Annotated in this window: 53 protein-coding genes, 1 tRNA gene and 1 other RNA gene (1 of these 55 only partly in view); 21 read left to right on the forward strand and 34 right to left on the reverse strand. The window is 64.6% G+C overall.

All coding sequences use genetic code 11. The features are described 5' to 3' along the window. From gfo6 to C442_RS13535, 5 genes are all read left to right on the forward strand, one after another. Window positions 1-583: the 3' portion of a D-xylose 1-dehydrogenase Gfo6 gene (gene gfo6 / locus C442_RS13515; protein ID WP_008311314.1), read on the forward strand. Its footprint begins 500 nt before the window's first position; 583 of the gene's 1083 nt are visible here — the last part of the coding sequence; the start codon falls outside the window, past its left edge; the stop codon is at window positions 581-583. A gap of 44 nt (window positions 584-627) precedes the next feature. Next, window positions 628-1488, forward strand: a complete 861-nt coding sequence (locus C442_RS13520; RefSeq protein WP_008311316.1) for an MBL fold metallo-hydrolase — start codon at window positions 628-630, stop codon at window positions 1486-1488. Window positions 1489-1671: 183 nt separating this feature from the next. Next, window positions 1672-2847: a mandelate racemase family protein gene (locus C442_RS13525; protein ID WP_008311317.1), complete on the forward strand. Its 1176-nt coding sequence runs from the start codon at window positions 1672-1674 to the stop codon at window positions 2845-2847. A 152-nt stretch (window positions 2848-2999) separates the two neighbouring features. Then, entirely contained in the window at window positions 3000-4307 is a 1308-nt protein-coding gene (locus C442_RS13530) for a DUF7405 family protein (RefSeq protein WP_008311319.1), read from the forward strand. Between the two features lie 87 nt (window positions 4308-4394). Next, entirely contained in the window at window positions 4395-5552 is a 1158-nt protein-coding gene (locus C442_RS13535; RefSeq protein ID WP_239642304.1) for an iron transporter, read from the forward strand. Window positions 5553-5847: 295 nt separating this feature from the next. On the opposite strand, the gene C442_RS13540 is transcribed toward C442_RS13535, so the two are convergent. Together C442_RS13540 and C442_RS13545 are read right to left on the reverse strand one after the other, a co-directional pair. Further along, window positions 5848-7536: a 5'-nucleotidase C-terminal domain-containing protein gene (locus tag C442_RS13540; protein ID WP_008311323.1), complete on the reverse strand. Its 1689-nt coding sequence runs from the start codon at window positions 7534-7536 to the stop codon at window positions 5848-5850. A gap of 313 nt (window positions 7537-7849) precedes the next feature. Continuing rightward, window positions 7850-8776, reverse strand: a complete 927-nt coding sequence (locus C442_RS13545; RefSeq protein ID WP_008311325.1) for a nucleoside hydrolase — start codon at window positions 8774-8776, stop codon at window positions 7850-7852. A gap of 343 nt (window positions 8777-9119) precedes the next feature. Between C442_RS13545 and C442_RS13550 the strand changes: the two genes are divergently transcribed. Together C442_RS13550 and C442_RS13555 are read left to right on the forward strand one after the other, a co-directional pair. Further along, window positions 9120-12575, forward strand: a complete 3456-nt coding sequence (locus C442_RS13550; RefSeq protein WP_049942982.1) for a CehA/McbA family metallohydrolase — start codon at window positions 9120-9122, stop codon at window positions 12573-12575. A 3-nt stretch (window positions 12576-12578) separates the two neighbouring features. Then, window positions 12579-13307 carry a hypothetical protein gene (locus tag C442_RS13555; protein WP_008311328.1) on the forward strand — a complete coding sequence of 243 codons (729 nt, stop codon included), beginning with the start codon at window positions 12579-12581 and terminating at the stop codon, window positions 13305-13307. Window positions 13308-13391: 84 nt separating this feature from the next. Here C442_RS13555 and C442_RS13560 read toward each other — a convergent pair whose 3' ends face one another. Next, window positions 13392-13586 carry a XapX domain-containing protein gene (locus C442_RS13560; RefSeq protein WP_004518274.1) on the reverse strand — a complete coding sequence of 65 codons (195 nt, stop codon included), beginning with the start codon at window positions 13584-13586 and terminating at the stop codon, window positions 13392-13394. 474 nt (window positions 13587-14060) lie between these two features. Here C442_RS13560 and C442_RS13565 point away from each other — a divergent pair, with 474 nt between their 5' ends. Continuing rightward, the gene (locus tag C442_RS13565) at window positions 14061-15101 is read left to right on the forward strand and encodes a zinc-binding dehydrogenase (protein ID WP_008311329.1); all 1041 of its coding nucleotides are present in this window, start codon (window positions 14061-14063) and stop codon (window positions 15099-15101) included. Window positions 15102-15123: 22 nt separating this feature from the next. Here the strand turns inward: C442_RS13565 and C442_RS13570 are convergent, their stop codons facing one another. Both C442_RS13570 and C442_RS13575 read right to left on the reverse strand, forming a co-directional pair. After that, the gene (locus tag C442_RS13570; protein ID WP_008311330.1) at window positions 15124-16335 is read right to left on the reverse strand and encodes a cation:proton antiporter; all 1212 of its coding nucleotides are present in this window, start codon (window positions 16333-16335) and stop codon (window positions 15124-15126) included. Between the two features lie 38 nt (window positions 16336-16373). Beyond that, complete coding sequence (locus C442_RS13575) at window positions 16374-16862, reverse strand: cation:proton antiporter regulatory subunit (RefSeq protein WP_008311331.1); 489 nt, start codon at window positions 16860-16862, stop codon at window positions 16374-16376. Between the two features lie 173 nt (window positions 16863-17035). Here C442_RS13575 and C442_RS13580 point away from each other — a divergent pair, with 173 nt between their 5' ends. Then, the gene (locus C442_RS13580; RefSeq protein WP_008311332.1) at window positions 17036-17809 is read left to right on the forward strand and encodes a CbiX/SirB N-terminal domain-containing protein; all 774 of its coding nucleotides are present in this window, start codon (window positions 17036-17038) and stop codon (window positions 17807-17809) included. Between the two features lie 77 nt (window positions 17810-17886). Further along, window positions 17887-18354, forward strand: a complete 468-nt coding sequence (locus C442_RS13585; RefSeq protein WP_008311333.1) for a DUF2062 domain-containing protein — start codon at window positions 17887-17889, stop codon at window positions 18352-18354. A 15-nt stretch (window positions 18355-18369) separates the two neighbouring features. On the opposite strand, the gene C442_RS13590 is transcribed toward C442_RS13585, so the two are convergent. From C442_RS13590 to C442_RS13600, 3 genes are read right to left on the reverse strand one after another with little or no spacing between them, the layout of a single operon-like run. After that, complete coding sequence (locus C442_RS13590; protein WP_008311334.1) at window positions 18370-19131, reverse strand: cobalt-precorrin-7 (C(5))-methyltransferase; 762 nt, start codon at window positions 19129-19131, stop codon at window positions 18370-18372. Then, the gene (locus C442_RS13595; RefSeq protein WP_008311335.1) at window positions 19124-19855 is read right to left on the reverse strand and encodes a precorrin-8X methylmutase; all 732 of its coding nucleotides are present in this window, start codon (window positions 19853-19855) and stop codon (window positions 19124-19126) included. The genes C442_RS13590 and C442_RS13595 overlap by 8 nt, the downstream gene beginning before the upstream one ends. After that, the gene (locus C442_RS13600; RefSeq protein WP_008311337.1) at window positions 19845-23783 is read right to left on the reverse strand and encodes a cobaltochelatase subunit CobN; all 3939 of its coding nucleotides are present in this window, start codon (window positions 23781-23783) and stop codon (window positions 19845-19847) included. The genes C442_RS13595 and C442_RS13600 overlap by 11 nt, the downstream gene beginning before the upstream one ends. Window positions 23784-23818: 35 nt before the next feature. On the opposite strand from C442_RS13600, the gene C442_RS13605 reads away from it, so the two are divergent. From C442_RS13605 to C442_RS13615, 3 genes are all read left to right on the forward strand, one after another. Continuing rightward, window positions 23819-25987, forward strand: a complete 2169-nt coding sequence (locus C442_RS13605; RefSeq protein WP_008311340.1) for a VWA domain-containing protein — start codon at window positions 23819-23821, stop codon at window positions 25985-25987. 68 nt (window positions 25988-26055) lie between these two features. After that, window positions 26056-26262 carry a CbtB domain-containing protein gene (locus C442_RS13610; protein WP_008311341.1) on the forward strand — a complete coding sequence of 69 codons (207 nt, stop codon included), beginning with the start codon at window positions 26056-26058 and terminating at the stop codon, window positions 26260-26262. Continuing rightward, a complete protein-coding gene (locus C442_RS13615; RefSeq protein ID WP_008311343.1) occupies window positions 26262-26975 on the forward strand; it encodes a CbtA family protein in 714 nt (237 codons plus the stop codon). Before C442_RS13610 ends, C442_RS13615 begins: the two co-directional genes overlap by 1 nt. A 12-nt stretch (window positions 26976-26987) precedes the next feature. Here C442_RS13615 and C442_RS13620 read toward each other — a convergent pair whose 3' ends face one another. From C442_RS13620 to C442_RS13705, 18 genes are all read right to left on the reverse strand, one after another. Continuing rightward, window positions 26988-27674, reverse strand: a complete 687-nt coding sequence (locus tag C442_RS13620; RefSeq protein ID WP_008311345.1) for an Rnase Y domain-containing protein — start codon at window positions 27672-27674, stop codon at window positions 26988-26990. A 149-nt stretch (window positions 27675-27823) separates the two neighbouring features. Further along, window positions 27824-29095: an outer membrane protein assembly factor BamB family protein gene (locus C442_RS13625; protein ID WP_008311347.1), complete on the reverse strand. Its 1272-nt coding sequence runs from the start codon at window positions 29093-29095 to the stop codon at window positions 27824-27826. Further along, the gene (locus tag C442_RS13630) at window positions 29088-29459 is read right to left on the reverse strand and encodes a DUF3209 family protein (protein ID WP_008311349.1); all 372 of its coding nucleotides are present in this window, start codon (window positions 29457-29459) and stop codon (window positions 29088-29090) included. Before C442_RS13630 ends, C442_RS13625 begins: the two co-directional genes overlap by 8 nt. 29 nt (window positions 29460-29488) lie before the next feature. Continuing rightward, on the reverse strand, window positions 29489-30712 hold the full coding sequence (locus C442_RS13635) for a CbiX/SirB N-terminal domain-containing protein (protein WP_008311350.1): 1224 nt from the start codon (window positions 30710-30712) through the stop codon (window positions 29489-29491). Further along, window positions 30709-31368 carry a hypothetical protein gene (locus tag C442_RS13640; protein WP_008311352.1) on the reverse strand — a complete coding sequence of 220 codons (660 nt, stop codon included), beginning with the start codon at window positions 31366-31368 and terminating at the stop codon, window positions 30709-30711. Before C442_RS13640 ends, C442_RS13635 begins: the two co-directional genes overlap by 4 nt. Continuing rightward, window positions 31365-31661, reverse strand: a complete 297-nt coding sequence (locus tag C442_RS13645) for a ferredoxin (protein ID WP_008311354.1) — start codon at window positions 31659-31661, stop codon at window positions 31365-31367. The genes C442_RS13640 and C442_RS13645 overlap by 4 nt, the downstream gene beginning before the upstream one ends. Beyond that, a complete protein-coding gene (gene cobJ, locus C442_RS13650) occupies window positions 31661-32674 on the reverse strand; it encodes a precorrin-3B C(17)-methyltransferase (RefSeq protein ID WP_008311356.1) in 1014 nt (337 codons plus the stop codon). The genes C442_RS13645 and cobJ overlap by 1 nt, the downstream gene beginning before the upstream one ends. A 2-nt stretch (window positions 32675-32676) precedes the next feature. Then, entirely contained in the window at window positions 32677-33603 is a 927-nt protein-coding gene (locus tag C442_RS13655) for a precorrin-3B C(17)-methyltransferase (protein WP_008311358.1), read from the reverse strand. A 221-nt stretch (window positions 33604-33824) separates the two neighbouring features. After that, complete coding sequence (locus C442_RS13660; RefSeq protein ID WP_008311359.1) at window positions 33825-34589, reverse strand: SDR family oxidoreductase; 765 nt, start codon at window positions 34587-34589, stop codon at window positions 33825-33827. Between the two features lie 158 nt (window positions 34590-34747). Further along, on the reverse strand, window positions 34748-35719 hold the full coding sequence (gene cbiG / locus C442_RS13665; RefSeq protein WP_008311362.1) for a cobalt-precorrin 5A hydrolase: 972 nt from the start codon (window positions 35717-35719) through the stop codon (window positions 34748-34750). Window positions 35720-36073: 354 nt separating this feature from the next. Beyond that, complete coding sequence (locus tag C442_RS13675) at window positions 36074-36967, reverse strand: cobalt-precorrin-4/precorrin-4 C(11)-methyltransferase (RefSeq protein ID WP_008311364.1); 894 nt, start codon at window positions 36965-36967, stop codon at window positions 36074-36076. After that, the gene (locus C442_RS13680; RefSeq protein ID WP_008311366.1) at window positions 36960-37757 is read right to left on the reverse strand and encodes a cobalt-factor II C(20)-methyltransferase; all 798 of its coding nucleotides are present in this window, start codon (window positions 37755-37757) and stop codon (window positions 36960-36962) included. The genes C442_RS13675 and C442_RS13680 overlap by 8 nt, the downstream gene beginning before the upstream one ends. Next, window positions 37754-38377 (reverse strand): precorrin-6Y C5,15-methyltransferase (decarboxylating) subunit CbiT, encoded by a 624-nt coding sequence (gene cbiT / locus C442_RS13685; protein WP_008311368.1) that lies wholly within the window; start codon window positions 38375-38377, stop codon window positions 37754-37756. The genes C442_RS13680 and cbiT overlap by 4 nt, the downstream gene beginning before the upstream one ends. Window positions 38378-38553: 176 nt before the next feature. After that, window positions 38554-40614: an excinuclease ABC subunit UvrB gene (uvrB, locus tag C442_RS13690; protein ID WP_008311371.1), complete on the reverse strand. Its 2061-nt coding sequence runs from the start codon at window positions 40612-40614 to the stop codon at window positions 38554-38556. Window positions 40615-40663: 49 nt separating this feature from the next. Continuing rightward, window positions 40664-41275 (reverse strand): hypothetical protein, encoded by a 612-nt coding sequence (locus tag C442_RS13695; RefSeq protein ID WP_008311373.1) that lies wholly within the window; start codon window positions 41273-41275, stop codon window positions 40664-40666. A 60-nt stretch (window positions 41276-41335) separates the two neighbouring features. After that, window positions 41336-41810, reverse strand: an RNA gene (gene rnpB, locus C442_RS13800) — RNase P RNA component. Window positions 41811-42198: 388 nt separating this feature from the next. Next, the gene (locus C442_RS13700) at window positions 42199-43962 is read right to left on the reverse strand and encodes a nitrite/sulfite reductase (protein WP_008311374.1); all 1764 of its coding nucleotides are present in this window, start codon (window positions 43960-43962) and stop codon (window positions 42199-42201) included. A gap of 92 nt (window positions 43963-44054) precedes the next feature. Then, window positions 44055-44396 carry a hypothetical protein gene (locus C442_RS13705; protein WP_008311376.1) on the reverse strand — a complete coding sequence of 114 codons (342 nt, stop codon included), beginning with the start codon at window positions 44394-44396 and terminating at the stop codon, window positions 44055-44057. Window positions 44397-44667: 271 nt separating this feature from the next. Between C442_RS13705 and C442_RS22200 the strand changes: the two genes are divergently transcribed. The 4 genes from C442_RS22200 (at window position 44668) to C442_RS22640 (ending at window position 46159) form a co-directional block, all read left to right on the forward strand. After that, the gene (locus C442_RS22200; protein WP_008311379.1) at window positions 44668-44814 is read left to right on the forward strand and encodes a hypothetical protein; all 147 of its coding nucleotides are present in this window, start codon (window positions 44668-44670) and stop codon (window positions 44812-44814) included. Window positions 44815-44942: 128 nt separating this feature from the next. Beyond that, entirely contained in the window at window positions 44943-45620 is a 678-nt protein-coding gene (locus C442_RS13710) for a DUF7119 family protein (RefSeq protein WP_008311381.1), read from the forward strand. Between the two features lie 34 nt (window positions 45621-45654). Then, a tRNA-Lys gene (locus C442_RS13715) sits at window positions 45655-45728 on the forward strand. Between the two features lie 77 nt (window positions 45729-45805). Beyond that, entirely contained in the window at window positions 45806-46159 is a 354-nt protein-coding gene (locus tag C442_RS22640; RefSeq protein WP_239642305.1) for a hypothetical protein, read from the forward strand. Window positions 46160-46197: 38 nt separating this feature from the next. Here the strand turns inward: C442_RS22640 and C442_RS13725 are convergent, their stop codons facing one another. The 4 genes from C442_RS13725 to C442_RS13740 form a co-directional block, all read right to left on the reverse strand. After that, entirely contained in the window at window positions 46198-47064 is an 867-nt protein-coding gene (locus C442_RS13725; protein ID WP_008311383.1) for a hypothetical protein, read from the reverse strand. A gap of 107 nt (window positions 47065-47171) precedes the next feature. After that, window positions 47172-47504: a hypothetical protein gene (locus C442_RS13730; RefSeq protein WP_008311384.1), complete on the reverse strand. Its 333-nt coding sequence runs from the start codon at window positions 47502-47504 to the stop codon at window positions 47172-47174. Window positions 47505-47562: 58 nt separating this feature from the next. Continuing rightward, window positions 47563-47742 carry a hypothetical protein gene (locus tag C442_RS13735; protein ID WP_008311385.1) on the reverse strand — a complete coding sequence of 60 codons (180 nt, stop codon included), beginning with the start codon at window positions 47740-47742 and terminating at the stop codon, window positions 47563-47565. A 111-nt stretch (window positions 47743-47853) separates the two neighbouring features. Beyond that, window positions 47854-48162: a hypothetical protein gene (locus C442_RS13740; RefSeq protein WP_008311386.1), complete on the reverse strand. Its 309-nt coding sequence runs from the start codon at window positions 48160-48162 to the stop codon at window positions 47854-47856. 79 nt (window positions 48163-48241) lie between these two features. Between C442_RS13740 and C442_RS13745 the strand changes: the two genes are divergently transcribed. Both C442_RS13745 and C442_RS13750 read left to right on the forward strand, forming a co-directional pair. After that, window positions 48242-48655, forward strand: coding sequence for a hypothetical protein (locus C442_RS13745; RefSeq protein WP_008311387.1), 414 nt, complete (start codon window positions 48242-48244; stop codon window positions 48653-48655). Window positions 48656-48830: 175 nt separating this feature from the next. Continuing rightward, entirely contained in the window at window positions 48831-49976 is a 1146-nt protein-coding gene (locus tag C442_RS13750; protein ID WP_008311388.1) for a signal peptidase I, read from the forward strand. Window positions 49977-49984: 8 nt separating this feature from the next. Here C442_RS13750 and C442_RS13755 read toward each other — a convergent pair whose 3' ends face one another. The 3 genes from C442_RS13755 to C442_RS13765 all read right to left on the reverse strand — a co-directional run bounded on the left by C442_RS13755 (window position 49985) and on the right by C442_RS13765 (window position 52523). After that, window positions 49985-51148: a LamG domain-containing protein gene (locus tag C442_RS13755; protein WP_008311389.1), complete on the reverse strand. Its 1164-nt coding sequence runs from the start codon at window positions 51146-51148 to the stop codon at window positions 49985-49987. Continuing rightward, window positions 51145-51705 (reverse strand): DUF7344 domain-containing protein, encoded by a 561-nt coding sequence (locus C442_RS13760; RefSeq protein ID WP_008311391.1) that lies wholly within the window; start codon window positions 51703-51705, stop codon window positions 51145-51147. The genes C442_RS13755 and C442_RS13760 overlap by 4 nt, the downstream gene beginning before the upstream one ends. Before the next feature lie 161 nt (window positions 51706-51866). Next, a complete protein-coding gene (locus tag C442_RS13765) occupies window positions 51867-52523 on the reverse strand; it encodes a hypothetical protein (RefSeq protein ID WP_008311393.1) in 657 nt (218 codons plus the stop codon). 163 nt (window positions 52524-52686) lie between these two features. Here C442_RS13765 and C442_RS13770 point away from each other — a divergent pair, with 163 nt between their 5' ends. Beyond that, the gene (locus C442_RS13770) at window positions 52687-53214 is read left to right on the forward strand and encodes a hypothetical protein (protein ID WP_204366249.1); all 528 of its coding nucleotides are present in this window, start codon (window positions 52687-52689) and stop codon (window positions 53212-53214) included. Window positions 53215-53306: 92 nt separating this feature from the next. Further along, on the forward strand, window positions 53307-54521 hold the full coding sequence (locus C442_RS13775; protein ID WP_008311397.1) for a hypothetical protein: 1215 nt from the start codon (window positions 53307-53309) through the stop codon (window positions 54519-54521). Between the two features lie 10 nt (window positions 54522-54531). On the opposite strand, the gene C442_RS13780 is transcribed toward C442_RS13775, so the two are convergent. Next, window positions 54532-55644, reverse strand: coding sequence for a DUF5305 domain-containing protein (locus C442_RS13780; protein ID WP_008311398.1), 1113 nt, complete (start codon window positions 55642-55644; stop codon window positions 54532-54534). Window positions 55645-56052: the final 408 nt, after the last annotated feature.

A 56052-nucleotide genomic window follows, 5' to 3' on the forward strand; every position in this document is an offset into this window, starting at 1 on the left:
CATCGGCGAACCGCTGTTCGTCCACGGGAATATGACCGAACCCATCCTCGAACTCGTCCCCGACCCCGACCAGTGGCGGCTGGACGGGGAGCTTTCCGGCGGCTGTGCCGTGATGGATATCGGCCTCTATCCGCTGAACACGAGCCGATTCCTGCTGGATGCCGACCCCGTGGCCGTCCGGGGGACTGTCGCATCGGTACAGGAAGAGTTCGCCGACGTGCCAGACGAACACGGCGCGTTCCAGTTAGATTTCCCCGGCCACATGTACGCGGTGTGTACAGCCAGCCAGAACGCCCATCTCGACAGTCACATATCCGTACTCGGAACCGAGGGCAAGGTCCGCATCGAACCGGCCTTCTATCCCTGGGACGACCGCGCGCTCCAGCTTTCCCACGAGGGAACGACGGTCGACATCGACTTCGAACAGATCGATCAGATGGAAGAGGAGTTCGAGTACTTCGCCCACTGTCTGCTGACCGACACTGAGCCCTACGCCGACGGTGAACACGGCCTCGTCGACATCAACACGATCAAGGCTATCTACGAGGCCTCCGAGACGGAGTCGACAGTCACACTCGACTGAATGCGGTGCGAGATTTTTTGACCCGGCCAGGCGTAGTTCGGCGCATGGTTCAGTCAACGTGGGACGACTGGTTCGTCCGTGACGAAATAGAGGCGACAGACCCCGGCGATGGCGTCGTAATCTGGTACCTCGGTTGTAACGGCTTCGTACTCCGGTCGCAGTCGACGACGCTGTACATCGACCCCTACTTCGGGACTGGCGACCCGCCGAACCTCATTCGCATGATTCCGGTGCCGATAGACCCCGCCGACGCGACCCAGTGTGATGCCACACTCGTCACACACGAACACATCGACCACATGCACCCGCCGTCGTACGGCCCGCTGGTCGAGGACCTCGGAGCGGACCTGTACGCCCCGTCGGCATCGTATGACTCCCCGGACTACGACGGTGAGATGCGGGTCCCCGACGAGCAGCGCAACGAGATCGCCGTCGGCGACGAGTTCGCTGTCGGTGATTTCACCGTTCACGTTACTGGCACCAACGACCCCGACGCCATCGAACCGGTGGGGTACGTCATCGAGCACGACGCCGGGACGTTCTTCCACGCCGGCGATAGCCGGCCTGCCGAGGCGTTTACCGACGTCGGCGAACGGTTCGACATCGACGTGGGCGCGCTGGCGTTTGGCACCGTCGGCTCTATCTACGAGCCCGAGCCGGACTGCGGTGTCAGAACGAAGTGGTACATGGACGAAAACGAGATTATCGAGGCCGCAAATCAGCTCCAGCTATCCCGGTTGCTCCCCTCACATCACGATATGTGGCAGGGCGAGGCCGGCGACCCGAAGGTGCTCCACGAGCACGCGGTGTCGTTCGACTACCCCCGAGTCATCGAACCGCTGTACATCGGCTGTTCGGTTCGGCTGGGGGAGGCCGGTATTCGTCGTATTGACGCGCTGGACTGAGTGATACTGCCGGCTGTAACTATTTCAAGATATTCGCCACCCCGAGATGGCGAGATTCTTCACAGACTTACAGCTGGCAGTATGAGACCGTGGTTCCGGTAGCTGCTGTGTCGGCCGCTCAAACAGAGACGGCGTATCTGTCGCGGGGTAGCTTTAATATCCCCACCACAGTATGTCCGGCAAATGTCGCCAACGATAACGAGGATCGAAAGCCGAGAGTTCGAGTACCCCCTTAATGACGTCGGGACCGATAAACACGGCTTCAATCTGGTCTATGCGCCGGGCGAGACAACCACGCGGAAACTGTTCGGCGTACAGATTCACACTGACGAGGGAATCACGGGCGAGTACGTCGGCGGGAACTCGCCGGCAGCCGCCCAGTACAACATCATCGCGAAGTACCTCATCGGCAAGGACCCGCTGAAACGCGAGAAACACTGGTCCGAATGCAAGCGCGCGCTCCGGAAGTACGACCGGATGGGCATCGGCCCGATCGATATCGCGCTGTGGGACTTCGCCGGCAAGTACTACGACGCCCCGATTCACGAACTGCTGGGGACCTACCGCGAGCGTATCCCCACCTACGCGTCGACGTACCACGGCGACGACGCGGGCGGGCTGGACTCACCCGAGGCCTTCGCCGACTTCGCCGAGGAGTGCCGCGACGAGGGCTTCGGCGGCTTCAAGATTCACGGCTGGGGCGGCGGCGACGACGCCCGAAGTCTCGACCGCGAAGTCGAGGCAGTCCACGCCGTCGGCGAAGCGGTTGGCGACGAGATGGACCTGATGCACGACCCCGCCTGCGAACTGGAGACGTTCGCCGACGCACTGGAACTGGGCCGGGCGCTCGATGAACAGGGCTTCTTCTGGTACGAGGACCCGTTCCGCGACGGCGGTATCTCACAGCACGCCCACAAGAAGCTGGCACAGAAACTCGACACGCCGATTCTCCAGACCGAACACATCCGTGGACTGGAGATCAAGTCCGACTTCGCCGCCAGCGAGGCGACCGACTTCCTCCGGGCCGACCCCGAGTACGACGCGGGCATTACCGGCGCAATCAAGGTGGCCCGGATGGCCGAAGCGTACGGCCTCGACGTGGAGTTCCACGCGCCCGGCCCGGCCCAGCGCCACTGCATTGCCGCCTGCCGCAACTCCAACTACTACGAGATGGCGCTGGTCCACCCGGACTGCCAGAACACCCAGCCGCCGGTGTACGAGGGCGGCTACTCCGACCTGATGGACGCCGTCGACGACGACGGGACAGTCGATGTCCCCGACGGCCCCGGCCTGGGCGTGGAGTACGACTGGGACTACATCGAGGACAACACCACCGGGAGCGTCCACATCTACGAATAGCGGCACTGTTTCTCCCGGTAAGCGCACTCCGTCCGTTTTGACCGCCGCAGTAGCGAGCCGTCTCGTCGTTCGCGGAGTCAGGCCGCCGAGCGTCATCCTGTTGGGCCTCAGGCCAATACTTATGCCGGAATCGTCCGAACGGATAGTAGTTGATGACAGACGGAGACAGGACCCTGACCCGCCGGGAAACGCTCCGCGCAGCCGTCGCCCTCGGAGGGTCGACAGGGCTCGCAGCCTGCCTCGACCTGGAGGGGCAGCCAACGGAGGCGGGAGGGACAGACCGCGGTACCGACCGGCCGGCTGGCACCGAATCGGAGGCTGAACTACCGAGTCGACAGCACGCGTGGAACGAGTTCTCTCGAACCGACGAGCACGGGAATCCGGTGCCGGCTCGGCACCATGTGTTGTTGCTGGCCGACTATGTTGGCGACGGACCGGTCGATGACGGCGACCGGACGCAAGCGGAGAACGCGTTTCGCGAGCTAGAGGAGACGTATCGGTGGGAGTCTGACGGGCTTCTGTTTACTGTCGGCTACTCCCCGGCGTACTTCGACCGGTATGACGAACCGCTCTCCGAGTCGGTCGACCTGCCACAGCCAGCGGCGCTGGCCCCTTTCGAGGACCCGTCGTTCGATACCCCGGACCTCCTCGTTCATCTGGCAAGCGACCGCGCTTCGGCGGTGCTGGAGGCCAAGCAAGCGCTGTTCGGTGAGCTGGAGACCGCAAACGGGAGCGAAGTCACCGAAACCATAGACGGGACGGTCGAGTTGGTCGACCGACGGACGGGGTTTATCGGTGCGGGGCTCCCGGCGGAACACGACGACGTGGATGGCGTTCCGGACGGCGCGGTCCCCGAAGATGCACCGCTGTTCATGGGTTTCAAATCGGGGTTCCGACAGAATCAGGCGACGGAAGACAGCGTAACGATCGCGGAGGGGCCGTTCGCGGGCGGGACCACGCAACACCTCTCACTGCTACGCACGGAACTGGACCAGTGGTACAACCAAGACTCCCGGGAACAGCGCGTCGCCAAGATGTTCTCGGCGACGCACGCGGCGGAGACCCTGGTCGAGGGCGTGGGCGACAACCTCGGTGATTCGTCGCTCGTAGCGGAGACTGGCGTCGCTGACCGAGTCGAGGACGACGCATTTGAGAAGGGAGTGGTCGGGCACGCACAGAAACTCGCGCGTGCACGAGATGAGGGCGGTGACCCACGGCTCCTCCGACGCGATTTCGCGACGGTAGACGATGGCCAAACCGGAGTACACTTCCTCAGTCTTCAGGAGGGCATAATGGACTTTATCCGGACCCGGAACGCCATGAACGGCGACGACGTTGCGAATGTCGGCGGCGTCGGTACGAAGAACAACAACGGGATACTGCAATACGTTACGACGGTTCGACGCGGGAACTACTTGCTCCCGCCCCGCTCGAAACGCTCGTTCCCCCGTCCGTCGTGACCCGGCCGGCCCCACAGTCCGCCCGAACGACGGCGACGGTCTATCCCTGACAAGGTTTTTTATCCTTTCCGAGAGCAGAGGGATACCATGTCGCCCAGGAGAAACCCGACGCGCCGGGACTTCATCGCTACGAGCGGGGTAGCACTTGGGGTGAGTGTCGCCGGCTGTGCAACGGGGGATGACGCCGCGGACGAGACCCCGTCCGAGGCTGCACCTGGCGGTACCGAATCGACGCCCGAAGGAACCGAACAGGGACGGGGAAATGAGCTCCCGACAGCGTCTGCCCAGGAACGGCCATTAGTGCACATCCCGGCACATCAAGACGGGATGCGGATGGTCGGTATGGAGGAGGTAGGACCGTATATGGTGGCGATGTCCTATACACTGCTTCACGACTTCTGGATACTAACTGGCAAGGAGAAGATTTACGTACAGATCGAGGACGGGCAGGGACTGCATCTCATGGCAACCGTGTGGGACCCTGAGTACAACCAGCGCATCCCGCTGGGTAGCCCGCCGGTCGAGGTTCGAGCCGCCGAAAGCGGCGACAGTGTGACCAAAAAGTCGCTGTGGCCGATGCTGTCCCAGCAGATGGGCCCACACTTCGGGGACAACGTCGCGTTTCCGGAGGAGGGAGAGTACACGGTGCAACTCTCGTTTGACCCGGTCTCAGCGCGGCAGTTAGGGGAGTATCGCGGGCGGTTCACCGACGCGGTGGACGCCGAGTTCGACCTGCTGTTCAGAACCGACATCACGAACAACATTCGCGAGCGGTTCGTCGACGAGGCGGGACAAGCGGGGGCGCTCGAACCGATGGAGACGGATATGCAGCCCGACGGAAGGCTGGCGGATGCAGCGTCGCTACCGGGTGAACACGGCGGGATCGTCGAAAGTGGTGCTGCGGAATTTGTGGTGCAGGTGCTGCGTAGGGCTCCGGCCGGAATCGACAGCTCTGGCCCGTATCTCGCCGTGTCCGCTCGAACGCCGTACAACCAGTATCCCCTCCCGTTCATGGGTCTCCGAGCAACTGTGGCCAACGCCGGCGAGGAGGTCCGCGAGCCACTGAAAGCAGCCGTTCACCCCGAGCTGGGGTATCATTACGGTGCCCCGTTCCCTGCTATCGCGATGGGTGACGAGGTGACGCTTTCGGTCGGGGCCCCGCCACAGGTCGCGCGACATCGCGGCTACCAGACTGCGTTTCTGGAGTTCGACGACACGACGCTCACGCTCGGAGACGGGACGTAGGGGGGCTACTCGGGGACACAGCGAGGAGACGACAGTTCTCACGCCAGACGTGGCCTGGCCGTGTACTGTCAGCTACGATCGAGATGCAACTCCGGGTCAGAGTGCCACATCGGGAGAGAGTCTGCTACCGCCGAGACGACGGAACCCAGCTACAACCATCGCACGGAAGGCGGGCGCTGGGATGCCGGACGACCGACGACGAGAGAGCGCACGACGGCGATGCGGCCCAGTGTAGGACACGCCGCACACAGCGGCGAGACAGTACCGGGTAGCCCGGACGAATCCATGTTTGTAGCTACTCTGTCTTGATTCGGCCTTCGACCGACGGCGAAATCGTCCCGTCCTCCTCGATTGCGTCCTCGACGATGACCGACAGCAGTTCGCCCTCGTTCGCGTCGATAATCCTCGGGGCGTCCTGGAACATCGTGTAGCTGTCGCCGCCTGTGGCGGTGAAGCCGTTCGTTGCGACGGTGTAGGTCGCTTCGGTGTCGAGTGGCTCACCACCGACTGTTACCTCCGTGACGCGGTCGCCCTTCGATTTGTCCGGGTCGTATGTGTAGCGCATACCGCTCACCTGCAGGAATCCGCCCCCGCCGGTCGAACTGAGCTCCAGTGCCTCGACCAGCGTTTCACCGGTGACCTCGATGGTCACCTGGTTGTTCCCGAACGGGAGGACGCTGTAGACCATCCGTCTCGTGATATCCCCTTCGGGGTAGAGTTCGTCGGTCCGGATACCCCCACCGTTCTGGATTGCGACGTCCGCGTTACCGTGGCTGCGGAGCGCATCGGCGATGTAGTTCCCGAAGTTCGACTCCTCGGAACGCACAGTGTCTTCGCGGGCATCGAGCGGGACGGTTGTCTCGCCGACGACGACGTCGAGCTCGTCGCTGAGCTTGCTCTCGTAGCTTTCCGCGACTTCGAGCACACCTGGGTGCGGTTCGACGCGGCCCTCATCAACCGCGGCAGCGGTGTCGTACACCGTCAGGCTGTGGTCGGTTCGCTCCCCGTCTTCGACAGTGAGCGTCAGTTCGCCGAGGTAGTCGTACTCGTCGTCAACAAACGAAAGCACCGTGTCGTTCACGACTTGGGGCTCCTCGGAGAACGTCGCGGCGTGGTCGCCGACGATGGCGTCGATGCCGTCGACAGACTCCGCGAGCTCGACGGCGGCCGGGCTTGCCACATGGGACAGCACGACGACAAGATCAGCGCCGTCGTCCCGCATTTCGGTCACGACTGCCTCGACCGGGGCTTCGAGGCCCGGGACCTCCGTCGTCTCGCCCATGGTGGTGATTGTCGGCGCTTCGACGTTGATTATGCCCGTGAGCCCGACAGTCACATCGCCGGCCGAAACGAGTTCGTACTGGCTCGCTCCCTGTTCAGCGCCGAACACGTCGCCCGTTTGTGCGTTGCGGGCGTTCGCGCTCACCCACTGGAACTCGCTGTCGGAAATGCGGTCCCGCAACACGTCCGGCCCTCTGTCGAAGTCGTGGTTCCCGAACGTGTCGAACTCCAGCCCGCCCTCGTTGAACGCGTCGACGATGTGTTTGCCGTCGAACTGTGCGGAGAGAATAGAGGTGGCCAGGTCGTCGCCGGATCCGACCTTTATTGAGTGGTCGTTGTTGTCCGCGATCTGATTCATCAGGTCGAAGTAGGTAGCGATGTTCGCCGCCTCTTCGAGGTCGCCATAACTGCCGTGGACGTGGGTGTCGTGGACGAGCGTCACCTCGCCCGTTGCAGGTTCAGATGTGCTCTCGGCCGTGCCAGATGAGGTCGTGGTCTCCTCAGCATCTGTAGATGCTTCGTCGGTCTGCTCGGTGCCGTCGTCGGAACTGGAAGCACAGCCGGCGAGTCCCGCAACGCCGAGTGTAGCAGTAGCCGAGAGGAACTTCCGCCGGTCGACTGGTGTGTTCGTCGTATCGTTCTCCGATCGGTCCGCTGAAGCGGCTTCTAGGTCTTCTTTGTTGCTTCGTGACACAGCATACATTAGATTGAACGTTTATATAAAATATTTGCTGGGTGCTAATGTGACGGAACTACAACAATTAATCCACACAGACGCTGGTGTGGTAATATGGCGCAAAGTGAATCACAGACTTGTGCCATATTGGCATTCGGTCGGCAATAGCACAGTAGCGCAAGTTCGGACACACTCGTGCTGCAGCGGTGGAGCAGTCCGCGCCTCAGTGGTCTGGTTTCCGTGGCTTCAGGCTGTCGGCTCATCGGATTTTCGCCCCGAAGACAGTTTCACGGGTGTAATCAGGGCGTTGTAATAGCAGAACCGACACAGCAAGCGGCCGCTACTGCGTCGCGTAGGCCTGGAGGCCCGTCTCAAGGATGTCCCGGTATCGGTCGACGTCGATGTCGACAGCGACACGGCTGTTTGGCTCGTTGTCGGTCGTGCCGTGCTCGTCACAGATGACGGCCCCGTGGCAGGGGCCGCCGGTCGTGTCTACCTCAATGTGGTACTCCTCGAAGGTGAGTACCGATTCGTCGATGAGATCGGCGACGACGGCGGCGTCGTGGATAGCCGGCGCATCGGCCAGCGGGTAGGTCCCGGAGTCGGGTCGGTAGTCGAGCCACTCGGCGATGGTTCCGCGGACGCCGTCGGCCGTGCGGAACTCCTCGATGAACTCGGGGGAGACGGTGGCGCGGTTGGTCACGTCCAGGCCGACCATCCGCGTGTTGGCGTCCTGCAGGACGCGGCTGGCCGCCGCGGGGTCGTTGTGGAAGTTGGCCTCGGCCATCGGCGTCACGTTCCCGGTCGTCATTGCCGCCCCACCCATGAGATAGATGTCCTCGACGAGGTCTGGTAACCGGGGCTCCTTGGCCAGTGCGATCGCCAGATTCGGAAGCGGACCGACGGCCGCGATCGTCAGTTCGTCCCCGTACTCGTGGGCGGCTTCGACGATTGCGTCGGCCCCGTGGATGTCCCGCGTGTCGCCCTCGGCGTCGGGGATGTCGCCGTGGAGCCCGTTCTCGCCGTGAATCCACTCGGCGGTCGTGAGATCGTCGACGAGCGGACGCCCACAGCCCCGGGACACCGGAACGTCGTAGCCACCGAGGTCCAGTATCGCGTGGGCGTTTCGCGTCGTGTTCTCGATAGTCGTGTTCCCACAGACAGTTGAGAGACCGACAACGTCGATCCCGTCGTGACCGAGCGCCATCGCCAGCATGACCGCGTCGTCGCAGCCAGGGTCCGTATCGAAGAAGACTTTGCGTGACATACCTTCGAAGTTCCGCCCATCGGGTCTTAAAAGCTGGTACGTGCCGGTTGTGACACGGACACCGCCGGAGACAGACCTGTGGGCGATCTGTCGGGCCGTCGTCGCTACCACAATCCGTGTGTCGGAATGTGTGGCCGACAGACAAGGTGTGTCCGCCAAAGCCGTCTTATACTGGCCAAGCGGTGCGATACTGGGGGGACAGCTGAGGGTTCATCCATCCCCGAAGTCCGGGCCACAGCTCAGGGGGAAAGTCAATCATTCGTTACGGAGAACAGTCAGTATCCGGAAACAGTGCGTCTATCATAAATTTTAACTATATAGTCACAATACCGTACAGGAAGTGATGGATAGAAATCACATACGGCCAGTACTACTCAGCGTACTACTCGTTTTGTCGGTTGTCAGCACCGGCTTCCTCGGAAGCGCCGCTGCTGCGCCGAGCGAACAAAACGAGCTGGCAACGGCGAACAGTCAGACAGCAACACAGACGGCCTCGGCTGGTGGAGCGACCTGTCAGCTCGACGGGAGCTGTCCGGTTCCTGATGATTCGGTCGATCTCAACAACAGCGGTGCCGGCGTCGACGTGTTGATCGACGGGAGTCATCAGGGCTCGACGTTCACGAAGTTCGCAAACCGACTCAGCGAACGCGGGTACGACGTCGACACGAAACGGTCGACGACCGGCGGGCTGACCTCGTGGAACAGTTCGGCCGCGAGCGGGCTGTCGGACTACGACGTGGTCATCATTCCCGTCCCCCAGACGGCCTATAGCGAGGCCGAGCAGGATGCAATCGACGAGTACGTCAGAAACGGCGGCAGCCTGTTCGTCGTCGGGGACTGGACCTCGCCACTACAGGGCCACGCCGGCAAGCTCAACGACATCACCGACCCGTACGGGCTCCACTTCAACGGCGAGAGCGACAAGTGGCTCCGGAACGTTCAGGATCCGACCAACAAGACAGTCGAGGACTACGAGTGGCGGGTCATTCTGCACAACACGGGCCGGCATCCGATAATGAACAACGTCGACACCGTGGAGTACGACGGAGTCAGTCTCAACGTCACCGACACCGAAAACGGGACGCAGGCCCCGTTGCTGTACGGTGACAGCGATACTTACGAGTACACCTACTCCACGACAGAGAAAGAGTACCCCCGTGGCGAGCGCATCGTCGGTGCGGCCGCGACGTGGGACATCGGTGACAACGGCCGCGTCGTCGCCTTCGGCAGCCAGAAGTCGCTCACGACGTATCTCACCGACGAGTGGCAGGCCGAACACCAGCAGACCGACACGCGGCCGTTCCTCTTCCGAACGGTGAAGTGGCTGGCCTCGTCGGGCCACGTCGAGCGACCGGACAGGCCGGTCGCCGTCACCGGCGAGCGAATCAAGGGCGGCGAGACGCCGGCGAACGAGACTATCGTCCTGAAAAACAGCGAAGTCGCCGCCGCCATCGGCACTGAAACTAACGGTCCTTTCGGCACGCTGCCGGGCGGTATCTACGACGCCAACGCGTACGGGCTGACGACCGACCAGATCGGCGTCGCCGAGTTCGCGTTCAACAACTTCGGGACGTGGCCCGTCTACGAGTCCTTCGAGCGCCAGAACGCCACCGGGCCGGACGGCGCGGCGGTCGTCACCGCGACCGGCCACGTCAGTACGAATCCGAACGTCTCCGTCACGACGACGTACACGCTGCCGGCCAATTCCAGCCACATCTGGATCAACACCACGATGGAGAACGGCGGCGATCAGCGCCTCCCGGTCAACGATTCCGAGCGCCTCCAGAGCGGGGCAGCACTGAGTTCCGAGGGGCAGTCGACCTGGCTCCCCGGTTCGGGGAGACTCGAGGAGACGCGCTCGCCGCCAGTGAGTGCCGACACACTCGACCAGCCCTGGGCCGCGCTCACCGGTGACCGCGTGAGCTACGGCGTCTGGGGCGGGAACGGCTCCTTTACCTCGTACACGGGTGCCACGACCTGGATTGACCCGTGGCTCGAACACCGTCTCGACCCCGGCGAAACGCGGTCAGCGGAGTTCGCTCTCTTCGTCGGCGAGGACGGTTCAAGTAGCGCGACCAGCGAGTACTACAACCAGCAGCAGGGAACCGAGACGGGTACTGTGACTGGCAGCATCGAAAGCACGGACAACGAGTCTGTCTCACAGGCCACAGTCACCGCCTCGAAGGGCGACCGCGCGTTCACCTACACCGTCGGGTCGGAGACCGGAACGTACGAACTCGAACTCCCCGCCGGTGAGTACACGCTGACGGCCGATGCCAGCGGATTCGCGGCATCAGAGCCGAAGTCCGTTACCGTCAGCGGCGGCGAAACGGCCACTGCCGACTTCGACTCGCTGGAGGGGCCGGCCCCCGTCAACGTCACCGCAACGATAGACGACGAGGGCGAGGTCAGTCCCGCCGACGCCCGGATTACGGTGCTCGACGACGGCACCGCGGTCGAGACCGTCTACACCCAGACGACGCCGGCCGGCACGGCCTCGTTCCAGCTCCCGCCCGGTAACTACACGCTGGTGTTCAACCACGGGACCGGCTACATCGCCGAACCAGTCGAGAAGAACATCTCAGTGACGCCCGGCGAGAAAGTCAGCGTCAACGCGACGTTCACCGAGGAACTGGACCCCAGCGAGCGCAACTGGGTCGGCATCGACCCCCACGCCCACAGCAGCGTCAGCTTCGACGGCAAGACGCCCATCGATAACTTCGTCGCCATCCAGAAATCGGCGGGCGTCGACGCGGTGTTCATCTCCGACCACAACGCCATCGGCGGCTGGGGCTCGATGGAGTCACAGGCCGCGGAGCGCGACATCATGTTCATCCGGAGCGAGGAGATCACCACCGGCGACCTGGGGCACTTCAACCCCTACCCGATGCACGGCGAGGAGATGGTCGACTCCGACGGGACCCTCGTGGAGTTCATCGAGGAGTCCCGCAGCCGACACAACGCGACGGTGTTCCAGATCAACCATCCGGGTGACCGCTTCGTCAGCCTCGACAGTGCGCCCGGCCAACACGAGGAGTACCTCCCGATGGTCGACGCCATCGAGGCGTACAACGGCCCGTACGGCGAGTCCGACACCGCCAGCGTCCAGGGGCTGTTCACCCTCTGGAACGAGGGCTACGAAATCACGGCGACCGGTGTCAGCGACGATCACTGTTCGCAGTGCTTCCCGGCGAAATACGGCACCGCCCGCACGCGGGCATACGTCGAGGGACCCGTCACGCCAGAGAAGTGGGCTCAGTCCGTGAAAGACGGGCACACGTACGCGACGTACGGTCCGTCCGTCGAGTTCACCGTCGACGACAGGATGCCCGGCGAGACCGTGAACACGACCGCCGGGTCGTCCGTGGAGGCGTCCGCAACGGTCCGAAACCTCGACGAACTGGCCTACGCCGAGGTCATCCGGAACGGCACGACCGTCTCGAACGTCACGCTCGACGGGACGAACGACACTATGAGCACTGACGTGGACATCGACGGGAACGCCTGGGTCGCCTTCCGCGTCGTCGACGAGGACGGCGACCGAGCGCTGACCAGCCCGGTCTGGATTTCGACCGACCAGCAGGCCGAATCCGGGACTGACGGCAACGGCGAATCCGGCGGCACTACGGGGACTGCGACGCCGGCGGACACCGAGGGCGAGTCAGCGACCACGGCGGCGGATGACACTGCAACCGCGGAGTCGGAGACGACCGCCGCGTCCGGACCCGGGTTCACCGCCGTCGTCACGCTGCTCGCACTCGTCGGCGCAGCGCTGCTCGCAACGCGACGGAGGACCTGAGCCATGACAGACGCCAGCCAGCGACGGAGTCGGCGTGGGTTCCTCGGAACCCTCGCGCTGGCTGCGGCGACCAGCGCAGGCTGTAGCAGCCTCGGCGGCACGCAGAACAGCCAGTCGGACGACATCGGAGCCAGCGGCTCGACGGCAACGCCCGAGACGGGTGAAACGCCCGCGAGGGGAGACGATGGGGCACATCACGACGAGGCGCACGGCCACACGCACACAGACGGCGGTCACGACCACGGCGAGGGACACAGCCACGACAGCGAACACGCAGGTGGCGACGACGAAGCCGGCGGTGCTGCCGACACCGAGCTAGCCGCGTTCGAGTCCAACCTGCGGAAGTGGTTCGTCGACATCGACTCGCTCGCCGTCGAAGACAGCCGCGTCAGGCTGACGTACGTCACGAAGAGCACGCGCGGCCACGAACTCGCGGCCGGCATCGAGACGGTCGTCGTCTCGTTCATTCAGGCGTACACGGACGACTGGGGGGTCGAGGGCCTCGACGCGGAGGTGATCGAACCGTCCGGCGACGTGATGGGCTACTGGCGAACCGAATCGCGGTGGGTCGAACCGGTCGTCGAGGGCCACGAGACGCGGACCGCACTCCTCGAACGGACGCTCGACACGTACCACGGCCGCCTCACTCGCGATCACGACCACGCTGGAACCGACCACAGCGGGAACGAAAGCAGTCACCAGCACAACGGGACAGAACACGCGGACCACTGACGGCAGCAGTGTCATCACTGCCGTCACTGTCGTTCTGGTAGCGAGAAGATGGGACGCTCAGGTCAGAAAAGCGCTCTATCGTCGTCAGACCTTCAGCAACGACAGCAGGCTGACGCCGACGTCGAAGTACTCGATGAGGCGATAGCCGACGAGGATTCCGAGGATACCCATGACACCAGCGAGGTTCGGTGGGGCCGGAATCGGAACGTCAAGCAGTCCGAACACGACGCCGGTTGCGACGCCAGTCATCGTCGCGACGATAACGAGTGAGAGATTCATCGGTCAGTCACCACTGTCACGCAGCGAGGACCCACGCAGTCGCGTGTCGGAACGGCCCGAGAGCGACCAGTGGGTGTGTTTGATGTGTGTGTCATTGGTGGCGTAGAGAACGGGTTCGAGCGGTAAGTATGCTCCTCATCGAGCCAGCAGTGGTGAATAGTAGCACACACCAATCCCGGACAGTGTTGCAAGGCCGAGAAGGACGCTCGGATATCTGAATTAGCGTCTTTTGTATTTTTATCTCCAGATATCCACAGTATCTCAGGCTGATATGGCTGCATATACGATAGATAATAATAGAAGTCGGCTAGATAGGAAGAAGAGGTGTATTATGTAACCATATAGTGCATAGGCAGAATAGAATAAGCAATAGACACAGATTGAGCGGCGCTGGTAGGCCGAACACTGGCGACGACAACCAGAATAGCCTCCGGGAGGCTGGCGTTTATAAGCGAGCCACGGGAAGTGATGACGATGCAAGCCGTTCAGTTCGACAGTCACGGCGATCGTGATGTGCTCGAGTATGGCGAGTTTCCCGACCCCGAACCGGGCCGCGACGAGGTCGTCATCGACGTGAAGGCGGCCGCGCTGAACCACCTCGACATCTGGACCCGGCGCGGGCTCCCCGGCATCGACCTGGAGATGCCACACATCCCGGGCAGTGACGCCGCAGGCGTCGTCGACGAGGTCGGCGACGGCGTCACGCGGTTCGAACCGGGCGACCGCGTCGCCGTCCTCGCCGGCAAGAGCGGTGGTGGCGACGAGTTCACGCGGAAGGGCGACCCGACGCTCGCGCCTGATTTCCACATCATCGGCGAGCACGTCCGGGGTGTCCACAGCGAGTACGCCGCCGTGCCAGCGGAGAATCTCACGCCAGTCCCGGAGGGCGTCGACTGGGAGACGGCCGCCGCATCGCCGCTGGTGTTCCAGACCGCCTGGCGGATGCTCCGTGACCGCGGTGACCTGAAGGCCGGCGAGTCCGTTCTCGTTCTCGGTGCCTCCGGCGGCGTGGGCCACGCGGCCGTCCAGATAGCCGACCACGCCGGCGCCGAGGTGTTCGCCACCGCCAGCAGCCAGGAAAAGCTCGACTACGCCGAAGAACTGGGCGCGGACCACACCATCAACTACGAGGAGGCGGACTTCGCGAGCGAGATTCGGGACCTGACCGACGGCCGCGGCGTCGACATGGTCGTCGACCACATCGGCGCACAGACATGGCAGGACTCGCTCAAAAGCCTCGTCAAAGGCGGCCGGGTCGTCACCTGCGGCGCGACTACCGGCGGCAACCCGGAGACGGACATCAACCGCATCTTCTGGAACCAGTTGCAGGTCATCGGCTCGACGATGGCCACCCCGGGGCAGGCCGACGAAGTGCTTGACCTGGTCTGGGAAGGGGAGCTGGAGCCGCGAGTCCGCGAGACCCTGCCGATGAGCGAGATCGCCCGGGCACACGAGATAATCGAGGACCGCGAAGGCTTCGGGAAAGTCGTGGTCGTTCCCGACAGCGAACTGTAGGACCGCCCCCACATTTTTGTCGTTACTCCGCCCCGAAGCGGGCCGTTGCAAAGTCCTCGAAGGGAGCAGAGTACTGCATCAGCATCGTCCCGAGAATACTCATCACGAGCACGTAGGCGACGGTAAAGGAGTAGACGGCGTTGGCTAGCTCGGACGACAGCGACGTGCCTGCGCCGGTCAGTGCGACGGCGGCGATGATCAGAGAGAACTCGCCGCGAGTGACCATGCCGAGGCCGACGCGCATCGACCGACGGGGATCGAGGTCGTACGCGCGGCCGCCCAGATAGCCCGACAGGATTTTCGTCGGCGTCGTGACGACGACAGCGGCGACGACCAGCCCCGCGACGCCGGCGAACAGCCGGGGGTCGGTCTCCACGCCGATCCAGAAGAAAAACACCGCTGCAAACGTGTCGCGGACGGGCTCCAGCAGGTTCTCTAGTTTGTGCGTGTGAGTGGTCGAGGCGAAGGCCATCCCGACGAAGAACGCGGCGACGGCTTCGCTGACGCCGATAGCGAGGGCGATGCCGGAAATGAGGACCGTGATGCCGACGGCTCGTATCACTGTGAACTCGTTCGAGTTCGTCTCTAAGGCCCGCTCGAACCACGGCGTCCCGTAGCGGGCCAGGAGCAGGAGCGCGACGATGAACGAAAGCGCGATGCCGACGGAGGTCGCGGCGGCCCCTACGTCGGACCCGCCAGCGACGAGCGCGGCGGCTATCGTGAGATACACCGCGATGACCAGGTCCTCGAACACGAGCGTCCCGAGCAACGGGTCCGCCTCGTCGTTGGCGATCCAGCCGAGGTCGATGAGCGACTTCGTGATGATGGCCGACGAGGAGATGTAGACGATGCCGGCGATCAGGAAGGCCGCGAGCGGGTCCCGGAACAGCGCGAACCCGAGCAGGAGACCGACACCGAAGTTGATGCCGAGGTCGATGGTCCCCGCTCTGGTGATGCGCTCCCACCGATCCAGCAGCCGGTCGAGATTGAACTCAAGCCCGAGGAAAAACAGCAGGAAGACGATACCCAGCTCCGCGCCGAGTTCGATAAACTCGGAGGACTCGACGACTGGGAGGCCGTAGCCGGCGACGGAGAGCTGGCCCGCGACCGACGGCGACAGCACCATCCCGATGATAATGTACAACGGGATCACCGACTTGTTCAGCCGCACGGCGACGAGCGTGGCGGCCGCGACGGCGGCGAACAACACACCGATACCGAGCAGGTCAGCCATGGCGATGGACCCCCAACGAGCCGGTTGTCGGCATCTGTCTACAGCTCTCCAGCCAGGAGCTTCTCGAATCGCTCACAGTTGTCGCGTTCGCCGATGACGACGATCGTGTCGCCGGCCTCGATCTCGGCGGTGGACGTGGAGCCGGCAATGACGTCGTCGTCGCGCTGTATCGCGACAACAGTGACACCGGTCCGCTGGCCGATGTCGACGCTCTCCGGAGTCTCCCCGACTAGCGGCGAGTCTTCTTCGACTGCGTACCACTCAAGCAGTGTCCCCTCCGACAGCATCGTCTCGACGTGGTCGGATTCGACCGGCTGAAAGTACGCGCCTTCGAGTATCGTGCCGACCATCCGCGCCATCCGGTCGGAGAGTTCGAACAGTTTCTCCGAGTCAGCGTTCTCGTTCTCTCTCAGGAACAGTTCACGGGTGCCCGTGTTGTGGGTCACGACGACCAGTTGCTGGCCACCGCCGATGTCCACCTCGTGTTTCTTCCCCACACCAGGCAGGTCGCTCTCGGTCACGTCCATGGCCCGAGATTGCGGTCGAGCGTGTATAAGACACGGTGCCCGGTGTCCTGAACGGACGGTCGCCGGTAGCCGAGCGAAGGGGGACCCAAAGGTATTAGTGGGTTCCTGCCAACGTTCAGGCAAGCCAACTTTCGCTAAAACAAGTTAGGTTGTTTTAGCGTTGGGAGCTACCAATGCCACACGACACACTCCTGCTCATCGGTCGGGACACGTCACGCGCTACGCCCTACGAGACACACGCTCGCCGTCTGCGCGAGCGCGGGGTAGCCACCGACGTGACGGTCCTGACCTACGACCACGAACCCCGTCGGGAGTTACGCGACGAACTGGTAGCCATCGATGCGGACCGCGTGTTCGCGCTTCCGATGACCGTCGCTCACGACCACACGACAGTCACGGACGTTCCGGCGGCACTCGACGAGGTTGACGCCGAGACGCATTACTGTGAACCGGTTGGGCGAAGCCCGCTGCTGACCGAAGCGCTCCGGGACCGCGCCGCTACTGCGGTACCGGAAGCTGCCGACTCCTCCGTCGCACTCGTCGCCTTCGGCTCCAGCGGCAAGCCGTATCAGCGGCAGGTGACGGAGTACCACGCCGAGCGCCTGCGCGAGCGCTCGGCCTTCGGCGAGGTCGAACCGTGCTATCTGCTGCAAAACCCCGCCGTCGAATGTGTCAGGTACAACCTCACCCACGACCACGCCGTCGCCGTGCCGCTCTTTCTCGCGCCGAGCGACGCGACCGAGGCGCAGATCCCCGCTAAACTCGACCTCAACCGGGGCGGGCTCGCCTACACTGACACGCTGGACGACCACCCGCTCGTCACCGAAGCCGTCGCAACCGCCGTCGAGACGGCACGGACGATGGCCGACACGCGCACACCACGGACGTTCGAGGCGACGCTGGCCGCGACAAACCGGCCGATGGCGACCGACGGCGAGGGCGATTAGGGCTGTCGCGGCGGCAGTGCCGAGCTCCCGTCGACGAGAGGAAGCGATTTGTACCCACGGTACATTCTGGCACGTAGATGGTTCGCCGACGAGTAGCGCAGACGCGAGACCAGGTCAAAGAGAAGCTAGTGGCCGCGCTGATAGAAGACCACTCTCCGCAGGAGGTCGCGATGAGCTTCAGCGTCGGCGTGTTTCTCACCGCGCTACCGACGCTTGGCACTGGGTTCATCGCCTTTCTCGTCCTCGCGTACCTGTTCAGACAGCTCAGCAAGGTCGCGCTGTTTGCCTCGGTGCTGATACTCAATCCGCCAGTCAAGTGGGGCGTGTACGCGTCGAGCTTCTGGCTCGGCAACCGGATTCTGGGGCCGATACCCGGGCTGTCATTCGACGGTGTGTCGATGTCGATGGGCGGCGACGTGCTGGTCCGACTGTGGACGGGGAACATCATCCTGGCCGTCGTGTTCGCTGCTATCGGGTACGTGCTGGCGTTCCGTCTGATAAACGAATACAGGCGGCGGCAGCAAGAGCCCGCCGCAGTTAGCTGACCGCAGTAAAACAGCTCAGTCTCGCCGCACGACGAACACCGACAGGTCCGAGAACCGCGTGTCGTCCCTGCCGTCACCGCCAGCATCTTTGGCAAGGTCGCCGAGCGTCGTCGCGGTCCTGTCCTCGTCGTCGTGGGTTAGTCGCTCGTAGACCAGCGCCGGCAGCTCGGGGTCGCCGCCAGCGTCCAGCAGTTCGGCCGCGATGTCTTCGGGCATCAGGTCGAACGGGCGCGGCAACACGAGCAGGTGTCGGTCGCCCACGTCGCTCCGAAGCCGGTCGAGGTCGGCGGAGAGGTCGCCGCTCTTGTGCAGCGTGACAAACGTCGTGTCCTCCATCGGCGTCCGGGCGCGACTGGCAGCGATCTGGAGCGAGGAGATGCCCGGCACGATACGAACCGGCCGGTCGACGGCCCGCTGGACCTTCCCGACGAACTGGTAGCCCGAGTGGTTCGGATCACCCATCGCCACCGCAGTCCCGCGCTCGCCGTCGGCCACGCGTTCGGCGAAGGTCTCCAGCGTGTCGAGTTCGTCCCGGTAGCCGCAGGTCAGCAGGTCCGCGTCGGTCCGGTCGGCGACGAAGTCGACCACCGTCTCGAAGCCGACGACCACGTCGGCCTCGCGAATCGCCTGCTCGCCACGCGGCGTCAGGAAATCGAGGTTCCCCGGGCCGATGCCGACGGCGTGGACCGGCCGGTCGGCGTCGGGGTCCTCGGGCGCGCTCGCCGCGATGGCCGCCGGGTCCGGTCCGCTATCGAGGTCGTAGTTGTCGTCAGTCATCGAGTGAGACCGTCCCTTCGCGCACGTCCGATGCCACATGCACCAGTTCGTTCGTCAGCCCGGCGGCCAGCCCGCTCCCGCCGCGGCGGCCGACGTTCGTAATGGTCGGAACGCCGTGCTCGGCGGCGACCTTCCGGAGCCGTTCCCGGCTCTCGGCGGCCTTGACGAAGCCGACCGGCGTGGCGACGACGACCGCCGGGCGCGTGCCGTCCTCGATGCAGTCCGCCAGCGCGAGCGCGGCGGTCGGCGCGTTCCCGACGACGGCAATCGCCCCGTCGTAGACGCCCTGCTTGTCGAGTTCGAGCACCGACGCGGCCGTCCGGGTCATTCCGGTTTCGGCGGCCAGCTCCGCGCCGTTGCCGATGGCCTTCTTGACCGGGCAGTCGTGCCCGCGGCCGGTGATACCGGCCTTGACCATCGTGATGTCGGTGACGATGGGCTGTTCGTCGAGGACGGCCCGCGCTCCCGCGCTGACCGGTTCGTCGTCGTCCGCACCAGTGAACCGCATCAGATACTGGAACTCGGGGTCGCCGGTCGCGTGGACGGACTTCTGGCGAATCCGGTCGGCCAGCGTCTCGTCCGGCACGAGTTCGCGCACGCGGTCCATCGACGTCTCCGCGATGTCCATCGCGTTCGAGGTGGTCGCGCCGAGGTCGGCGTACTCCTCGAAGTCGTCGTCGCTGTTCGTCTCGTCGTCTGTCGCGTCGTCTGTGTTAGTCGTCATCTGAGGTCACCTCCTCGTCCTGCTCGCGGGTCGCACTGCTCCCCGCTCGCTCGTCCGGAGAGCCTCGCTCCGGACCGCCCGTCGCTCGGCTCTCCAGGTCGCCATCCACCTCCAGATTCAGATCCCGCAGACGGTCGCGGGTCTCGTCGTCGGCGTCCCAGAGCCCGCGGTCGATGGCTTCCAGCAGCGTGTCGGTAATCGAGTCCAGCGCCCAGGGGTTCACGTCCCGGAGCCAGTCCTGGCGGTCCGCATCGAAGGCGTAGCGCTCGGCGACGTCCTCCCACAGCGTGTCGCTGACGACATCAGTCGTCGCGTCCCAGCCGAGAACCACATCGACCGTCGTCGAGAGGTCCCCGGCTCCTTTGTAGCCGTGTTCCTCCATGGAGTCGAGCCACGAGGGGTTGAGGACGCGGGCGCGCATCGCCTTCCGGACCTTCTCCTCGTTGGTGTAGACGTCGACGTTGTCCGGGTCCGAGGAATCGCCCACGTAGGAATTGGGCTCCTCGCCGGCGATTTCCGTGACTGCGGAGATGAAGCCGCCGTGGAAGGCGTACCAGTCTGAGGAGTCGAACTCGTCCTGCTCGGCGGTGTCCTCGATTTTGACCGTCGCGTCGACCGAGGACAGGCGGCGCTCGAAGGCGTCGTGGGCGTCACTGACCCGGCCCCGCGAGCCCATCGCGTAGCCGCCCCACTGGACGTACACGTCGGCGAGGTCCGAGCGGTCGTCCCAGTTGCCCTCGTCGACGGCCTTGTTCGTCCCGGCCCCGTAACCGCCCGGACGGGTCGTGAACACACGGTGTTTCGCCGCGCTCTCGGCGTCGCCCTCGTCCATGCCATCGGCGACGAGGTCGTCGGTCTCCTCCTCGACGTGTTTCTTCACGTAGTTCATCTCGTGGGGTTCGTCCAAGTCGACGACGGCGTCGACGGCGTCGTGGACGACCCCCGCGGCCGCCGGGAAGGCGTCCCGGAACAGGCCGGAGACCCGCGTCGTCACGTCGATGCGCGGACGGCCGAGTTCGTCCAGGGGAATCGGTTCCACGTCTTCCACGCGGCCGGCGTCGGACCAGACCGGTTCGACGCCCATCAGCGCGAGCACCTGCGCGATGGTCTCGCCGCGGGTTCGTACCGTCGGCGTGCCCCAGACGACGACACCGATTTCCTCGGGGTACTCGCCCTCGTCGGTTTCGTGGCGGTCCAGCACGCCGTCGGCGACCTCGCTGCCCACGTCCCAGGCCGTCTTGGCCGGGACTTTCCGCGGGTCCAGCGTGTAGAAGTTCCGGGCCGTCGGGAGCAGGTCGACACCGCCGCGGGTCGGCGCGCCGGAGCCGCCCGGTGGCACGTACTCGCCCGCCAGCGCGTCCGCAGTTCGCGGAATCTCGTCGGCCGCGCCGGCCACCCGCGGGGCCGCTTCCTCGCAGATGTAGGCCAGCGCCTCGCGGAGGTCCTCGTGTGCGCCAGACCGCACGCGGGCATCCCCGAGCGGTTCGATGTCGACCACGAGAAGGTTCATATTCACCTCCGAGGTGTTGTCTTCGAGTTCGCTCTCTGGCACGTCGAAGTCGTGCTCGGCCAGCGTCCGGACGAGGTCCTTGCTGGTCTCGTGGACGTGGTCAGCGGCCTCGGCGTAGGTCATCCCCAGCGCCTCGTCGTACTCTCCAGGGGCGTTCCGTAGTTTGTCGTAGTCGACGCCGAGCACGCCCGCGACGCTCTCTCGCAACGACGGCGCGCCGGGATTTTCAAGCCGAGTCAGGGCGACTAGATAGTCGACGAGTCGGTCGTCCCCGGGCGGCTCACCCATCGTGTGCAGACCCTTCCGGATCTGGGTCGTCTTCACGTCCGTGAGGTACTCGTGGACGCGCTCGACGAGGGCGTCAATATCTAACTCATCACCGTCCACATCACCTTCGGCCAGTGTCGACCCAGCTTCGCCCGGACCGCGCACGTCGGCTTTCTCGTCGATTTCACCGGCAATCCCGAGTTCGACGGCGAGGTCGAGTTCGTCCACAGTCTGGCGGATCTGTTCTGCCAGGTGCTCGCCGTCGTCGGTCCGGGCGTCCTCCATGCCGGCCTCGCGGTAGCGGTCGGCCAGCTCCTCCAGGTCGGCCAGGTCGTCGTAGGTCCCGGCGTTGGCCATTACCGGCGTCAGGTAGTCGACGATAGCGGCGTAGGACCGGCGCTTCGCCTGTGTTCCCTCGCCGGGGTTGTTGACGATGTAGGGGTAGACGTTCGGGATGTCGTCGATGAGCTGGTCCGGCGCGCTCTCGCCGTCCAGCCCGACCGTTTTGCCGGGGAGCCACTCCAGACTGCCGTGAGTACCGAGGTGGACGACGGCGTCCGTCTCGTAACTGTTGCGGAGCCAGCGGTAGAAGGCGACGTAGTCGTGGGGCGGCTGGAGGTCGGAGTCGTGATACACCTTCGAGGGGTCCATGCCGAACCCGCGCGGGGGCTGGACCGTCACGAGCACGTTGCCGAACTCCACGCCGGGAATCGCGAACGGGCGCTCGGGCGGGTCGCCCCACTCCTCGATGACGTTCTCGCGGAAGTCTTCGTCGAGCGTCTCGAACCACTCGCCGTACTGGGTCGGCGAGACGGTGTCGACGCTCATCTCGCGCACGTCCTCGGGCGCGACCCAGCGGTCGTCGAGGGTAAGCTGTGCGGTGAGGCGTTCGACCAGCGACTGGCCGCTGTCGGGCATCGTATCCCCTAAATCGTACCCACGAGCGTCCAGTTCCTCCAAGAGATTCACCGTGCTCTCGGGCGAGTCCAGCCCGAACGCCGTCCCGATGCCGTCGTCGCTGGGCGGGTAGTTGTGCAGGACGACGGCGACCTGCTTCTCGTCGTTCGGGGTGTGGCGCAGTTCGGCCCAGTTGACGGCCAGCCGTGCGACGTGGTCGATACGGTCGTCGATTGGGAAGTGCTGTTTCGGCGCGCTCCCGATGCCAGCGTCGTCGTCGGTCCGCTCCTTGCCCGAGATAGGGTGGGTGATGACGTTGCCGTCGAACTCCGGTAGCGCCACGGAAAGGGCGAGTTCGAAGCCCATCACACCGGTGTCGCTACTGTCGTACCGGGACCGGGAGCGCATCGTCGTCACGGTCTGGATGACCGGGACGCCGAGTTTGTCGAGGAACACGTCCTCGGCGCTCTGGCCCTCATCGTCGGCGCTGCGGCCGCGTTCGTCCATCGACAGCGAGAACATGAACGACGAGCAGACGGCGTCCACGAGCGGGTTGCCGTCAGCATCGAGGAGCCACTCCTCGGTGACCTGCTCGGCGTTCCACTGGCGCTCGGCGTCGGTCGCCGGCTCGCAGAAGATGGGGAGCGCGTTCGCGCCCTGGGCCTCGATGGCCTGGACCTGCGCGTCGACGTAGCGCGTGTTCTCGTGGGTCCAGTGGGACTCGTAGAACCACACGGCGACGGTCGGTTTCGCCGGGTCGAACGTCGCCCGCAGGTCGTCGATGCTCGCGCCCGGGTGGTCGGGGTGGTAGACACCCTCCGTGGGCAGGGTCACCGGATCGTCGTACGAGGGGTCGGCGTCGCCGAACTGCGCCACGAGGTAGCGCAGGCAGTTGGCGACGTTGCTCGCCCCGCCCTTCTCAAGGTAGTCGTAGACGGTGTCGCGGTGCTCGTCGGGAACCGACGTGTCCTCGAAGGCGAAGGCGTCGCCCGTCGCTTTCACCACGAGCGGGATGCCGGCCTCGCGCAGGCGCTCGACGGCGAGGTCGTAGCCGGGCATACTGTCCTCGGCTCCGTGGAGCCACAGGATTACGGCGTCGGCGTCTGTCAGTTCGTCGACGAACGCCTCGACCGCTGGCTCGTCGTCGAGGTCGCTCTCCGAGCGGACGACGAGGTCGGCGTCCACCTCGCCCGCGGCCCGCTGGACGGCCCCGAGTTCGTTCTCTGTCGCGGTGTAGAGTCCTAGCTGTGGCATAACGTTATTAAATCTCCGTTTGCACTAATACAAGTATGGTTGTATTCGGCGACGGCAAAAAAGCTTCGCAGGGGGCCTCGTTCGCGGCCGTGGTGGGCCAGCGAGACCTCAAGGACGGACTGCTTGCCGTCGCGGCGGACGACGACCTGGACGGCCTCCTTGTTCGTGGTGAGAAGGGCACGGCGAAGTCGACGGCGGTGCGCGCGCTCGCCGACCTGCTGCCCGAGCAGCGCGCGGTCGCTGACTGCCCCTACGGCTGTCCGCCAGACAGACCGGAGGCTCAGTGTGAGGACTGCCGGACGCGCTCGGACCCACCGGTCGAAACCCGGTCGGTACCGCTCGTCACGCTCCCCCTCGGAGCCACGCGGGACCGCGTCGTCGGGACGCTGTCGGTAGCCGACGCGCTCGACGGCGACCACGAGTTCGACCCCGGCCTGCTCGCCCGCGCGAACCGCGGCATCCTCTACGTCGACGAGGTGAACCTGCTGGACGACCATCTCGTCGACGTGCTGCTCGACGCCGCCGCGAGCGGTCAGAACCGGGTCGAGCGCGACGGCGTGACGGTCACCCATCCCGCCGAGTTCACGCTCGTCGGAACGATGAATCCCGAGGAGGGCGATCTGCGTCCTCAACTACGGGACCGATTCGCCCTCCAGACCGAGGTGTCGGCCTGCGAGGACCTTGACGACCGCGTCGCTATCATCGATCAGGCGCTCGGGGATGGGGACGGAGAGACACGGACCGACCCCGAGTCCGACGAGCGCGACCCGGGCGAGCGCCTCCGAACGGCCCGCGAACTGCTTCCAGAGGTCGACCTCGCCCGCGAATTCCGCGAGCAGATCGCCGAGCTCTGTCGGGACGCCGGCCTCGACGGCCACCGAGGGGACATCGCCACGGCGCGGACGGCCCGGACCTTCGCCGCGCTCGACGGGCGGACGACAGTCCTCGAATCGGACATCGAGCGCGCCGCCGAGTTCGCGCTACCCCACCGGCTCACCTCCCGGCCCTTCGAGGACGCGCCGGACGTGGACGACGTGCTCGACGACCACTTCGAGGACGAAGACGGCGAGTCTGAGGAGGAGTCCGCCGAAGATGGTGAGAGCGGTAGTGAGAAAAGCGGCGCAGACGGCGACGACGGGGACGAGGCAGGTGGCGAGTCGGCGGACGACGGAGCCGATTCTGACGGCGGTGAGGACGGCGAAAGAGAACAGCAGGAGCAGCGCCCAGACGACAGCGGAGAATCCGGCGAGGACGGCGACGACGAGTCGGGTGAGCACGGCGAGCAGCCGACGCCTGCCTCCGCCGACAGCGACGGCGAACGGCAGGAGACAGAGGCCGACGACGGCGGAGGAGCGACTGAAGACGATGGCGACGAGGGTGAACCCAGGCAGTCCGACGACCCCGAAAGTGCTACCCCGCTGCTGCCGGGCCAGTCCCGCGCGGAAGTCGGTGACAGCGGCGCGCCCGACGTGGACGCCCCGACGGTCGACACGGACGGCGGGAGCACAAGCGGGCGGGCGAGTGCCACAGACACCAGGCGCGGTGCGACGGTCCGCACCGAGCGCGCCGGCCGCGACGACGAGGTCGACGCCGCGGCCTCGGTCCGGGCGGCGGCCAGCCGCGGGAGCGGCCGCGTCGAATCGCGGGACCTCCGCAAGTCCGTTCGCGCAGGCGACGCGGAAACGCTGGTCGTGTTCGCCGTCGACGCGAGCGCGTCGATGCGTCCGGCGATGAAAGCCGCGAAAGGTACCGTGCTGGAGCTCCTGAAGGACGCCTACCAGGCCCGCGACCAGGTCGCGTTCGTCACCTTCGCCGGCGAGGGCGCGGACGTGGTGCTCCCGCCGACCGACAGTGTTTCGCTGGCCGCCCGGCACCTGAAGGACCTCCCGACCGGCGACCGGACGCCGCTACCGGACGGGCTGACGGCCGCTCGGGAAGTGCTCGACCGGGCGGACCCGGACGCCGGCGTCGTCGTCGTCGTGACCGACGGCCGCGCGAACGCCGCCGACGGGAGCCCGGTCGCGGCGACCAGAAGCGCGGCGCGGACGCTCGGCGAAGCGGCTGACCGGACCGTCGTCGTGGATGCGGGCGAGGGGAGTCGCGCCGGTCTGCTCGACCTCGTTGCAGACGAAACAGACGCAGCAGTCGTCCCGCTGGACGCGCTGACCGCCGAGCGCGTCGACGCCGTCGCCAGCGAACGATAACCCCCGTCGGAGCTGTCTCAGGCGGAAGTTTTACAATCTTACTTGTTCTTAAGACAAATGAGATTTCAATGCAGGACGACACTGACACCACACGCGCTACGGACAGCGTGTACGACCGTATCGAACGCGCCAGAGCGTCGCTGACCGGCCCGCAGATAGCCATCGCCGTCGCGCTGGTGGCGGCGCTCGGCTTCACGCTGCTGTTCGTGCAGGACCCGATGCTGCACGACTCGCTGCACAACTTCCGACACAGCGCCGGGATCACCTGCCACTGATGGCGACTGACTACCTCGAACGCGGCGCAGTGGCCGGCGTGGCAGGCGGGCTGGTCTACGGCCTGTTCGTCGCGACTGTCGGCAACGCGTTCACCGCCGGTCTGGAGACGTTCGAACACGGGCACGGCCACGGCGGCGGCCCCGTCGTCTCCGGACTCACGACGGCCGTCGCGAGCATCGGCGGCGGCGTCCTCTGGGGTATCCTCTTCGGCGTCGCAGTGTTCGGGATGGCGTATTTCTTCCTCGAACCCGCGATTCCCGGCTCGGGCGCGACGAAGCGACTGGCGCTCGCCGGAGCCGGCTTCCTCACCGTCTCCGGCGCGCCGTGGCTCGTCCTGCCGCCGCAGCCGCCGGGCGTCGAGCAGGCGCTCGGAACGGAGACGCGCCTCGCCTGGTACGCCGGCCTGATGACGCTTGGCGCGCTGGTCGCGGTGCTCGCCGGACTCACGTATCGACGGGCCGAGGGACGCCACGCGGCAGTTCGACTCGGGGCGACGGCGCTGCCGCTCGCGCTGCTCGCGGTTCCAGTCGCGCTCGCACCCGCGAACCCGGTCCACGGCGACGTGCCCGCCGCGCTCGTCGCGGCCTACCGCTGGACGGTCGTGTTCGGCCAGTTGCTGCTGTGGGCCACAATCGCAGGGGTTCACGCCTGGCTCGGGGACAGTGATACCCCAGTCGCGGACGACCTGGACTATCCCGCGACCGCGGACTAACGACGACGCGGCTCAGATTTTTCCGGCAACCGTTCCGAGATTCAGCGCCAGGCCGACGATAGCGACGACGGCGGCGATAGCGAGGTTCGTCGTCGTCCCGCCGACGCCGAACGACGCCGTACCGGCCGAGACCAGCGCGCCGAACCCGATCCCGGCAACGACGAGCGCGACACCGGTCAGCCCGACGAGCATCGTGCCGGTCGGGCCGAACCGACCGCCCGACCGGTCCGCCTCGTACTGGTCTAGGGCGTCGTACATGGTCTCCCCGACGGCCTCCTTGACTTCCGCCATCTGCCCCGAGAGGTAGGTGTTCAGTGTCTCCTCGTGCTCGTCGAGTTCCGCGGCGCGCTCGGATAACTGCGCGTTGTACTCGGTCAGTTCGGCCTCGCGCTCGTCGAGCGCAGTCTCCCGGTCGTCGAGAGCAGCCTCGCGTTCGTCGAGCCGATACTCCCGCTCGTCCAGTTCCGTCGCTCGCTGGTCGAGTTCCTCCTCGCGGGCGTCGACTTTCTCCTCGCGCCGGTCGAGTTCCGCGCTCCGCTGGTCGAGGCCCATCTCCCGCTCGTTGAGCCGGCGCTGCATCTGCGCGAACTCCCGCTCGCGCTCGGTTGGGCGGTCATCGACAGCAGTGCTGTCGTCGTCGGCCTCGGAGTCCGCGTCCGACGGTCCCTCCTCGTGATCCGCGTCTGTGTCATTGGCCATACTCGGCTCCCATACCGAGGCGCTACGACTAGCGAACGGTTAGTTTGACACCCCATAACACAGTAACCGGAGCCAAACCGGGAACAGGACATCTGAATCAGAAATCGTTCGCCCGGACCGTTACCGGCCCAAATCGCTACCTCGGCGCGTCAACGACGCGGTCGGCCGGTGTCGGTTCCCATCTCGACTCGGTGCAACCGGTACGCCCCGCGCTCGCGGCCCTCGTCGTGGTAGACGACCGGCTCCTCGACGGCGACAGCGGTCCCATCGGAGACTGCGGCCGCCGTCACGACGCCGTCGGTGTCCAATATGTCGATGGGGCCGTCTGCGACATCGAACAGCCGCAGTGCGTGGTCGTCGGCGTCGCGGTCCCGGAAGTTCTGCGCGCCGGGGACCGCGAGTAACGAACCGTCGGTGCCGAGCCCGCTAGCGAAGCCGCCGACGGGCGCGTCCCAGCGACGGTCGCCATCGGGCGAGACGCCAACGACAGTGTGCTCGGTCGGATGCCGTGCCTCTGTCTCGCGGCCCTCCTCGGGGTAGGTGTTGCCGGTCACAAACACCGCGCCCACCTCTGTCGCGTGAACGTGGTTCGGGTACGCGTAGACGATGTCGCCGTCCACGTCGGTCGGCGTCGCCAGCGGGACACGCCAGCGCTCCCGGCCGCCGCTGTCGAGCCGGTAGCCACAGTAGTCGCCGTGGCTGGAGACGACAGCGCCGTCGTCCAGCAGGGCAACGTCACCGACACGCCGCTGGCCGTCGGTGCCGGGGTCCCACATCCAGCGCGGGTCACCGTCGGCGGCATCGAGGACGACGAGGCCGTGCTGGTGGTCGCCGGGACAGCGGTTGTACGCGACTGCGACGCGGCCATCGTCGGCGTCGAGGGATATCGGCGAACCGTCGGTCCGGTACGTCCAGTCGACGGTGCCGTCGGGCGAAAAGGCGTGGACGACGCTCTCGAAGTGGCGGAGGTCGTTCCCGTCATCGTCAGTCCGTCGCTCGTACCGTCTTGCGGCGGCGTACAGCCGGTCACCGTCAGTGGCGAGGGACGCGACAAAGGGGAGCAGGAAGCGCGTCTCCTGCTGAGCCGCGCCGAGGTCCGTCCTGGTTTCGTACCGCCAGCGCAGCGTCCCGTCGGTGTCATGACACCGAATTTCGCCACGGGCGCTGCGTTCACCGACGACGACACCGCCGTCGAACGGTACCGCCGCGACGACGCTGGGCTCCCCGTCTGTTTCGTACTGCCAGCGCCGACGTGGAGGGCCGGAACCTGTCGACACGTCGAACGCCTGCAGGTCCCCGTCGGCGGTCCCGACGACCGCGAGCCCGTCGGTCAGCGTGACCGCCGAACGGCGGCCCTGATGGCGCGAGCGGGCCGGTGCTACGTCTCCGAGGTCGGCGGTCGGAGTGCCCTGGCTACTCATCGACCGGGAACGCCTCGTGGAGGACGTCGTGGGCCTCACCCAGCCCGTCGAGGACGTCCTCGCCCTGCATGGTGATGCGCGACACCGCCCGCTCGGCGTCGCGGACCGCCACGAGTCGGCCCCGGAGGTAGTCGTACTCGGGGTCGTCTTCGGGGGTCGCGGCGATGTCTTCTTCGAGGTCCACAAGCGCGGCATCGAGATGCCGCTCTATCGCGGCCAGCGTCTCCGCGCCAGCGAGGGCCTCGATGGGGCCGGTCATGTGGCCCTCCAGCTCCTGTTCGGCGTGCTGGCGGGCGTGGTCGTCTTCGGTACCGAGAACGTTCATGAGGCCCAGTCGGAGGGCCTCGATTTCGTAGCAGCTCATGGGTATCGTAGTGTTGTAAGGGTGTACTCTCAAAGCGTCTGGTCGACGAGTTCGCTCACGATGCGGTCGCGGTCCAGATGGGAGGAGACGATATCGGCGGCGTCCTCGTCCTCGACGCCGCCGTACCAGACGCCGTCCGGGTAGACGGCGACCATCGGCCCCTCGCCGCAGCGGCCGAGACACGACGACCGCGTGATGCGGGCGTCGCACTGGTCGCTGTCGCGGGCGGCCTGGCGCAGTCGTTCGAGGACCGCGGGTGCGCCGTCCTGCGCGCAGGTCTGGTTCGTGCAGACGGCGACGTGTTTCTCGGGGGCGTCGTGGACGTGCGGGTCGTCGTCGACGTTCTCGCGGTCGGCGTGTTCGGCCTGGTGGGTCAGCGCTCGGAGCATCGCGCGAGCGCCGCCCTGGTCCTCCTCGTAGCCGTCGAGTTCGACCTTGTACTTGCAGGTGTCACAGGACATCTCGACGCTTCCCGTGCGGGCCTCCTGCCAGCGGTCGCCCAGCACGTCCAGCAGGCGCGTGTCAGTCCCGAGCGGCTCGCCCGGCGCGGCGTCGACGTAGGGGTACTCCTCGTCGAACTCGCGTGCGCCGTCCTTGATGCGGCCGGTCAGCACGCCATCGCCGAGCATATACGGAATGACGACGACAGCGTCGGGCCGGGTCTTGGCGATGTCGTGCAGCGTCTCGTCAAGCAGCGGCTCGGTGACGCCGATGAACGACGCTTCGACCCGCGAGAACTCGCGGCCCTCGTACAGCAGCCGGGCGAGCTTGTGCACGTCGGCGTTGGCGTCCGGGTCGCTGGAGCCGCGGGCGCAGACGACGGCGGCCACTTCGTCCTCCTCGCGGTCGACACCGAGTTCGGCCTCGACGGCCGCCGCGCGGTCGTCCAGCAGGTCCAGCAGCGCCGGGTGGACGCCCAGATGTGCGCCGTTGTTGATTGTCAGTTCGGGGTGGGCCTCTCGGGCCTGCTCGACGGCCAGCGGCACGTCGTTTTTGACGTGGCTGGCGGCGAACAGGGAGAGGTGGACCACCGATACCTGCGAGACGGCTCTGGCCAGCCCCGCGATGGCCTCGTCGATGGCCGGCTCCGCGAGTTCGAGGAAGGCCGCGTCGACCGGGATGCCGAGCCGCCCTTCCAGTTCGACCGCGAGGTCGCGGACCTGCTCGTTCGACTTCTCGCGCCGGGACCCGTGGCCGACGAGCAACACTGCTTCGTCGTCCAGCGTGTCGGGTGCGGTAATCGCTTCGCTCATCGGACTCGTTCGATGCTTTTCCGGAGCTTGCGCCGCCGGCTTGGCGCGAACAGCCCCGTCTCCTCGCTGCCCTCGTACAGCCAGTCGCCGAGGACAGGTGCCGCGTCGTCGTCCACGCCGAACCAGTAGCCCGACGAGGTTTCCGAGAGGTCGTCGTACGGCGCGTCGACCGGGCAGCGGTCGAGAAGCGTCTGAATCGTCCGGAGGAGCCGTTCGTCTTCGTGAACGAACGAGATGCCGACCGCGTCGTCGTCGGACTTGAAACAGACGGTGCCACAGCTTTCGAGCAGTCCCCGGAGGAGCTGGCGGTCGTAGTCGGCCAGCGCGTCGAAGCGGTAGCCGCCCGAGTCCCCGTCGAAAGGCAAGCCAAGCGCGGCGCTAGCGCGGTCCGCGAGCCCGCCGACGACCTGCACTGTGAATTCCTCCTCCTGGCGGGTGATAGAGGTGTCGTGGGCGTACGCGCGTTCGACGATCCGGCGGTCGGCCCGCTCCGCGCCAGCGATGGACGCGAACCGTCGAGCGGCCGTTTCGTCGTTTGTCCGGACGGTAACGCAGCCGTCCTCGCACTCGCCGTCGCCGGCGACCCGTCCCCAGAAGTACGCCGTTTCGGGGTGGGCCGCGAGCATATCGTTCGGCGCGCCGGTCTCGACGCTCATGGCTGGACCTCCTCGGTGTCACCCGCTGGCGCAGCGTCTGCGGTGGCGTCCTCCTCGACGGTTTCGACGTGAATCGCGTCCAGCGGACAGGCCGCGGCGGCCTGCTCGGCGTCGTCTCGCTGGTCGTCGTCGAACGTCGCCGCGACGGCGTGGGCGTCGTCGACCTCCAGTTCGGTCGGCCCCGCGGTGTCGAGCGTCGCCAGTCCCTCGCCGTCCTCGGCGAAGCGCCCGTCGCGGACGAGACAGGCGAACACGCCGTCGCAGGCGTCGCGGTCGATGGTGATTCGGTACATTAGTAGTCGTACTTGGTCTCGTAGCCCCGCGGGGTCACCATCCGGTCGTCCCAGACGTAGGTGTCCTCGTTGCCCACGAGCAGGGTAGTGGTCATGTCGACGAGGTCCGTCTCGCCGAGTTCGGGCAACTCGCCGAGTTCGACGATCTCGACCTGTTCGTCCTCGCGGCCGGCGGCATGGACGACGCCGACGGGCGTCTCGGGGTCGCGGTGTTCCAGCAGGATTTCACAGCACTTCTCGTAGTTGTCCCGCCGTTTCCGGCTCCACGGGTTGTAGATGGTGATCGTGAATCCCTCCTTGGCGGCCGCGTGGAGCCGCGACTCGATGGTCGGCATGTCGGTGAGGTGGTCCGACAGCGAGATGGAGACGGTGTCGTTGACCAGCGGCGCGCCGACCCGAGCCGCACAGGACTGAGCCGCCGGGACGCCCGGAACCACGTCGAAATCGAGCATCGTTGCCGTCGCGCCCTTGGATTCGATAATCTCCAGCGCGAGGCCCGCCAGCGCGTACACGTTCGGGTCGCCGCTGCCGATGATGGCCACGTCGTTGCCCGCCAGCGCGCGGTCGATTGCCTCCTCGGTTCGGGACACTTCACCGCACATCGGCGTGTTGTAGATGTCGTCGGCTCCGTCGGTGATCTCGTCGGGCAGCAGTTCGACGTAGGTAGTGTAGCCGACGATGTGCTCGGCGTCCAGCAGCGCGGAGCGCGCGCGGGCGGTCATCCCCTCGGGCTGGCCAGGGCCGAGGCCGACGGCGATGAGCTGACCCGGCTCGGCGTCGAAATCGTCAACGGTCGCGCCGACCTCCTCCTCGTCATCCGAAGAATCAGACGATGAGGACGCCCCGCAGGAGCTACTGCTGGAGGAAGACGAGGAGTCGGATGACGACGAGGCCCCGCACTTCGAGGCGGTGTCGTCGCCCGTGTCCGGCGTCGTTTCTGTGGACGAACTCGCTCTCGCGCCACATTTCGATTCTGTCTCGGTACTCGCGTCGGTGGTGTTGTCAGTGCTCATTGTCAGAAATCGTCGACGTCACGCCCGCCGCGCGGGGTGACGAGGAACTCCTGGTAGTCGTTGCGCCACACTTCGGTCTCGTGGGTGCCGACGACGATGGACGAACCCATCCCGCCGACCTTGTCGTCGTGTTCGGACAGTTCGCCGAGCGTCGTAACCGTCTCCGTCTCGTCGTCAAGGTTCCGGCCGGCTTCGCCGCGGCCGGAGTCGTTGACGATGGCGGCGGGCACGTCGTCGGCTCGTTCCTCCCGCAGCACATCGACGGCTCGCTCGTAGTCGCGCCAACAGTTGTAGAGGACCACGACGAAGCCGCTGATCGCGGCCGCCCGGAGCTTCTCCTCGATTTCCTCCCAGCCGCGCCACTTGTCGGACAGCGAGATGGTGCAGAAATCGTTCGACAGCGGCGCGCCGAGGTTCGCTGCCCCCGACAGCGCTGCGGTCACACCGGGGACGATTTCAATGGGGACATCGTCGGCGTCGTCGGCGTCGGCCATCGTGAACAGCAGGTCGGACTTCCCGTAGACGTTCGGGTCGCCGCCGGAGACGTGGGCGATGTCCTCACCGGCCCGGACCCGTTCGAAGGCCTCGCGGGCGAGTTCGACCTGCTTACCCATCGACGACCGGATGAGGGTCTGCCGGCTGCCGTCGGGTCGCTCCAGCACCGCCCCTTCCTCGTCGGCGATCTCGCCGTCATCGGATTTCCCATCGACCTCGGCGGACTGGGGCGGGAGCGTCCCGTCCTTCCGCAGGAACTCCTGGTAGAGGTTCGAGGCAATGATGCAGTCAGCGGTCTGGATGATGTCTTTCGCCCGCTGGGTCATGTCGTGGGGCAGCCCCGGCCCGATACCGACCACGTACAGCGTCCCGTAGTCGGCTGGACGCGTTGCCTCGGTCGCGGCCGTTGTCGACTGGCGTCCGTCGCTGCTCATCCTGGCGCTCCGCGACTCGCCGGTCGATTCTCGATACTATGGCGCATGATGAGTACAACGCCGCTTTCGCATAAAACAATTGTGCTTGTACTAGTCCAAGCGAAGGTGTTGGGAGACCATATTCCAGTTGTATTCGGATTCGGGAAGAAGTCGAGAGCGGTCGCTGTTCAATCGTACTCGCGTCCGCGAATCGCACCGCAGACAGTTCGATACCCTCTCGGTCAGGTGTTCGACAGCCCGCCGTCGACGACGAGGCTCTCGCCGTTGACGTAGGAGGCCATGTCGCTGGCGAGGAACGTCGCCGCGTCGGCGATCTCCTCCGGTTCGCCGAAGCGGCCGGAGGGGATGAGTTCCTTCAGCATCATCTTCGTCGTGTCGTCGATGCGCTCGTCCTCGAACATCTGGGTCTTGCTGTAGCCCGGGTGGATGGCATTGACCCGGATGTCGTAGTTGCTCAGGCGGTCCGCAAGCGCGTACGTGAACAGTCGGACCGCGCCCTTGGAGGTGCAGTAGTTGACCAGCAGCCCAGTCCCGCGGATGCCGCCGGAACTGGACATGTTGATGACGGTGCCGCCGCCGTTCTCGCGCATCCGTTCGGTGGCGACCTGCGCGCCGAAGAACACCCCCTTCATGTTCACGTCCATCAGCCGGTTGTAGTCCTCCTCTGTAGTCTCGTAGAAGTCCGCTATCTCGGAGATGCCGGCGTTGTTGACCATGATGTCGATACCACCCAGTTCCTCGGCCGCGGCGACGGCCACCTCCAGGTCGTCGGGGTCGGTCACGTCGCACTCGACGAAGTGTGCTGTTTGGTCTGTCTCGGCGTTGACCAGTTCGTGCGTCGGTTCGCCGCCCTCGCGTGGTTCTTCCTGCAGGTCCGCGACAATGATGTTAGCACCGTGCTCCGCGTACCGTCGGCAGATGGCCCGGCCGAATCCGCTCGCGCCGCCCGTAACGACCGCCGTCTTCCCTTCGAGTAGTGTTGTCATGCGTCATTTGTCACCACAGGCGCACATAATAAATAAGTTTAGAGTTGTACAGTGACATGAACGCGAAACGGCCGTACAATCATCGCCACAGATAGTTCAGCGGTCGCTCGGTGACAGGAAACCGAAGCTGAGAACATGACTCTCGGAAAACGTCGAGGTTAGCGCCCGATAGCGACGGTAACGGCCTCGTCGTAGCGGGTCTTCTCGGCAAACAGGTCGTGGTCGCTGCCGGCAGCGATGGCCGACGCCTCGGCGATGCCGGGCCAGCCGATGAGTTCCTTCGACCGCGAGGGGGTCGGTCCCTCGAACTCCTCCAGCGTCTCCTTCTCGAAGGCGATGACGCCCAGGCCCCACTCCTCGGCGGCGGCGAGCATCCCGTCTTCGTCGGCTTTCCGAGTCCCCGTCGCAATGAACTCCACGTCGTCGCGGTCCAAGTCGGCCTCGTCCAGTGCCTGTTCCCAGGCGGCGTGGAACTGCTCGACATCCGCGCCAGCGACGCTGCCGCACCCCAGCACGACGCCGTCGTCCTTGTTGCGCTTGAGCACGGTCACATCGTCGTCGACCAGCACGGCCTTCGGCCCGTCGAGGCGCTCGACGGGGCCGAGTTCGTCGTCCAGCACGGCGAGATTCGTCGCCACCGTCGAGTCGCCGTTGACGACGTGGGCGTCGAGCGCTTTGGCCTGCTTCTCGACGCCCTGCTTGTCGGCGGCCTCGCTCGCGGTCGTCATCGCCGGCACCGCACCCATCGACGCGAGGTCGTCGGCGACCTGGTTCGCGCCGTGGTGGCCGCCGGTGATGGGGATGGCCCAGGTGAGTTCCTCGTCGACGACACAGATGGCCGGGTCGTCCCACTTGTCATCGAGCAGGTGGGCCGTCTTGCGCATGGCGATGCCGCTGGCCATCAGGCCGATGAAGCAGTCGTACTCGCCCCAGTACTCCTCGAACACGTCGCCGTGGTATTCGAGGATGTCGATGGACTCGTAGCGGTCGCCGATGCCGTCGACGATGTCCTCGGCGGTGTCCATCTTCCGCTCGAAGGCGACGATGGCGATGTCTTCGGCTACTTCGCCGTCCGAGTCGGGCGCTTTGCAACTGTTCGAACTGGAATCGTTGTCTGTGTCAGTGCTCATGGGTTCGCTCCGGCCAGTGAAACTTCCCCAGGCGACTGTCGGCCAGGAAGCGGCCTGGGTCCTGTCTGCGATTCGATTCTCGACTGCTGTCGGCGCGCGCTGGCGCGCTCGGATGGCGCGCCAAAACTGTGCGAGGGATGAGCAGCACAGCGAGTCCAGCGAGCGAGCAGCGCAATCGGGTGGGGAGGTGTGTGGCTCGCGGTGGAGTGCGGTGCTGTAGGGTGGACTGAAAGGGGCCGGTCGCTCCGGGAAGACGACCGACGCGAGCACGCGAGGGCAGCGAGCGCGCGCGGCGAGGTCCTCGACTGGAGCGACCGGGGGCTTTCTGGCTGTACTCGATACGGACGAACCATCCTAGTCGTCAGCCTCCTGCGAACTGTCACCCGAATCACTGCCCCGGTTCGCCCAGTCGCCGTAGAGGAACGAGCGCTCGTAGTCCTCACCACCAACAGCGTCCCCAATCACGACCATCGCGGAGGCGCGATATCCGGCGTCCTCCAGTTTCTCTCCGATGGTCGCAATCGTCCCTTCGATGACGTCCTCGTCGGGCCAGGAGGCGTGATAAATCGCCGCAACAGGCGTCTCGGGGTCGTGGCCGTCCTCCAGCAGGCGGTCCATCGTCTCGGAAACGGCGTGGGTCCCCAGATAGATGCAGGTCGTCACGTCGCCCATGCCGACGAACTCTGAGATGTGGTCCTCGTCCGCGTCCAGGGTCTTGCCCTGCGGGCGGGTGAAGGCGACGTGGTTGGCGACCTCGTTCAGCGTCAGTTGGGTCCGCATCGTAGCACTGGCAGCAAAGGCGGAGGTGACGCCGGGGACGATGTAGGTCGGGACGCCCTCGTGTTCGAGCGCGTCCATCTGCTCCAGCGCGGCTCCATAAATCGCGGGGTCACCGCTATGGAGGCGGACGACCGTGTCGCCGTCCTCGTAGGCGTCCCGCATCAGCGGAATCAGCTCTTCTAAGTCCTTGCCGATGGAGGACACCGTCTCGGCGTCGGCGCAGTACTCCTCTAGAAGTTCGCTGTTGACGAGCGACCCGGCGTGGACCACGAGGTCGGCGTCGGCCAGTAGCTCGCGGCCGGCGACGGTCAGCAGCCGGGGGTTGCCCGGTCCGGCCCCGACGAAGGGGATGCCCTCCTGTTCGTCGCCGGCGTTGTGCTCGTAGACGCGGTCGTCGCGGTTGCCGGCGACGGAGTCGATGGCCGTCTGCGGGTCCGTCTCGCCAGTCTCATCAGTCTTCTCAGTCATGTTTCACCTCGTCGCCACAGAGGGCGGCTTCGGAGCGCTCCTGTCGCACTACCGCCCCGGAGCCGTTCTCGCCGCCGTCGGTCACGACGCCGCTCTCGTCGGCCGCTTCGAGGAAGGCGTCGGTCGCCTGCTCGACGCGGGTCTCGGGCTTCTCGGCGTAGGCCAGCGTGTAGTAGTCTCGCTCGTCGATCTCGCTCGGGTCGTCGGTTACGACGGTCTCGCCCTGCTCCATGAACAGCCGGCGGCCGTACACCACGTCGTAGCCGGCCTCGACCAGCCCCTCGTGGGTAGCCGGCGCGTCGGTCACCTTGAACAGAATCATCCGGTCCGGCCCCGTCGGGGACGCGCCGCGGTCGGCCTCCCGCAGCGCTAAGCTCGACCCCGCGGTGATTTCGACGCCCAGCGCCGTCGCGAACGCCGACATGGCGCTGACGCCGGGCACCACTTCGAGGTCGACCTCGGGGTGGAACGCTGCGAGCGTTCGCCGGAGGTGGCCAAAGGTCGAGTAGACGTTCGGGTCCCCCAGCGTGACGAAAGCGGCGTCGCCGTCGCGGGCTGTCGGCGCAATCTCGGCAGCGGCTTCCTTCCATGCCGTTCGGAGTTTCTCCTCGTCGCGTGTCATCGGGAAGTCGAGGTCGCCGATGCGCTCCTCGGGGACGTGCTCGGTCGCGACCGAGCGCGAGAGCCGCCCCGGCGAGTACACCACGTCGGCGGATTCGAGGGCGCGCTTGCCACGCACCGTCACAAGGTCGGGCTGTCCGGGGCCGAGACCGATGCCGTAGAGGGTCATTGCTCGCCCCCGTTCTCGGCCGCAGCGTCGTCCGCGTGGCCGTCGCTCGGCCCGCCCGCGCCGTCGGCCGCCACGTCCTCGCTGGCGCTACCGACGAGCATGTACACCGGATTCTCCGAATTGAAGCTCGTCGCGCCGGCGAGTTCGTAGCCGTGGCTCACCTGGAACTGGACGACCTCCTCCAGAATGTCGCGCTCGCGGAAGGCCTCGGTCGCCGCGCCGGCGACCTCCAGCCGCGAGACGTTCATCACGATGCGGTCGACGCCGGTCTCGACGGCGTGGTCGAGAATGGCTTCGTAGTTGCGGGACCCGCCGAGGAAGAGGGCGTCGGCGTCGTCCGGCAAGCCCTCCGGGGCCTCGGCCTCGCGCAATTCGACATCAGCGTCAACGTCGTTGGCGGCGAGGTTCTTGCGAGTCACGTCGAGTCGATTCCCCTTGCGTTCGAGCGCAGTGACCCGCCCGGCCCGGCGCGCCGCCGTGATAGTGACGGCACCGGTACAGGAGCCGACCTCCGCGAAGTGATCGGACCCGGTGAGGGCGAGTTTGCTAGCGAGGACGGCCCGGACCTCCGGCTTGGTGGGACCGGCCTTCGCATCGTGTGGGAGCGAGACGCGGGACATCACGCTATACAACTGCAGTAGCGCGTAAAACAATTTTGGTTGTATTAGTCCAAGTCGAGATGACAGCGGCATCGGTGCCGGACAGGGGCGAGTCAGCGGGCCGATTGACAGCAGCGCGAGCGGGCAGTATCAGAGCGGTGCCCAGAATCCGGGTCAGAGCGGTGCCCAGATCTAGATCAGAACTCCGGTCCGGGTGCCGGAACGCCGTCGCTGTCGTCGCCGCCATCGAGGTCGAACTCCTCGCGGAGTTCGCGGATGCGGTCCCTGATGTCCGCAGCCAGTTCGAACTCCAGATTGTCCGCGGCCTCCTGCATCCGTTCTTCCAGTTGCTCTATCTGGTGTGCGGCCTCGTCGGCGTCGCTCGCGCCGTCACTGGAAATGCCGCCGGTGTCGGTCTTGCTCCCGGGCAGGTTCGTCTCGCCGACTTCTTTCTCGATGGTCGTCGGCTCGAAGCCGTGCTCCTCGTTGTACTGCTGCTGGATGCGCCGGCGGCGCTGGGTCTCCTGGATGGCCGACTGCATGGCGTTGCTGCGCTCGTCGGCGTACAGCACCACCTCGCCGTTGACGTTCCGTGCAGCCCGGCCCATCGTCTGGACCAGCGTCGTCTCCGAGCGGAGGAACCCCTCCTGGTCGGCGTCGAGAATCGCGACGAGCGACACTTCCGGGATATCCAGCCCCTCCCGGAGGAGATTGATGCCAACCAGCACGTCGATGTCGCCCAATCTGAGCGACCGGATGAGTTCGTGCCGTTCCAGCGTGTCCGTCTCGTCGTGCATGTAGGCGACGCTCACGCCGGACTCTTCGAGGTACTCCGTGAGGTCCTCGGCCATGCGTTTCGTGAGTGTGGTCACCAGCACCCGCTCGTCGCGCTCGACGCGCTCGTCGATGCGCTCCAGCAGGTCCTCGACCTGTCCCGTCGCCGAGGCGATCTCGACGGCCGGGTCGACGAGGTGGGTCGGACGGACGATCTGCTCGACGACCTGGTCGCTGTGTTCGCGCTCGTAGTCGCCCGGCGTCGCGCTCACGTACAGCGTCTGGTCGGTCTTCTCCTCGAACTCCTCGAAGGTGAGCGGGCGGTTGTCGAAGGCCGTCGGCAGGCGGAAGCCGTTCTCGACGAGACTCTCCTTGCGGCTCTTGTCGCCCTCGAACTGGCCGCGGATCTGGGGGAGCGTCTGGTGGGACTCGTCGACGACCGTGAGGAAGTCATCGGGGAAGTAATCCAGCAAGGTGTAGGGGGCCTCGCCCGTCTCCCGGTCCGAGAGGTGGACCGAGTAGTTCTCGATGCCCGAGCAGTAGCCCGTCTCCTGCATCATCTCGATGTCGAACGTGGTCCGCTCCTCGATGCGCTGGGCGGCGACGTGGTTACCCTGGCGCTCGAAGTAGCTGATACGCTGATCCAGCAGTTCTTCGATCTCGTCGATGGCCCGCTGGAGCCGCTGTTCCGGAATCGAGTAGTGCTCCGCCGGGTGGAGCAGGGCGGCTGGCTCCTCGCTTTTGACCTCGCCTTCAAGCGGGTCGACCTTCAGCATCCGGTCGATCTCGTCGCCCCAGAACTCCACGCGCAGAGCGTAGCGGGCGTACATCGGGTAGATTTCCAGCGTGTCCCCGCGCACGCGAAAGGTCCCCTGCGTGAAGTCCACGTCGTTGCGCTCGTAGTTCAGGTCGACCAGTTGCCCGAGCAGGTCGTCGCGCTCGATCTCCTGGCCCACCTCCAGTGAGAGGGACATGTCGATGTAGTTGCGCGGGTCACCGAGCCCGTAGATGGCCGACACGGACGCGACGACGATCACGTCGTCGCGGGTGAGCAGCGAGCGCGTCGCGGAGTGGCGCAACCGGTCGATCTCGTCGTTGATGGAGGCGTCCTTGTCGATGAAGGTGTCCGTCTGCTCGACGTAGGCCTCGGGCTGGTAGTAGTCGTAGTAGGAGACGAAGTACTCGACGGCGTTGTCCGGGAACAGCTCGCGGAACTCCTCGTAGAGTTGGGCCGCGAGGGTCTTGTTGTGGGCGATGACGAGCGTGGGTTGCTGAATCTCCTCGACGACCCACGAGACGGTGTTTGTCTTCCCGGAGCCGGTCACACCGAGCAAGGTCTGTCGGTCCATCCCCTGGCGATAGCCCGACGCGAGCCCTTCGATGGCCTCGGGCTGGTCGCCTGCGGGCTCGAACGGGGCGTCGACGCGGAACTCGCGGTCGACATCTGGTCGGTCGATAGAGAGTGGGCCGCCGGTGTCGCTCATTACCCACACATCGGGCTGGACGGACTTGAGCCGCGTGGTTCGTGAAGGGTTAGCAGACCGGTTTCGGGTTCACGCCGAGGTCTTCCAGTGTCTCGAAGTACTCGTCGTAGGCCGTCGAGATGACGTCGATAGCAGCCGCCGCCGCGGCGTCCCAGTCGTCGTCGCTCTCACACACCGCATCGAGCAGTTCGGCGGCCTCGTTGCGGAGGTCCACCACGTCGCTGCCAGCGCTGCGGAACGTACTCGCCGTCTGTGGGTCCGCCTGGCCGGTGAAGAAGCCGGTGTACTGCTCTTTGACCTTCTTGTCGACGAGCGACCAGCCGACGAAGCCGCCGAGGCGTTCGACGGTCCCGTCGAGGTCAGCGAGCACGTCGTGCATCGCCGGCGTCCGGTCGACCGGGTCGGCGCCGAGGCTGTCGCGGCGCTCGGCCGTCTCGCCCGCCGCATCGGCAAACAGCGCCGCCGCGTCGTCGTGGTCGTCGTCGCTCCAGGCGTCGAACGTGTCGTGGGCCGCCTGCTCGCGGGCGGCCGCCGCCGCCAGCACTACGTCCGGTTCCATCTCGCCGCGGGTGTCGGCGTACAGCGTCTTCGAGGAGCCCAGTCGGGAGAGTTCCGTCTGCTGGTCGTCACGAACGTCGTCGATAAGGTCGGCTGCGGTCATACACGGGCCTGCGGCCGGCGCGGGCTTGTAACCATCGGACCCGCCGCTATCAGAATCAGTGGCTGCGGGGAGTAAGCCCCCTTCTGTTCGGGCCAGCATTCGGCTGAGCGGCCACGTCCAGCGCTTGCGCGCGGCGTCGGACTACCTGTCGACGCGGCCTTGCACCGGTGAGGTTTCGCCGTTCCATCGGTCCGTCGCCGGAGGCGTGGGGCGTCTGCGGCCCACGGAATGCGTGGGGCGTCTGCGGCCCACGGGTGGAGCACGGATGTGGTCCACAACTGCGCGCCCCGGAGTCACCGGGTCGCGACTGCCCTCGGTGGGTTACCTCTCCCTCGCTTTGGCCGCGTGCCGCACCGTCTGGTGGGGCACGACCAGCCTCGCTCGGGATTCGCACACCTCATCGGTCCGGCGACGACGTGTCGTTGCTGTTCCAGAGCCGACGGTCTCCCGCCCCGGGCTTGCGCCCGGTCACCTGTCCAACAGGTGGGGGGACTTTCCTCATGGCTTGCGCCACGGGAGCCGGCCTCCCGCTGCCACTTACTGCTATGCCAGTGCGGCGAATAAGGCTTACCAACCACCTTTTTTCACCGGGGCATCGCGCTCGCCGATGGCGAGCGCTCAACCCCGGCCAAAAAACGTCGATGAAAAAAGCGCGAATCGCGCCGCGATTCGCGTGAAACCGCTCGCTTCGCTCGCGGTATGCCCACAACAGCGACTGCAAAACTTGTGTACCCCTTCAGAGGTAGACCTGCCTTTCCCCGTCTTCGTGAGCGAAGCGAACGAAGGCTCGTCAGAGCAGCGCTCTGACGGCGGGTCGCGCGACGGAGCGCGCTCCCGGCCACAGACAAATGCGACAGCTAATCAAAACCCGGACGACCGCACGATTCAGCGAAAGCCGAGGTGCGAATGCCCAGTAGTACGCCTTAGTCGTCAGAGGGCAGCGGCTCGCCTTGCCCGTTCGTGGGCGCGGGCGAGGCCTGCATGTCGTCGTCCTCTGCGTAGGGGTACCACGTCATCTTCGTGTTGTGCATGTACGGGTCGTGGTAGTCCGTCTCTTCGGGGTCGACCATCTCGGCCAGCGTCTCCTCGTCGCGGTCCTCGACGAAGTCACGGAAGGTCTCGCCGCCCTCGCGTGCCTCTTTGAAGTTGTTGACGAGGTTCTTGATCGCGCCGGGGACTTCGTCGGCCGGGACGCGCATCTCCACCCAGTCGGCGAAGCGCGGGTCGTCGCCGAGGCCGCCGCCGAGGCCGATATCGAGCGCTTCGACCGGTTCGCCGTCCTTGCGGGTCTTCATGCCACGCAGGGAAACGTCGGCGATCTGGGGCTGGGCGCAGGAGGCCGTACAGCCCGAGAGGTGGATGTGGAAGTCCTTGTGGTCCTCGGGCAGTTCGACGTTGTCCTTGAGCCAGCGGGCGTAGCGGACCTGGCGGTTCTTCGTCTCGACGATAGAGAGCGAGCAGTACTCCGTGCCCGTGCAGGCGATGGACCCGCGCATGAACGGCGACGGGTCCGGGGAGTAGTTCTCCAGCAGGGGTTCGCTGGTGAACTCGTCGAGGTTCTCCTCGGGGACGTCGGTGACGATGATGTTCTGGCGCTGGGTCAGTCGGACCTCGCCGGAGCCGTACTCGTCGGCGAGTTCCGCGAGTTCGAGCACGTCGTCGGCACCCATCCGGCCGACCAGGACGTTCAGGCCGACGTAGTAGTTGCCGTCCTTCTGCTCGTGGATCCCGACGTGGTCGTTGTGCCCGTCCTGGGACCCGGTGTTGTAGCTGTACTGGTCGCGCATGTCCTCGCCGGCGGTCTCCAGTTCGAAGTCGACGTAGTCGTCCTGGAGGACCGAGCGCATCTTTTCCGGACCCCACTCGTCCATGAGGAACTTGATGCGGGCGTTGAAGCGGTCCTCGCGGTCGCCGTGGTCGCGGAAGAGCGCGGACATGCCGTGGGCCACGTCGGCGGCCTGCTCCGGCGGGACCCACACGTCGATATCGCGGGCGAGGCGCGGTTCCTTGCGGGAGAGGCCGCCGCCGATGCGGACGTTAAAGCCGAGTTCGCCGTCCTTCTCGGCCGGCTCGAAGGCGAGGTCGTTGATGTCGCCCTGGCCACAGCCTTCGTCACAGCCAGCGATGGCGACCTTCCACTTGCGCGGGAGGTTCGAGTAGTCGTCGTTGCCCTTGAACGTCTCGTGGAGGTCCTCGGCGACGGGCCAGGCGTCGACGTGCTCGTGTTTGTCCTTGCCGGCGACGGGGCAGCCGACGATGTTCCGCCAGGAGTCACCACAGGCCTGTTGCGTTCCCAGGCCGACGGCTTCGAGCTTCTCGAAGATCTCGGGGATGTCCTCCAGTTTGATCCAGTGGAGCTGGATGCTCTGGCGGGTCGTCCAGTCACAGTAAGCCTCGCCGAACTCGGGGTTATCGACGGGGCCGGTCGCGTACTCCTTCGCGACTTCGCCGATGACTTCGAGCTGGCCGGGCTTGATGACGCCGTTTGGCGTCCCGATACGCATCATGAAGTAGGACTCTTGGCCGGAGCGCTGGTGGTACAGGCCCCACCACTTGAAGCGCTCGAACCAGGCGTCGTGCTCGTCTTCCGGAATGGCGTCCCAGCCCTTCTCTGCGAACTCCATCAGATGCTCCCGGATTTCGTTACCGTAGACCTCGTCCTTCCATTTCTCGACTTTACTGGGCATAGCTAATGTGTTCTTCCACAAGTCTCACAGACTTATACAACACACTTTGCCGTCAACCGTCGCCACCACTCCCCGAAACAAGAGATTGTTGCCTATTCTTCGGGATGGGCAAGCCGGGTTCGCTTCTCCGGAAAATGGACGCTCTCGTGGACGACGCCGTAGAACTCACCGGATTCGGGGTCTACGACGCGGCCGACCGTCAGCCAGTCGGTAACACCGCTTTCACCGCAGGCGATACACTGACCGGCAATTCGCGCCTGAATATCCGGGTAATCCACGCCCACTTTTACGAACCCCTCGGCGAGGAAATCCGTCGTCTCACACCCACAGAAGTCGCTTCGAGCTAACAACCACAGGTCCGAGACGTTCACTTCCCGCGAGTCGTTGACGGAAATCCAGGCCCCGTCGTCGAGCTGGTGAACGTCGGTCGTCATTACATCTCATTAGATTCCAGAGATACCTGAGAGCATCGGCGGTCGCAAGTATCACCGGATCGGGACGAATCCACCGCAGTCATGCGGTGAGTGTATCAGAACATAATGACCCACTATTTGATGGGATCTGTACGAGATACAAACATATGTTGCCTGTAAGTCGCAGTGCGGGCCAAGCTTACAGGAGAGTCCGTGTTTAAGATAGTGGGGGCGTTACGAAGGAGTACGACACCACGCGGCGGCCACGCAGGTCGCTGCTGTGCCAGAAACGATGACGAACGCACAACAGACCCACGACGACGACGCCGAACGCGAAGAGCCGACCACAGACCACCTCGACAACGTCGAGGATGGCTGCGGTTGCACAGAAATCTGGGAGCACATGAGCGAAGAGCGCGAGAGCGCCTCTGACGACTGATACAGACTGTTGTGACTGCGTATTAAGTGCGCCGGCCCGGGTCGGCGAAATCCCGGAATGACTTACAATAGCCTGTATGACACCCCTGTACGGGATACTTTTGTGCAGTGCTCCCCAAGCACGTATCGATGCCTGAGGGGCCCGACAATTACGTTCCATCGACCGACCGTGAATCACCGGTCGGTAAACCGGTCATCCGCGGGGACCCGGCACTCACTGGCCAGCGGCCCGAGGAGGCCATCGAGTTCGATCCCGACGACTCCGAGAGCCTCGAGCTCGCCGCCAGAACGGTCGAGAAGTTCTCCGAGAACACCGCCGGCGCCGACGACAACGTGTTCATTCTGCGCGGCGCAGCCGCGTGTGCAGCCCTGGTCCGTGGTGAGGGGTCCTACAAGGCCGCTGCCGAACGGGCCGGCGGGGAGGCGTCGGTCTCGTTCATCCGGAAGTGGTCCCGCGTACACGACCTCCCGCGGTCCGTCCGTATTCACGTCGCCAAGGGAGAAATTGCGCCGACGGCGGCCAAACACATCGCCAGAGTCTCCGGCGAATCCCGCCTCCTACTGGCGTGGGCCGCCCTCGACCACGACCTCACCGTCCGCCAGATCCGGTCCGTTGCCAGCAGTGTCAACGACGGCGCGTCCGTGGACGCGGCGCTCGCCAGAAACGGGTACGCGCTGGGCGAGTTACGGACACAACTCGGCCGCGACGCCTACTGTCGACTCCGCCGACAGGCCGCACTCGATGGGGCCTCCCCCGGAGAAGTCATCAGCGAGGCTATCGAATCGTACTTCGACGACGGACCGTAAGGTCTTAATCGCCGCTCCCCCGAGCGAATAGCGAGGGCCGGTAGCTCAGTTAGGCAGAGCGTCTGGCTTTTAACCAGATGGTCGGGGGTTCAACTCCCTCCCGGCCCGTTGCCCTGTGAACAACAGTGAGCAGTGGCAACGCGATGGAGGAGTTGAACCCTGGAAGGCACGCACAGCGAATGAGTGTGAGCGAGCATGTCTTCCTCTGGTTCAACTCCCTCCCGGCCCGCTGTTCTGTGTACAAGAAGCAGCGCGACAGGACAGAGTTCGAGACCGGTTCATTTACCACCGAGACGGCGGATGGCACCAGTATGGACGGAACTACCGGTACGGTTCAGCGCGTACTCGCACAGCCGTTGCGCCCGCTAGGTGTCACTGTCGGCGTGTTGCTCGTCGTCGCCACGCTCGCGGCGGTGGCCGGCACACCGTGGCAGACGCACGCGTCGATGGCAGCGGCGATTGTACAGATGGTCGCGGCGGTCCTGATGAGCGTGCTCGGTGTCGGACTAGCGTACATCAGCTGGGCGGCCGACGCATAAGTCAGTCGCCGAGAACAGAGCCGAAAACAGACGGCTTGTTATCCGCGGACGGGCATGTACGCCATCCCAAGCATCAGCACGGCCGCGATGCCCGAGAGTATCGAGACGCCCCAGATGCCGTTCTTCCGCTCGTGGAAGTAGTCCTGCTGGTCGAGTGTCTCCTGGTACTGGCCGTACTGCTGAATCGGGACGATCTGGACGGTGCTATGGTCTGGGAAGTGCGTGAAGAACTGCTGCTCGTTCAGCGTGACGTTCCCACCCTCCGAAAGTTCGATTGTGTTCTCGCGCGGTGCGAACCATTCGAGGGTCGCGCCGTCGTCGGTCACTTCGGAGATCGTGGTCTCCTGGGTGCCGCTATCGGTCGCGTGCGGGTAGGTATCGCCGGTGGTGAACGACACCGTCTCCGGCTCTGGGAGCCATTCACTCAGCGGGACTTGCGTGTTGTTCGACTGGTAGACCACGTACTCGGTCCCGTTCTGGGTCGCCAGCGTGTTCTGGACTGAGGAGTCCTCGACGAGGAGTGCGCTGACGTTGAGTTCTTCTTCGAGCGTCACCGTGCTCTCGTTACCGTCAGTGTGGACGCGATAGGTGTCGTTCTGGTAGGTCGTCGTGGCGTTGTGCTCTAACGTCGCTGTATACCGTGACGACTCGTTCGTCCACGAGAGGTCAGCTGCCATGCTGCCACCGCCGCCGCCGTGGCCGCCACCGCCGCCGCCGGACATGTGGATGTTCGTGGCTGTGTATTCCGTTCCGTCGACAGTGAACGTACTCTCGTTCGTCAGTTCGGCGTCAGCGTCGAGCGACACCGCCGGCCGCTGACTCTCCGCGACGCCGATGTAGGCGTACGCAGCAACACTGATAACGAGGAAGAACGCGAAGTACGCCGCCGCGGCTCGTCGTTGCATATCAGGAGGGTCAGTCGCCGCGCCGTTTAATGATTACTTTTCGAGTGTCTTGATAGACGGGTGGTAGGGGCGTCTCGACCCGGCAACGGCGGTGTCGATGTATCGGGTCAGGCTGTATCAGACTCGCCAGCGAGAACGTCGTAGCTGTCGAGCGTTCCTGCCATCGACGGGGCATCCGAGTCGTCCTTCCGCTGCGTGCCGTAGTCCATCCACACGCCGCTCGTGTAACTGTACATTTCGAAGGCAGCCTCAGTCTCGACGACAATGTCGATGACTGCGTCCTCGGGGGCGTCATCGAGAACGACGGCCGACCGAACGTCGTTGTCGTGGTGCATCACCCAGACCGCGACAGCGCCGTCGATGTCATCCAGCAGGGCACTGGCTTCCGTCGGCGAGAACGGGCGGTTGGGCCAGTCGTCGACGGGTTCTGGTTCGTCCATACTAGTCGGACGGGCCGGAACGGCATCGGTGTTCCCCCGTCCAGAGAGTCACCGGGCGTCAGTCGGCGAAGTAGCTGGTGAAAAAGCCGGACAGGAACGACGAAATAGCGACGGCCATGGCCATGTCAGTCAGGCTCCACGGCGCGTCCTCGTCGTCGGCCAGCCAGACAGTGATACCGACGCTGACGACCAGTGAGACGATCCCGTTGAGGAGGTGCTTGTTCTTGAGCAGACTCATACGCCTGCTCGTTGGTACGGGATTCGTATAGAGATTACCCACGAGCGACGTGTCGCTGACTGAAACGTGGTCACTGAATTCGCTTGCTGGGTAGTTCTGGCGCTGGGACAGTTAGCCGTCACAGCAAACCGTGTACCGAGCGTCGGAGTGGGCGAGCGATTCGACCCGCTCGACAACGCTATCGACCGTCTCGAACTGCCCGAACTTGCTCACGACCGCACCGTCCGCGCGTAACACGACTGTCCACCGGTACCCATCCGGGCTATCGTTCCGCTCGAACGCGAACTCGCGGTCTGGCAGTCGAGCGACGACTGGGCCGTCAGTAGTGACCGTCCACGACACGCTATCGGCAAGCGCGCTCTCCAGTACTGTTTCGAGTCGCCGGGCGAGTCTGGGCATCGGTTCGTCCCGTGCGTCCATACAGAAACGTAGAGGGGCAGAAGCATAAGCCGTTGTGACACTACACAACGTTCAAACGGCCCAAACCCGTACAGGGGGTGTGACTCAGTCGCTTCTCGTCTACGACGGCAGTACCGACCTGTTCCGGCGCGCTGCCGAGACGGTAACCCGCTGTGCCACGGACATCACGCCGGTCCCCTGGGAGTCCGATGCGATTCAGGCGTTCCTCCGGGCGCAGTTCGACGACCCGCCGTTCGCGTTCATACTGATCGACGGGGAGTCCGTCCACGTCGGCGAAGCGGCTGTGAAGGAAGCGCTGGAAGGCCTCGATGTCGCGGCCCCTGTCGCCCGGTTGGCCGAGCAGGTGTATCCCACCGCCGCCGCGCCGTTCGGGCGTGTCGTCCACGGCCAGGTCCCGGCCGACATCCACGGGACCTTTCCACTGGACGAGGCGGCGAAAGCACACATCGCGCCGCTCCGGCAGGTCCACACGATCCCTGTCGAAACAGAGTGATCGAGACGGTCAGTGATATGGTCGACCAGAACTGGCCTGCCACGCGGTCACCATACGACAGTGCGTCGCGCGCAGAGACCCCACGCGCCGATTTCGTACGCTTCGAATAATGAGCGACTGCGTCGACTGCTCCGCTGTTCGGAGGGTTGAAAACCTGTGACCGGCTACTGCAGGTATGCTGCGGCAGGCCGTCGAGGACGCGTTCACCCTGCTTGCTGTCCTCGTCGTTCTCTCCCTCGTTATCGGGCAGCTCCTCGGACAGCCGATCCTGCTGGGGTACGTGACTTCAGGGAGTATGTCACCGACGCTGAACACGGGCGACGCGTTCGTCGCCGTTCCTGCACCCGTCGCTGGCGAGATCGAGCCGGGGGACGTCATCGTGTTCGAAGCGGTCGAGTTACAGGGCGGCGGACTGACCACACACCGGGTTGTCGCGGAGACCGACGGCGGCTACATCACGAAAGGGGACAACAACCCGTTCAGAGACCAGAGCGGAGGTGAGCCGGTTGTCACGGACGACCGAGTCGTCGCGACAGCACTCCAGATCAACGGACAGGTCGTCCGGCTCCCCGGTCTCGGCACCGCCATCAGCTCCGCTCGAACGGCGGCAGAAAGCGGCTTGGTATTGATTGGCGGGCCGGGCAACAGCGACCTGACGAGCGGACAGGGACTCAGTGGACTGTTCATCTCTATCGGGCTCGGACTGTTTCTGCTCGTCTTCGTCGACAGCTTCCGGGCCAGCGAGGAGCGGACCAGAGAACGGACTCGTTCGCGCGACGGGGACGCCATCAATGGCTGGACGGTTATACTCGCACTGGCAGTGTTGATTCTCGTCCCAGCCAACGCGGCGATGGTCGCTCCGAGCGGCACTCACAGCGTCACCATCGACAGCACTAGCGAGGATGTCACGCCCGGGGAGACCGTCGAAAGCGAGTTCACTGCCGAAAACGGCGGACTGGTAACGATGCTCATTATCCTAGAATCATCGCACTCGGACGCCGCGATGGACCGTAACCGGCTTGTCGTCCAGCGCGGCGGGTCCGCGACGGCAACGCTGTCGGTGCCCGCCCCACCACCGGGCGAACAGGCGGTCGTGACCGTCGAAGAGCACCGGTACTTCCTGTTAGCACCGCCGGGCGTCATCGCGGGGCTGCACGGAGTCCACCCGCTGGTGGCCCTCGGAGCGTTCAATCTCCTGGTGTTAGGAAGCCTCACAGCGGCAGTTGGGGCGACCTTCGGGTTCGGAACAACGCGCGAGCGGAGCCGGGACCGGTCGGTCCCGCTGAAGCGACAGGTACGCCGCCTGCTTAGGCGTGAATGATCGCGGGTTCATCCGGTGATATCGCCGCCGCCACCACCTGCACTTGCCGTGCTTGAATTGTAGAGATTGCTCACCTGCTCGGCGGTGAGCGCGGCGTCGTACACCTTGGGTTCGTCCATGGCACCGTTGAATCCGTAGATAGCGTTCCCACCGGGGTTGATGCCGGTGCCGATTCGAAGCGGTTGTTCGGACGCCTGCGCATCGGGGAGCGAAAACGTCGGCCCCTTTTGCGCCCCGTTGACGTACACCCTGTCCTGTGATCCGTGGGTCCAGACGACGTGTGTCCACTGGTACTCCGTCAGCGAGACACCTGTGAGCTTGTATTCGTCGGTAGTCTCGATGAGCAGTTCTCTGTCGTCCGAACCCTTCCAGCCACCACCGAAGCCGAACTGATAGCTATCGTCGCCACTAGAGTTCCATTTGCTGAACAGTCGTGTGAGGCCGCCTTGGATTCGAGGGAATACCCAAGCAGAGAGCGAGAAGTCGTCAGTCAGGTCAAGGGAATCGTCGTCAGGAACGGTGACGGCATCGTCACCATCGAAATTGAGAACTTCGCCGCGTCCCTGACTGGATGTCGCTAGATCCGGTTCATAAAAGAGGTCACTGTCCGGGTCAAGACTACGGTCTCGCTCGCCATCGTTGCCAGCGGCCCAGGAATCCGGGATATCCGTTCTGCTAACATCTTCGAAGTGCCACCACGACACCCTGGGGTCGCGACACTCAACTGAAACCGATCGGCTCAGTTCGACACGCTGGTCGGTACCGGTAGCAGTGATATCAAGGTTGACAGTGGTACTCCCTTCTGAGTCACAGGCGAGCGTCGTTGTGACATCGCCGCTCTCGCCCGGCAGAAGCCTGTTCGGCGTCTGGACAGTTTCGAACGGTGGAGCGGGACCGGGGCTGACACGAACACTCGTAAGTTGCTGGTCGAAGTTGTTGGTGAGCGTTGCCAGTGTCACCTGCTGGCCGTCCGTGCCACGGACCTTCTGGTCATCCGTGTCACTGTCCGGCCCGATGTCGATACCAAGCAGTGCATCGCTGCCGTCGGTCGCTTTCAGGTTACTGGACCGCTTTGCGTCGATGGTAGTGACACCGGCTGTTTCGGCAGCGAGCAGTCCTGCACCGGTGGCGATGAACGCGAGTGCACCACGTCGGGTCCACTTCTTGTTCATTCCGACAACTCCGGTGGCTTATCGGCTGCGCCGAGTTGCAGCCGGCGAGTCTCCTTGACGTGATACGCCGCAGAGACGAGAAACAGCAGCGTGATGACCGTCGGCCACACGAGCGACGGAACCGACGGTGGAAAGACACCGACCCAGACAGCGACGACGAGCGCTAACGAAACAGCGGCGAGCCCGAGATAGTACTCCGCCCACGGAATCGAATCCCCCGGGACGACGTCAAGGTACACGTCAAGGCTGTCAGCTGTATCGGTCATCGTAACTGTCCCGTTGTCGTGCGTGATGACTCCCGCGCGTTCAAGCGTCGGGAGATGTGTCTGCTGCATCGACGTGTACACGCGGTGTCGCTCCGTGGACGTGATCTCCTGAATGCACTTGTCGTTTTCCCACGCAGCGACTTGCTCGGCAAGGTCAGAGAGTTCGGCGCACTCGTCCTCCTGTTTTATCGCGTGTAAAGCGTACCGGCGCCGTTGGTTGCTCAGTATGTCGTATACGTCATCACGCGATAGCTGTCGCTCTTCTGGCCGGCTAACCCCCACCTGTCCCATGTTCCTGTTTAAACTGCACTACTTGATAGATTTTTTGTTCGTATTTGATTGTAAATGGTAAGTAACTGTATTTTCTACGCTAGACATCCATCGCCAGAGGCAGGCGTCTGCCGACAGCAGGGCATGGGTAGGTGAGGGAGTCGGACAGCAGAGCCAACCCGTTATACTTCAGTGATTGTGATTGTCAGGTCTTCGGTTTCCTGGGCGCTGTCGCCCGTTTCGAGGGTTGCAGAGAGGTTAGAAACCGCGCCCGCAGACACCTCTTCGCTGTAGGTATCCGTGCTCCCGTTGATGTCGGAAAGAAGGTCGCCATCGGGACTCAGCTCAACGTTGAACGCCGTCGAGATTCCGTCGTCGTTGTTGACCAGTTTGAAGAACCCGTTCGAATAGTCGTACGTGCTGTTTGGCATCAGCCGCTCGTCGCTCCCACCATTGCCAGAGTTGTCGTAGCCAAAGACGACAGACACATCGTTCGCGATGAGGCTTACGTAGCTATCTGACAATTGTGAGTTGTTGCCACCTTCTGGAGTAAGCGTGTCATTGGAGGAGTCACTGTCTGAATTCGGAAATAGTCCTGAAGCGTCGGTAACGAGAGCGCCATTGCTATTCCGAAGCGCAACCTCATCGGCGGACGCGTCGACAAGCACGTCAGTAAATTCGGTTGCGATCTCGGAGCCGTTGCCGTCAGCGCCAACGACGTTGACTTCGACTTCACGCGTTGCGCTGACAGTGCTAAATGCACCAGAGCCGAACGCCGCACCAGATCCGATACCGACTGTCCCGATGAGACCGAGTACGCTTCTACGGTTCAGTTTCATGTTCAGTTCGCTTATCGAGAGGTTACCACTTACTATTTTGTTGCATTAGCCCGGCTAAAGCACTCATTGAAGCCGCTAACGCTGTTCAGTACTAAGCCGCTATGCCGTGAACTAGCTTCCAATGAATCGGCGTGGCTTTCTCCTTAGTATTGGTGCGGCCAGTGTGGGGACGGGTGCGGTGTTTGGTTCCGGTGCGTTCACCTCTATCGAAGCAGACCGGAACGTCAATCTCCAAGTCACCGGCGATACCGGGTCGGCACAGGTGGGGTTCAGCCCGGGGAGCGGTGCCACGAGCATCGTCGGGACGGACACAAACGAGTCGGTTGATATCATCAACTTCGAACAGACGAATCTCAACGAACAAGCGAAGACCAGCTTCGAGAACGCTTTGGAGGTCGACAACAACAGCCAATCCAAGGTCAACCTCTATATTGATGACAGCACTACTGGGGTTGGGGATGACCCCACAAACGGTGAAGTTCTGGACTTCCGGGAGGGATCCGCTGGCGTCTCGATTGTCGGCTCGGACCAGGCTATCGCGCTCGACCCCGACGGCGGGAGTTCAGACGGCGGCTACAGCGACACCGTGGAACTGGACATCGTTGTCGACCTCCGAGATGACGGCGTCGATGGCGACGATCTCAGCGAGATCAGCGACGTGACCTTCGTCGTCGAGGCGGTCCAGCAGTAAGTGAAACGCGATTCCGGCGCTGGCCGCCGACCAACAGGCCCAGATACAGGCACACACGAAGATCCAACGCAGTCGGCACGACACAACCAACTATGAATCGCACTCTCGTCGCCGTCATGGCAGCGGTCGTCCTCCTCGCAGGGACCGCTATGGCAACAGGTGCCTTCATCGACGGCGACGAGGTTGCACCCGACCGGAACTCCGGCGTCTACTTGGCTCCCGCTGACACGGTAAACGGGGACCAGTACGCCGAATACGACGAGACAGGGCAGCTACGCATCAGTCTTTCACCAGTGCTCCCGAACGGTCAGACCCGCGTCGATGACCTGTTCGTCGTCGGGTTTGCGGGTTACGAGGGAACTGATAGTGCCGCTACCGTCGAACTGGACAGCGAGCCGGAAACAGTTCGCATGTACCGGATGGACACTGGAGCACAAGTCGCCGGCGACACCGTCTCGTTGGAGCCCGACGAATCAGTTCGCTTTGGGCTGGCAGTGACGCCAGCGGAGCGCAACTTCACTGGCACGATATCGATCACCGCCCCTGTTCCCGAACAGCAGTCAACCGAAGGGGACGAGAGCAACGGTGGGAGCGGCGGTGGGTCAACCGGTGGCGGTGGTGGCAGTGTGCCACCCAGTGACGATGATGGGAGTGGTACGCAGGACGGGGGCGATCCCACGACGCCGACGCCAACGCCGACGGACAGTAACTCGACGAACGGGACCGCAAACGATGACGGGAACGAGACTGAAACAGCCGCTGGCGGCGGAAGCGGTGGCAGCGGTACTGGTGTCGGGACGTCGACCGACGAACGGGCTGAGACACCCACCACCAGCGAAGAAGAACCCGAAACCGTGGCCGGCGGTGGCGCTGAGCCCGTGCCGACGACACCCGAAAGTCAACAGTCAGCCGAACCGAACGGATTCACGCTCGGCTTCGAGCCGGCATTCGGAATTAGCTGGGGGCCGTGGGCGGTCATCGCTGGCCTGCTCGCCGTAGTGACGAACTACCTCGTGCAGACGCGATATCACGATGTCCTCCCGGTACTCCAGACGCAACCGAGTGACCGCCGTCGCCGGTTCCGGCGCGTCGCTGTCCGCGAGACCGCGATCGGTCTTGCCGGAATCGTACTCACGGTTCTTGTCGTGGCAGCTGCCTCAGGCGCTGGCTTCGGCCCAGTCTCGCAGCTGGTTGCGGCGCTCGCGTTCTCCGCTGCAGTCGGCACGGGGACCGGGTACCGGCTGGTCCCAGAACTCGATGCACTGCCCGAACTGCAAGCTGCCGACGGCGGCACCGAAGAGCAGTAAAACAACTCGGTCAGTCCGGCGTCTCAGCGCCACTGTTTCCCACAGTCGAATCAGTTCCGGGTTCTGGCGGAGGCGCGTACCGAAACAGTCGGTCACCAGTGTACACGATGAGTTCAGAATCGCTATCTGACTCGATGATACGTTCCTCGGTGTCTATTGCGACGTCCACGAGCCCGACGAGCGAATCAACTGAAGTTGTCCAGACGTCGTCGTCGACTGGATCAGCCCGGCCGACGGTTATCCAATCGTCAAACTCCTCACGGGCGGACTTGTATGCGAGCCATCGGCGCTCGGCGTCGGTAAGTGTGAGATAGTCGGTCGTGCGCCCGTAGACGAGGGCAGCAGCACCACTAAAGCTACCAAGCAGGAGCACTGGGCCACCGAGAGTCCAGATCGGTCCATACGCTTTTTCGACCTGCGCTTCGACGGTTCGGTCACCACTGTTCGGAACCGGGCCAGCGTTTTCGACCCGGTAGCTGCTCTGACTCGGGATAATCGGGAGGCGATACGTCCGAGTCGTGTCGACCGACTGCCCGTTTCGCGTCCCCGAAAGAGCCACCTGAGAGACCACCGCCATCTCAAGTCGACCGGACGTCTGGCCGTGTTCCGAATCGATACGTCGAACAGTTTCGGCTGCGCGACTGACATTCAGCGAGAACGGAACCGTCAGCCGCTCACCCGCGGCCAGCGACTGCACAGTGCCTTGTGTCAGTGGTCGTTTGACCTCCCAGTAGACGAGCTCTCCGTTCTGGGTTGATTCGACGGAGCGATACTGAACGAACACGTCAGCCGAGGCCGTAAGATCGCTTTCGTTGCTGGCGCTGAACGTGTACGTGAACGCGCCGTCCAATACGGGGGCGACCGTCCGGAGATACACAGGTTGATCTTCGAGCACTTCACCCTCTGGAAACGCCGAGGTACCGTTGCGAACTGTCGCATTGTGGGAGAACGATCCGGACGACTGCCACGACGACACCTGACGCGTAGTTGTGTCCGTTCCCGGAGCAACGTGGCCCGTATACGTGAGATATCCGCCAACCGCAGCGATGGCGATCAGACAAATCAGTAGCAGTTCGTAGTTGTCGACGACTCTCCGCCGTGTTTCCCGTCCCAACAACCCCATTGCAACTGTAATACTGGTGCCGACAAATAAGAGTTGATACCGGGTCAGCAGCGGCATCCACCTTTCTCCGCCGCCCCATCTCTGCTAACTCCAGCTTCGAATGTCCCGGGAACCAGTTTGTGGCCGTAACAGTATAGTAACAATTGAAACGATTTACACACTGATCGCACTGCCGTCGTGCGATCAGGTGTGCATTGACTTTCAATGGCTACTATAGTTCGTGCGATCCCACTACGTCGGGCGTTGCCCCGTCGAAACGGATTTCATGAGCGGACTGTCCGTACTGTATTCTTCGATAGAGTCTTGATCCTGTATGCAACCGTTTTCGAGCAACAGTTCACAACGTCGAGTCTACAGAGAAAGGCAGGTAACAGTTACGTACCGGCACTTCTCGGGGGTGTAAGAGAC

Origin of the sequence: Haloarcula amylolytica JCM 13557 (assembly GCF_000336615.1) — an archaeon.
Taxonomy (GTDB): Archaea; Halobacteriota; Halobacteria; order Halobacteriales; family Haloarculaceae; genus Haloarcula; species Haloarcula amylolytica.

What these genes read in the sequence shown, in the direction of transcription:
- C442_RS13560 (WP_004518274.1), bottom strand. Translation starts at nt 13,586, where the DNA reads ATGAATCTCTCACTCGTTATCGTCGCGACGATGACTGGCGTCGCAACC.
- C442_RS13735 (WP_008311385.1), bottom strand. Translation starts at nt 47,742, where the DNA reads ATGAGTCTGCTCAAGAACAAGCACCTCCTCAACGGGATCGTCTCACTG.
- C442_RS13680 (WP_008311366.1), bottom strand. Translation starts at nt 37,757, where the DNA reads ATGACCCTCTACGGCATCGGTCTCGGCCCCGGACAGCCCGACCTTGTG.
- C442_RS13655 (WP_008311358.1), bottom strand. Translation starts at nt 33,603, where the DNA reads ATGAGCAGCGACGGACGCCAGTCGACAACGGCCGCGACCGAGGCAACG.
- C442_RS13550 (WP_049942982.1), top strand. Translation starts at nt 9,120, where the DNA reads ATGGATAGAAATCACATACGGCCAGTACTACTCAGCGTACTACTCGTT.
- C442_RS13610 (WP_008311341.1), top strand. Translation starts at nt 26,056, where the DNA reads ATGCAGGACGACACTGACACCACACGCGCTACGGACAGCGTGTACGAC.
- C442_RS13775 (WP_008311397.1), top strand. Translation starts at nt 53,307, where the DNA reads ATGAATCGCACTCTCGTCGCCGTCATGGCAGCGGTCGTCCTCCTCGCA.
- C442_RS13585 (WP_008311333.1), top strand. Translation starts at nt 17,887, where the DNA reads ATGGTTCGCCGACGAGTAGCGCAGACGCGAGACCAGGTCAAAGAGAAG.
- C442_RS13620 (WP_008311345.1), bottom strand. Translation starts at nt 27,674, where the DNA reads ATGGCCAATGACACAGACGCGGATCACGAGGAGGGACCGTCGGACGCG.
- C442_RS13520 (WP_008311316.1), top strand. Translation starts at nt 628, where the DNA reads ATGGTTCAGTCAACGTGGGACGACTGGTTCGTCCGTGACGAAATAGAG.
- C442_RS13695 (WP_008311373.1), bottom strand. Translation starts at nt 41,275, where the DNA reads ATGACCGCAGCCGACCTTATCGACGACGTTCGTGACGACCAGCAGACG.
- C442_RS13565 (WP_008311329.1), top strand. Translation starts at nt 14,061, where the DNA reads ATGCAAGCCGTTCAGTTCGACAGTCACGGCGATCGTGATGTGCTCGAG.
- C442_RS13705 (WP_008311376.1), bottom strand. Translation starts at nt 44,396, where the DNA reads ATGACGACCGACGTTCACCAGCTCGACGACGGGGCCTGGATTTCCGTC.
- C442_RS13540 (WP_008311323.1), bottom strand. Translation starts at nt 7,536, where the DNA reads ATGTATGCTGTGTCACGAAGCAACAAAGAAGACCTAGAAGCCGCTTCA.
- C442_RS13730 (WP_008311384.1), bottom strand. Translation starts at nt 47,504, where the DNA reads ATGGACGAACCAGAACCCGTCGACGACTGGCCCAACCGCCCGTTCTCG.
- C442_RS13635 (WP_008311350.1), bottom strand. Translation starts at nt 30,712, where the DNA reads ATGAGCGAAGCGATTACCGCACCCGACACGCTGGACGACGAAGCAGTG.
- C442_RS13525 (WP_008311317.1), top strand. Translation starts at nt 1,672, where the DNA reads ATGTCGCCAACGATAACGAGGATCGAAAGCCGAGAGTTCGAGTACCCC.
- C442_RS13580 (WP_008311332.1), top strand. Translation starts at nt 17,036, where the DNA reads ATGCCACACGACACACTCCTGCTCATCGGTCGGGACACGTCACGCGCT.
- C442_RS13740 (WP_008311386.1), bottom strand. Translation starts at nt 48,162, where the DNA reads ATGGACGCACGGGACGAACCGATGCCCAGACTCGCCCGGCGACTCGAA.
- C442_RS13750 (WP_008311388.1), top strand. Translation starts at nt 48,831, where the DNA reads ATGCTGCGGCAGGCCGTCGAGGACGCGTTCACCCTGCTTGCTGTCCTC.
- C442_RS13675 (WP_008311364.1), bottom strand. Translation starts at nt 36,967, where the DNA reads ATGACTGAGAAGACTGATGAGACTGGCGAGACGGACCCGCAGACGGCC.
- C442_RS13645 (WP_008311354.1), bottom strand. Translation starts at nt 31,661, where the DNA reads ATGTACCGAATCACCATCGACCGCGACGCCTGCGACGGCGTGTTCGCC.
- C442_RS13660 (WP_008311359.1), bottom strand. Translation starts at nt 34,589, where the DNA reads ATGACAACACTACTCGAAGGGAAGACGGCGGTCGTTACGGGCGGCGCG.
- C442_RS13625 (WP_008311347.1), bottom strand. Translation starts at nt 29,095, where the DNA reads ATGAGTAGCCAGGGCACTCCGACCGCCGACCTCGGAGACGTAGCACCG.
- C442_RS13545 (WP_008311325.1), bottom strand. Translation starts at nt 8,776, where the DNA reads ATGTCACGCAAAGTCTTCTTCGATACGGACCCTGGCTGCGACGACGCG.
- C442_RS22200 (WP_008311379.1), top strand. Translation starts at nt 44,668, where the DNA reads ATGACGAACGCACAACAGACCCACGACGACGACGCCGAACGCGAAGAG.
- C442_RS13570 (WP_008311330.1), bottom strand. Translation starts at nt 16,335, where the DNA reads ATGGCTGACCTGCTCGGTATCGGTGTGTTGTTCGCCGCCGTCGCGGCC.
- C442_RS13555 (WP_008311328.1), top strand. Translation starts at nt 12,579, where the DNA reads ATGACAGACGCCAGCCAGCGACGGAGTCGGCGTGGGTTCCTCGGAACC.
- C442_RS13710 (WP_008311381.1), top strand. Translation starts at nt 44,943, where the DNA reads ATGCCTGAGGGGCCCGACAATTACGTTCCATCGACCGACCGTGAATCA.
- C442_RS13765 (WP_008311393.1), bottom strand. Translation starts at nt 52,523, where the DNA reads ATGAAACTGAACCGTAGAAGCGTACTCGGTCTCATCGGGACAGTCGGT.
- cbiG (WP_008311362.1), bottom strand. Translation starts at nt 35,719, where the DNA reads ATGAGCACTGACACAGACAACGATTCCAGTTCGAACAGTTGCAAAGCG.
- C442_RS13575 (WP_008311331.1), bottom strand. Translation starts at nt 16,862, where the DNA reads ATGGACGTGACCGAGAGCGACCTGCCTGGTGTGGGGAAGAAACACGAG.
- C442_RS13640 (WP_008311352.1), bottom strand. Translation starts at nt 31,368, where the DNA reads ATGAGCGTCGAGACCGGCGCGCCGAACGATATGCTCGCGGCCCACCCC.
- C442_RS13600 (WP_008311337.1), bottom strand. Translation starts at nt 23,783, where the DNA reads ATGCCACAGCTAGGACTCTACACCGCGACAGAGAACGAACTCGGGGCC.
- C442_RS13725 (WP_008311383.1), bottom strand. Translation starts at nt 47,064, where the DNA reads ATGCAACGACGAGCCGCGGCGGCGTACTTCGCGTTCTTCCTCGTTATC.
- cobJ (WP_008311356.1), bottom strand. Translation starts at nt 32,674, where the DNA reads ATGAGCACTGACAACACCACCGACGCGAGTACCGAGACAGAATCGAAA.
- C442_RS13755 (WP_008311389.1), bottom strand. Translation starts at nt 51,148, where the DNA reads ATGAACAAGAAGTGGACCCGACGTGGTGCACTCGCGTTCATCGCCACC.
- C442_RS13535 (WP_239642304.1), top strand. Translation starts at nt 4,395, where the DNA reads ATGTCGCCCAGGAGAAACCCGACGCGCCGGGACTTCATCGCTACGAGC.
- C442_RS13615 (WP_008311343.1), top strand. Translation starts at nt 26,262, where the DNA reads ATGGCGACTGACTACCTCGAACGCGGCGCAGTGGCCGGCGTGGCAGGC.
- C442_RS13590 (WP_008311334.1), bottom strand. Translation starts at nt 19,131, where the DNA reads ATGACTGACGACAACTACGACCTCGATAGCGGACCGGACCCGGCGGCC.
- C442_RS13530 (WP_008311319.1), top strand. Translation starts at nt 3,000, where the DNA reads ATGACAGACGGAGACAGGACCCTGACCCGCCGGGAAACGCTCCGCGCA.
- C442_RS13700 (WP_008311374.1), bottom strand. Translation starts at nt 43,962, where the DNA reads ATGCCCAGTAAAGTCGAGAAATGGAAGGACGAGGTCTACGGTAACGAA.
- C442_RS13630 (WP_008311349.1), bottom strand. Translation starts at nt 29,459, where the DNA reads ATGAGCTGCTACGAAATCGAGGCCCTCCGACTGGGCCTCATGAACGTT.
- cbiT (WP_008311368.1), bottom strand. Translation starts at nt 38,377, where the DNA reads ATGTCCCGCGTCTCGCTCCCACACGATGCGAAGGCCGGTCCCACCAAG.
- C442_RS13760 (WP_008311391.1), bottom strand. Translation starts at nt 51,705, where the DNA reads ATGGGACAGGTGGGGGTTAGCCGGCCAGAAGAGCGACAGCTATCGCGT.
- C442_RS13780 (WP_008311398.1), bottom strand. Translation starts at nt 55,644, where the DNA reads ATGGGGTTGTTGGGACGGGAAACACGGCGGAGAGTCGTCGACAACTAC.
- uvrB (WP_008311371.1), bottom strand. Translation starts at nt 40,614, where the DNA reads ATGAGCGACACCGGCGGCCCACTCTCTATCGACCGACCAGATGTCGAC.
- C442_RS13605 (WP_008311340.1), top strand. Translation starts at nt 23,819, where the DNA reads ATGGTTGTATTCGGCGACGGCAAAAAAGCTTCGCAGGGGGCCTCGTTC.
- C442_RS13595 (WP_008311335.1), bottom strand. Translation starts at nt 19,855, where the DNA reads ATGACGACTAACACAGACGACGCGACAGACGACGAGACGAACAGCGAC.